Source organism: Brevibacterium sp. JSBI002, from assembly GCF_026013965.1.
Classification (GTDB): Bacteria; Actinomycetota; Actinomycetes; order Actinomycetales; family Brevibacteriaceae; genus Brevibacterium.
Genome location: NZ_CP110341.1, coordinates 115,343 through 172,410 on the forward strand (window position 1 = coordinate 115,343; position 57,068 = coordinate 172,410).

General features: G+C 66.4%; 51 protein-coding genes and 2 pseudogenes (2 of these 53 running past the window's edge). 36 read left to right on the top strand and 17 right to left on the bottom strand.

What is annotated here, in order from left to right; translation table 11 throughout:
- Nucleotides 1–532, top strand: partial view of an aminopeptidase P family protein gene (locus LJ362_RS00490; RefSeq protein ID WP_264800235.1) — the 3' portion only. The gene continues 722 nt to the left of window position 1, outside the view; the window shows 532 of its 1,254 coding nt (coding positions 723–1,254); its start codon lies off the left edge, out of view; its stop codon occupies nt 530–532.
- 28 nt (nt 533–560) lie between these two features.
- Complete coding sequence (locus LJ362_RS00495; RefSeq protein ID WP_264800236.1) at nt 561–1,259, top strand: IclR family transcriptional regulator; 699 nt, start codon at nt 561–563, stop codon at nt 1,257–1,259.
- A gap of 52 nt (nt 1,260–1,311) precedes the next feature.
- On the opposite strand, the gene LJ362_RS00500 is transcribed toward LJ362_RS00495, so the two are convergent.
- Nucleotides 1,312–1,974: a GntR family transcriptional regulator gene (locus LJ362_RS00500; protein ID WP_264800237.1), complete on the bottom strand. Its 663-nt coding sequence runs from the start codon at nt 1,972–1,974 to the stop codon at nt 1,312–1,314.
- A gap of 136 nt (nt 1,975–2,110) precedes the next feature.
- On the opposite strand from LJ362_RS00500, the gene glyA reads away from it, so the two are divergent.
- From glyA to LJ362_RS00540, 8 genes are all read left to right on the top strand, one after another.
- Entirely contained in the window at nt 2,111–3,502 is a 1,392-nt protein-coding gene (gene glyA / locus LJ362_RS00505) for a serine hydroxymethyltransferase (RefSeq protein ID WP_320109139.1), read from the top strand.
- Entirely contained in the window at nt 3,502–4,719 is a 1,218-nt protein-coding gene (locus LJ362_RS00510; RefSeq protein ID WP_264800238.1) for a sarcosine oxidase subunit beta family protein, read from the top strand. Before glyA ends, LJ362_RS00510 begins: the two co-directional genes overlap by 1 nt.
- A 22-nt stretch (nt 4,720–4,741) precedes the next feature.
- Nucleotides 4,742–5,032: a sarcosine oxidase subunit delta gene (locus LJ362_RS00515; RefSeq protein WP_167193175.1), complete on the top strand. Its 291-nt coding sequence runs from the start codon at nt 4,742–4,744 to the stop codon at nt 5,030–5,032.
- Nucleotides 5,029–7,956, top strand: a complete 2,928-nt coding sequence (locus LJ362_RS00520) for a 2Fe-2S iron-sulfur cluster-binding protein (protein WP_264800239.1) — start codon at nt 5,029–5,031, stop codon at nt 7,954–7,956. The genes LJ362_RS00515 and LJ362_RS00520 overlap by 4 nt, the downstream gene beginning before the upstream one ends.
- Nucleotides 7,949–8,671: a sarcosine oxidase subunit gamma gene (locus LJ362_RS00525; RefSeq protein WP_264800240.1), complete on the top strand. Its 723-nt coding sequence runs from the start codon at nt 7,949–7,951 to the stop codon at nt 8,669–8,671. Before LJ362_RS00520 ends, LJ362_RS00525 begins: the two co-directional genes overlap by 8 nt.
- A complete protein-coding gene (locus LJ362_RS00530; protein WP_264800241.1) occupies nt 8,671–10,137 on the top strand; it encodes an L-serine ammonia-lyase in 1,467 nt (488 codons plus the stop codon). The genes LJ362_RS00525 and LJ362_RS00530 overlap by 1 nt, the downstream gene beginning before the upstream one ends.
- Before the next feature lie 73 nt (nt 10,138–10,210).
- Nucleotides 10,211–11,065, top strand: coding sequence for a formyltetrahydrofolate deformylase (purU, locus tag LJ362_RS00535; RefSeq protein ID WP_264800242.1), 855 nt, complete (start codon nt 10,211–10,213; stop codon nt 11,063–11,065).
- A 77-nt stretch (nt 11,066–11,142) separates the two neighbouring features.
- A complete protein-coding gene (locus LJ362_RS00540; protein ID WP_264800243.1) occupies nt 11,143–11,823 on the top strand; it encodes a GntR family transcriptional regulator in 681 nt (226 codons plus the stop codon).
- Nucleotides 11,824–11,864: 41 nt separating this feature from the next.
- Here the strand turns inward: LJ362_RS00540 and LJ362_RS00545 are convergent, their stop codons facing one another.
- The 3 genes from LJ362_RS00545 to LJ362_RS00555 form a co-directional block, all read right to left on the bottom strand.
- Entirely contained in the window at nt 11,865–12,848 is a 984-nt protein-coding gene (locus tag LJ362_RS00545; RefSeq protein WP_264800244.1) for an Ldh family oxidoreductase, read from the bottom strand.
- Between the two features lie 50 nt (nt 12,849–12,898).
- Entirely contained in the window at nt 12,899–13,822 is a 924-nt protein-coding gene (locus LJ362_RS00550) for an IclR family transcriptional regulator (protein WP_264800245.1), read from the bottom strand.
- 88 nt (nt 13,823–13,910) lie between these two features.
- A complete protein-coding gene (locus LJ362_RS00555; protein WP_264800246.1) occupies nt 13,911–15,149 on the bottom strand; it encodes a PucR family transcriptional regulator in 1,239 nt (412 codons plus the stop codon).
- 219 nt (nt 15,150–15,368) lie between these two features.
- Between LJ362_RS00555 and LJ362_RS00560 the strand changes: the two genes are divergently transcribed.
- The 3 genes from LJ362_RS00560 (at nt 15,369) to LJ362_RS00570 (ending at nt 18,133) form a co-directional block, all read left to right on the top strand.
- The gene (locus LJ362_RS00560; protein ID WP_264800247.1) at nt 15,369–16,901 is read left to right on the top strand and encodes a long-chain-fatty-acid--CoA ligase; all 1,533 of its coding nucleotides are present in this window, start codon (nt 15,369–15,371) and stop codon (nt 16,899–16,901) included.
- A 154-nt stretch (nt 16,902–17,055) separates the two neighbouring features.
- Nucleotides 17,056–17,859: an ABC transporter ATP-binding protein gene (locus LJ362_RS00565; protein ID WP_264800248.1), complete on the top strand. Its 804-nt coding sequence runs from the start codon at nt 17,056–17,058 to the stop codon at nt 17,857–17,859.
- Nucleotides 17,860–17,941: 82 nt separating this feature from the next.
- On the top strand, nt 17,942–18,133 hold the full coding sequence (locus LJ362_RS00570) for a hypothetical protein (RefSeq protein ID WP_181274122.1): 192 nt from the start codon (nt 17,942–17,944) through the stop codon (nt 18,131–18,133).
- Nucleotides 18,134–18,163: 30 nt separating this feature from the next.
- On the opposite strand, the gene LJ362_RS00575 is transcribed toward LJ362_RS00570, so the two are convergent.
- Nucleotides 18,164–19,183 carry a serine/threonine dehydratase gene (locus LJ362_RS00575; RefSeq protein WP_264800249.1) on the bottom strand — a complete coding sequence of 340 codons (1,020 nt, stop codon included), beginning with the start codon at nt 19,181–19,183 and terminating at the stop codon, nt 18,164–18,166.
- 145 nt (nt 19,184–19,328) lie between these two features.
- Nucleotides 19,329–20,693, bottom strand: a complete 1,365-nt coding sequence (locus LJ362_RS00580; protein WP_264800250.1) for an MFS transporter — start codon at nt 20,691–20,693, stop codon at nt 19,329–19,331.
- 310 nt (nt 20,694–21,003) lie between these two features.
- Between LJ362_RS00580 and LJ362_RS00585 the strand changes: the two genes are divergently transcribed.
- The 4 genes and pseudogenes from LJ362_RS00585 to LJ362_RS17020 all read left to right on the top strand — a co-directional run.
- Entirely contained in the window at nt 21,004–21,309 is a 306-nt protein-coding gene (locus tag LJ362_RS00585) for a YtxH domain-containing protein (RefSeq protein ID WP_264800251.1), read from the top strand.
- Nucleotides 21,302–21,475, top strand: coding sequence for a hypothetical protein (locus LJ362_RS00590; RefSeq protein WP_166828723.1), 174 nt, complete (start codon nt 21,302–21,304; stop codon nt 21,473–21,475). The genes LJ362_RS00585 and LJ362_RS00590 overlap by 8 nt, the downstream gene beginning before the upstream one ends.
- 217 nt (nt 21,476–21,692) lie before the next feature.
- Entirely contained in the window at nt 21,693–23,729 is a 2,037-nt protein-coding gene (paaZ, locus tag LJ362_RS00595; RefSeq protein WP_264800252.1) for a phenylacetic acid degradation bifunctional protein PaaZ, read from the top strand.
- Nucleotides 23,730–23,999: 270 nt separating this feature from the next.
- Nucleotides 24,000–24,119: pseudogene (locus LJ362_RS17020) on the top strand (TetR family transcriptional regulator); the annotation flags it as partial.
- A 21-nt stretch (nt 24,120–24,140) separates the two neighbouring features.
- Here LJ362_RS17020 and LJ362_RS00600 read toward each other — a convergent pair.
- The 3 genes from LJ362_RS00600 to paaI form a co-directional block, all read right to left on the bottom strand.
- A complete protein-coding gene (locus LJ362_RS00600; RefSeq protein ID WP_264800253.1) occupies nt 24,141–24,842 on the bottom strand; it encodes a TetR/AcrR family transcriptional regulator in 702 nt (233 codons plus the stop codon).
- Nucleotides 24,843–24,949: 107 nt separating this feature from the next.
- Nucleotides 24,950–26,245 (bottom strand): AMP-binding protein, encoded by a 1,296-nt coding sequence (locus LJ362_RS00605; RefSeq protein WP_264800254.1) that lies wholly within the window; start codon nt 26,243–26,245, stop codon nt 24,950–24,952.
- Between the two features lie 159 nt (nt 26,246–26,404).
- Entirely contained in the window at nt 26,405–26,959 is a 555-nt protein-coding gene (gene paaI, locus LJ362_RS00610) for a hydroxyphenylacetyl-CoA thioesterase PaaI (protein ID WP_264800255.1), read from the bottom strand.
- Nucleotides 26,960–27,795: 836 nt separating this feature from the next.
- Here paaI and paaA point away from each other — a divergent pair.
- The 9 genes from paaA (at nt 27,796) to LJ362_RS00655 (ending at nt 35,722) form a co-directional block, all read left to right on the top strand.
- Nucleotides 27,796–28,851, top strand: a complete 1,056-nt coding sequence (paaA, locus tag LJ362_RS00615) for a 1,2-phenylacetyl-CoA epoxidase subunit PaaA (protein ID WP_264800256.1) — start codon at nt 27,796–27,798, stop codon at nt 28,849–28,851.
- Complete coding sequence (paaB, locus tag LJ362_RS00620; RefSeq protein WP_245395864.1) at nt 28,848–29,189, top strand: 1,2-phenylacetyl-CoA epoxidase subunit PaaB; 342 nt, start codon at nt 28,848–28,850, stop codon at nt 29,187–29,189. Before paaA ends, paaB begins: the two co-directional genes overlap by 4 nt.
- A gap of 13 nt (nt 29,190–29,202) precedes the next feature.
- The gene (gene paaC / locus LJ362_RS00625) at nt 29,203–30,183 is read left to right on the top strand and encodes a 1,2-phenylacetyl-CoA epoxidase subunit PaaC (protein ID WP_264800257.1); all 981 of its coding nucleotides are present in this window, start codon (nt 29,203–29,205) and stop codon (nt 30,181–30,183) included.
- Nucleotides 30,184–30,188: 5 nt separating this feature from the next.
- Nucleotides 30,189–30,734 (top strand): 1,2-phenylacetyl-CoA epoxidase subunit PaaD, encoded by a 546-nt coding sequence (gene paaD, locus LJ362_RS00630; RefSeq protein WP_264801879.1) that lies wholly within the window; start codon nt 30,189–30,191, stop codon nt 30,732–30,734.
- A complete protein-coding gene (gene paaE / locus LJ362_RS00635; protein WP_264800258.1) occupies nt 30,734–31,852 on the top strand; it encodes a 1,2-phenylacetyl-CoA epoxidase subunit PaaE in 1,119 nt (372 codons plus the stop codon). Before paaD ends, paaE begins: the two co-directional genes overlap by 1 nt.
- Before the next feature lie 91 nt (nt 31,853–31,943).
- The gene (locus LJ362_RS00640; RefSeq protein ID WP_264800259.1) at nt 31,944–33,107 is read left to right on the top strand and encodes a thiolase family protein; all 1,164 of its coding nucleotides are present in this window, start codon (nt 31,944–31,946) and stop codon (nt 33,105–33,107) included.
- Nucleotides 33,104–34,015, top strand: coding sequence for an enoyl-CoA hydratase/isomerase family protein (locus LJ362_RS00645; protein ID WP_264800260.1), 912 nt, complete (start codon nt 33,104–33,106; stop codon nt 34,013–34,015). Before LJ362_RS00640 ends, LJ362_RS00645 begins: the two co-directional genes overlap by 4 nt.
- Nucleotides 34,012–34,881: a 3-hydroxyacyl-CoA dehydrogenase family protein gene (locus LJ362_RS00650; RefSeq protein WP_264800261.1), complete on the top strand. Its 870-nt coding sequence runs from the start codon at nt 34,012–34,014 to the stop codon at nt 34,879–34,881. Before LJ362_RS00645 ends, LJ362_RS00650 begins: the two co-directional genes overlap by 4 nt.
- Before the next feature lie 64 nt (nt 34,882–34,945).
- Nucleotides 34,946–35,722, top strand: coding sequence for an enoyl-CoA hydratase/isomerase family protein (locus LJ362_RS00655; RefSeq protein ID WP_264800262.1), 777 nt, complete (start codon nt 34,946–34,948; stop codon nt 35,720–35,722).
- A 9-nt stretch (nt 35,723–35,731) separates the two neighbouring features.
- On the opposite strand, the gene LJ362_RS00660 is transcribed toward LJ362_RS00655, so the two are convergent.
- The 5 genes and pseudogenes from LJ362_RS00660 to LJ362_RS00680 all read right to left on the bottom strand — a co-directional run bounded on the left by LJ362_RS00660 (nt 35,732) and on the right by LJ362_RS00680 (nt 40,650).
- Nucleotides 35,732–36,502 carry a TVP38/TMEM64 family protein gene (locus LJ362_RS00660; RefSeq protein WP_264800263.1) on the bottom strand — a complete coding sequence of 257 codons (771 nt, stop codon included), beginning with the start codon at nt 36,500–36,502 and terminating at the stop codon, nt 35,732–35,734.
- A gap of 45 nt (nt 36,503–36,547) precedes the next feature.
- Complete coding sequence (locus LJ362_RS00665; RefSeq protein WP_264800264.1) at nt 36,548–37,837, bottom strand: S1C family serine protease; 1,290 nt, start codon at nt 37,835–37,837, stop codon at nt 36,548–36,550.
- A gap of 266 nt (nt 37,838–38,103) precedes the next feature.
- Nucleotides 38,104–38,274, bottom strand: coding sequence for a hypothetical protein (locus LJ362_RS00670; protein ID WP_172172908.1), 171 nt, complete (start codon nt 38,272–38,274; stop codon nt 38,104–38,106).
- A gap of 15 nt (nt 38,275–38,289) precedes the next feature.
- Nucleotides 38,290–39,660, bottom strand: a pseudogene (locus LJ362_RS00675) (OFA family MFS transporter).
- A gap of 204 nt (nt 39,661–39,864) precedes the next feature.
- Nucleotides 39,865–40,650 (bottom strand): SurA N-terminal domain-containing protein, encoded by a 786-nt coding sequence (locus LJ362_RS00680; RefSeq protein ID WP_264800265.1) that lies wholly within the window; start codon nt 40,648–40,650, stop codon nt 39,865–39,867.
- A 248-nt stretch (nt 40,651–40,898) separates the two neighbouring features.
- Here LJ362_RS00680 and LJ362_RS00685 point away from each other — a divergent pair, with 248 nt between their 5' ends.
- Nucleotides 40,899–41,255, top strand: a complete 357-nt coding sequence (locus LJ362_RS00685; protein ID WP_264800266.1) for a VOC family protein — start codon at nt 40,899–40,901, stop codon at nt 41,253–41,255.
- 46 nt (nt 41,256–41,301) lie between these two features.
- On the opposite strand, the gene LJ362_RS00690 is transcribed toward LJ362_RS00685, so the two are convergent.
- Complete coding sequence (locus LJ362_RS00690; protein ID WP_264800267.1) at nt 41,302–41,598, bottom strand: dihydrofolate reductase family protein; 297 nt, start codon at nt 41,596–41,598, stop codon at nt 41,302–41,304.
- A gap of 159 nt (nt 41,599–41,757) precedes the next feature.
- Here LJ362_RS00690 and LJ362_RS00695 point away from each other — a divergent pair, with 159 nt between their 5' ends.
- Nucleotides 41,758–42,957 carry a M20 metallopeptidase family protein gene (locus tag LJ362_RS00695; RefSeq protein WP_264800268.1) on the top strand — a complete coding sequence of 400 codons (1,200 nt, stop codon included), beginning with the start codon at nt 41,758–41,760 and terminating at the stop codon, nt 42,955–42,957.
- A gap of 239 nt (nt 42,958–43,196) precedes the next feature.
- Here the strand turns inward: LJ362_RS00695 and fdhA are convergent, their stop codons facing one another.
- Both fdhA and LJ362_RS00705 read right to left on the bottom strand, forming a co-directional pair.
- Nucleotides 43,197–44,411 (bottom strand): formaldehyde dehydrogenase, glutathione-independent, encoded by a 1,215-nt coding sequence (gene fdhA / locus LJ362_RS00700; protein ID WP_264800269.1) that lies wholly within the window; start codon nt 44,409–44,411, stop codon nt 43,197–43,199.
- A 170-nt stretch (nt 44,412–44,581) separates the two neighbouring features.
- On the bottom strand, nt 44,582–45,514 hold the full coding sequence (locus tag LJ362_RS00705; protein ID WP_264800270.1) for a LysR family transcriptional regulator: 933 nt from the start codon (nt 45,512–45,514) through the stop codon (nt 44,582–44,584).
- Nucleotides 45,515–45,776: 262 nt separating this feature from the next.
- Here LJ362_RS00705 and LJ362_RS00710 point away from each other — a divergent pair, with 262 nt between their 5' ends.
- The 8 genes from LJ362_RS00710 to LJ362_RS00745 form a co-directional block, all read left to right on the top strand.
- Nucleotides 45,777–46,997, top strand: coding sequence for an aromatic ring-hydroxylating oxygenase subunit alpha (locus tag LJ362_RS00710; RefSeq protein WP_264801880.1), 1,221 nt, complete (start codon nt 45,777–45,779; stop codon nt 46,995–46,997).
- Nucleotides 46,994–48,508 carry a flavin reductase family protein gene (locus LJ362_RS00715; protein ID WP_264800271.1) on the top strand — a complete coding sequence of 505 codons (1,515 nt, stop codon included), beginning with the start codon at nt 46,994–46,996 and terminating at the stop codon, nt 48,506–48,508. Before LJ362_RS00710 ends, LJ362_RS00715 begins: the two co-directional genes overlap by 4 nt.
- A 47-nt stretch (nt 48,509–48,555) precedes the next feature.
- Entirely contained in the window at nt 48,556–49,908 is a 1,353-nt protein-coding gene (locus LJ362_RS00720; RefSeq protein ID WP_264800272.1) for an MFS transporter, read from the top strand.
- Nucleotides 49,909–49,970: 62 nt separating this feature from the next.
- Nucleotides 49,971–52,529, top strand: a complete 2,559-nt coding sequence (locus LJ362_RS00725; RefSeq protein ID WP_264800273.1) for a GcvT family protein — start codon at nt 49,971–49,973, stop codon at nt 52,527–52,529.
- A gap of 237 nt (nt 52,530–52,766) precedes the next feature.
- The gene (locus tag LJ362_RS00730) at nt 52,767–53,930 is read left to right on the top strand and encodes a thiolase domain-containing protein (protein WP_264800274.1); all 1,164 of its coding nucleotides are present in this window, start codon (nt 52,767–52,769) and stop codon (nt 53,928–53,930) included.
- The gene (locus LJ362_RS00735) at nt 53,930–55,579 is read left to right on the top strand and encodes an AMP-binding protein (protein ID WP_264800275.1); all 1,650 of its coding nucleotides are present in this window, start codon (nt 53,930–53,932) and stop codon (nt 55,577–55,579) included. Before LJ362_RS00730 ends, LJ362_RS00735 begins: the two co-directional genes overlap by 1 nt.
- Nucleotides 55,576–56,499 (top strand): SDR family NAD(P)-dependent oxidoreductase, encoded by a 924-nt coding sequence (locus LJ362_RS00740; protein ID WP_264800276.1) that lies wholly within the window; start codon nt 55,576–55,578, stop codon nt 56,497–56,499. Before LJ362_RS00735 ends, LJ362_RS00740 begins: the two co-directional genes overlap by 4 nt.
- A 93-nt stretch (nt 56,500–56,592) precedes the next feature.
- On the top strand, nt 56,593–57,068 hold the 5' end (the start) of the coding sequence (locus LJ362_RS00745; protein ID WP_264800277.1) for a DctP family TRAP transporter solute-binding subunit. The gene runs 565 nt beyond the window's last position; 476 of the gene's 1,041 nt are visible here — the first part of the coding sequence; its start codon is at nt 56,593–56,595; the stop codon falls past the right edge of the window.

Consider the following 57,068-nt stretch of genomic DNA (forward strand, 5'->3'; position numbering starts at 1 on the left):
CACCGATGGCGCGCACAATTGGGCGACGACCCGCAAGATCCGAAAAGGTGACATCCTCAGCCTCAACTGCTTCGCCATGCCGACCGGCTATTACACCGCGCTGGAGCGCACACTCTTCTACGGAGAGCCCAACGCTCGGTCGCTCGAGCTGTGGAACGTCAACGTCGAAGTGCACAAGCGCGGAATCGAACTCATCAAGCCCGGAGCTGTGTGCAAGGACATCGCCGCCGAACTCAATGAGATCTACTTCGAGCACGGACTCTTCGAAAACCGCACCTTCGGGTACGGACACTCATTCGGAGTGCTCAGCCACTACTATGGGCGTGAGGCCGGGCTTGAACTGAGAGAAGACATCGACACCGTCATCGAGCCGGGAATGGTCATCTCCATGGAGCCGATGATCACCATTCCCGAGGGGCAGCCGGGTGCCGGCGGTTACCGCGAACATGACATCGTCGTCGTCGGGGAGAGCGGCTCCGAGGACATCACGAAGTTCCCGTTCGGGGCCGAACACAACATCATTCCGGCCTGAGGGCCTCGCCGCCGAATATACTCACACCATGTCCCGACAATCGCCTGACAACCCACGCCGCGGTGCCTCGGTCATCGAAAACACCGTCGCCATCCTGCGCTGTTTCGCGCCGGACCGGCAGGAGCTCGGTGTCACCGAGATCGCACCGCGCGTGGGGCTGCACAAGAGTTCGGTGTCGCGGATTCTCGCCTCGCTCGAGCAGGAGGGGATCGTCGAACAGGCGCCGTCGAAGCGGTATCGGCTTGGGTTGGGCATCATTGCGATCGCCGGCCCCCTGCTGGCCGATCTCGATGTTCGCAGGGCAGCGTATCCCATCCTGCAGGCACTCACGCGGGCCACTTCCGAGACGAGTGCGCTGATGGTGTGGGACGGCGCCGAGGCGGTCACCGTCGAACAGGTTCCGAGTCCCGAGCCGGTCAAGCATACGTCCAGTCTGGGGTCGAGATATCGTACGGAGGGAAGTGCCTCGGTGAAGGTGTTCCGCGACGCCGGCGACGGCCCGGATCGCGCCGGCGGTCCCGCGTATGCACTCAACGATGCCGAAACCTCTCCGCACGAGGTCGGCATCGCCGCACCCGTGCACGACCATCGCGGTGAAGTGGTCGCGGCCGTCCTCATCGCCGCACCGAAGTTCCGCACCGATGCGACCCGCATCGCCGAGCTCGGCGAACACTGCGTTCAGGCGGCGGAGCGGGTCTCGCTGCGCCTCGGCGGTTCAGGGAGGTAGCGACTCTGCATCATTGTGCGATGTCGGGGGCGTGGGCGGGTGAAGTGGGACCTCAGCGCAGGGTGGTGCGGACGGTCTTGTCGAATTCGCGGACGTGCTCGGCGGCGCGGGCGGCGACAGTCTCCTCGTCGCCGTCGAGGATGGCCTCGAGCAGATCGATGTGCTCCCGGATGTGAGTGACGAGATCCGGGATCCCCGGGATGACGAGGCACCAGATGCGGGTAGCCAGATCATCGAGGCGGATCAGCGTCTCCGACAGGTGCGGATTGTCCACCGAGCTGTAGATGAGGCGGTGGACGTCGAGGTCGCGTTCCATCAGCGTGCGCTGCTCGTCGGTCGATTCGAGTGCCCTGAGGTCGGCGATCGCGGCCGTGAAATCCGCGCGACGCTCCGTGGTGAGGTTGCGAGCCGCACGCCTGGCGGCGATGGGCTCGAGTGCTTCGCGCATCTCGGAGATCGTCGACAGATCGGTGAGGTCGACGTTGGTGGCGAAGGTGCCGCGCCGCGGATAGGACACTACAAGATGATCGCGTTCGAGTCGCTTGAGGGCCTCGCGGATCGGCGTGCGGCCGACCTCGAGCTCGGCACTGAGGGCCGCCTCGTTGATCGGATCGCCCGGAGCGATGTCGAGCATGATGAGCCGGTGCCGCAGGATCTCATAGGCGTGATTCGCCAAGGACGTCGTCGGTGACGTCGCGTCGGCGGATGTGCTCATGAGAGGACTCCTCATAATCTCTGCGGCAGATGTATTGCATCGGCTGGAATTCTCTGCCTACACTACAGGAACGCACCTGATATATTAGTTGCTGATCAGCCGGGGTCGGCTGATCGTGACAGGTCAAAGGAGATCCATGACAGAGCAACTCGCCAATCCCGCCGCAGCCGGCACGGCCAGTGCCCCGGCAGGCGCTTCAGCTGGGACCTTCCCCAGCCGCGAACCCGTCGAACTGAGCACCTCGATCGCTGAACTGGATCCGCAGATCGCCGGATTCATCGACGCCGAACTGGCCCGGCAGCGCGAGGGCCTGGAGATGATCGCCTCGGAGAACCACACCGCCTCGGCCGTCATGGAAGCTCAAGGGTCGGTACTCACGAACAAGTACGCCGAGGGCTACCCGGGCCGCCGCTACTACGGCGGCTGCGAACACGTCGACGAGATCGAACGCATCGCCATCGACCGCGTCAAGGCACTCTTCGGAGCCGCGTATGCGAACGTCCAGCCGCACTCCGGCGCCCAGGCCAACGCCTCGGTCATGCACGCACTCATCCGTCCCGGCGACACCGTCCTCGGACTCAACCTCGCCCACGGCGGCCACCTCACCCACGGAATGAAGATCAACTTCTCCGGCCGCCTCTACTCGATCGTCCCCTACGGTCTCGATGCCGAGACCGGACGCGTCGACATGGCCGAGGTCGAACGCCTCGCTCACGAGCACCAGCCGAAGCTCATCGTCGCAGGCTGGTCGGCCTACACCCGGCAGCTCGACTTCGCCGAGTTCCGCCGCATCGCCGATTCCGTCGGTGCCTACCTCATGGTCGATATGGCCCACTTCGCCGGACTCGTCGCCGCCGGACTCCACCCCTCACCGGTCCCGCACGCCCACGTCGTGTCGTCGACGACGCACAAGACGCTCGGCGGTCCCCGAGGCGGCATCATCCTCACCAATGACGCGGACATCGCGAAGAAGATCAATTCCGCCGTCTTCCCCGGACAGCAGGGTGGGCCTCTCGAACACGTCATCGCCGGCAAGGCCGTGGCCTTCGGGCTCGCCGCCACCGACACCTTCGTCGACAAGCAGAAGCGGACCCTGGCCGGGGCGAGCGAACTCGCCCGCCGCCTGACCGAAGACGATGTCGCCGAACGCGGAATCTCCGTCCTCACCGGCGGCACCGACGTCCACCTCGTCCTCGTCGATCTGCGCAACTCGACCCTCGACGGAGCCCAGGCCGAAGATCTGCTCGCCCAGATCGGCATCACCGTCAACCGCAATGCCGTTCCCGACGACCCGCGACCGCCGATGGTCACCTCCGGTCTGCGGATCGGCACACCGGCGCTCGCCAGCCGTGGATTCGGCAGCGAAGCATTCGCCGAGGCGGCCGACATCATCGCGCAAGCGCTCAAGGCCGGCACGGACGAGAACGGCGCGAGCCCGGAGACCATCGCAGAACTGGGCGAACGCGTCACCCGACTGGCGAACGACCACCCCCTGTACCCCACCCTCACCGAGATCGGAGCACGCTGATGGCTGACCAGCTTCCCGAACACCCCGACTTCCTGTGGCGCAATCCGGAGCCGAAGAAGTCCTATGAAGCCGTCATCGTCGGCGGCGGCGGACACGGCCTGGCCACCGCCTACTATCTGGCGAAGAACCACGGAATGACGAACATCGCCATTCTCGAGAGGGGTTGGCTCGCCGGGGGCAACATGGCCCGCAACACGACGATCATCCGGTCGAACTACCTGTGGGACGAATCCGCCGCGATCTACGAGAAGTCCCTCAAGCTCTGGGAGCAGCTGCCCGAAGAGCTCGACTACGACTTCCTCTTCTCCCAGCGCGGCGTGCTCAACCTCGCCCACACCCTCCAGGACGTCCGCGAATCCCAGCGCCGGGTGAATGCGAACAAGCTCAACGGCGTCGACGCCGAATGGCTGGACCCCCAGCAGGTGAAGGAAGTCTGCCCGATCATCAACATCGGCGACGACCTCCGCTACCCCGTGATGGGCGGCACCTATCAGCCGCGCGCCGGCATCGCCAAGCACGATCACGTCGCCTGGGCCTTCGCCCGCAAGGCCGACGAGATGGGTGTCGACATCATCCAGAACTGCGAGGTCACCGGCATCGAACGCATCGGCGATCAGGTCGTGGGCGTGCAGACGAACCGCGGACCCATCGCCACCGAGAAAGTCGCGTTGGCCGTGGCCGGGGACTCCTCGGTGCTCGCCGACATGGCCGGGATCCGCCTGCCGATCCAGACCCACCCGCTGCAGGCACTGGTCTCCGAACTCTTCGAACCGGTGCACCCGACCGTGGTCATGTCCAACCACGTCCACGTCTACGTCTCCCAAGCGCACAAGGGCGAACTCGTCATGGGCGCCGGCGTCGACTCCTACAACGGATACGGTCAACGAGGCGGCTTCCACGTCATCGAGGAGCAGCTGGCCGCCGCGGTCGAGCTGTTCCCGATCTTCGCCCGCGCCCATGTGCTGCGCACCTGGGGCGGCAACGTCGACGTCACCCTCGACGCCTCACCGATCGTGTCGAAGACGGAAGTCCAAGGACTCTACGCCAACTGCGGCTGGGGCACCGGCGGCTTCAAGGGCACCCCGGCGGCGGGCTTCACCTACGCCCACACCATCGCGAACGACGAACCTCACCCGCTCAACGCCCCATTCGCCCTCGACCGCTTCGAAACCGGTCACCTCATCGACGAACACGGCGCCGCAGCCGTGGCCCACTGAGCGGAAGGAAAGAGACACCGACATGCTGCTCATCCACTGCCCGAACTGCGGGCCACGCGACGAAACCGAATTCCACTACGGGGGACAGGCGCACGTTCCCTACCCCGAAGACCCGCACGCCCTGACGGACAAAGAATGGGCCGAGTACCTCTTCTACCGTGAGAACAGCCGCGGTGCCTTCGCCGAGATGTGGAGCCACAGCGCCGGCTGCCGAAAGTGGTTCAACGCCGTCCGTGACACGGCCACCTACGACTTCGCGGCGATCTACCCGATCGGCTCGCCCCGTCCCGACACCCAAGGAGAGGTTCGATGACGAACACCACCCGTCTGCACTCCGCGTCTCGACTGTCCTCTGCCACCGGCATCGACACCGCCCGCCCGATCGATTTCACCGTCGACGGACAGTCCTACTCGGGCTTCGCCGGTGACACGATCGCCAGTGCGCTCATCGCCGCGGGCCGCATCGACTGCGGCAACTCGACCTACCTGGGACGTGCTCGCGGCATCCTCGGCGCCGGCGTCGAGGAGTCCAATGCGCTCGTCCGCGTGCATTCCCGGTACTCCGGAGACGTCTCCGAATCGATGCTGCCCGCCACCCGTGTCGCCATCGCCGAAGGACTCGAGGCCGACTACCTCGCCGGACTCGGCATCCTCGACCCCGGCCAGGACGAACTGACCTACGAACACAAGCACGTGCACACCGACGTCCTCATCGTCGGCGCGGGCCCCGCCGGACTCGCCGCGGCCAGGGAAGCAGGCAAGTCCGGTGCGCGCACCCTGCTGCTCGACGACCAGTCCCTGCCCGGCGGCTCGCTGCTCGCGGCGGGACCGGCCACGGCCGAAACGATCGACGGCGTCGACGCCCTCGCCTGGGTCGAGTCCACCGTCGCCGGGTTCGCCGAGCACGAAGAGCTCACGTACGTGAAGAACACGACCGTCTTCGGCAGCTACGACTCGAACTACTTCGTCGCCCTCGAAGACCGCACCGACGCCGTCGCCGCTGCTGGTGGCCGCGGAGTGCGCCAGAAGGTCTGGCATATCCGCGCCGGTCAGGTCGTGCTCGCCACCGGCGCCCACGACCGTCCGATCGTCTTCGCGGACAACGACCGACCCGGCATCATGCTCGCCTCGGCCGTGCGCACCTATCTCGGCCGCTTTGGTGTGGCCGCCGGTGACCAGGTGGCGGTGGCGACGACGAACGACTCCGCCTATGACCTCGTCACCGACCTCCATGCGGCAGGCATCACCGTCCCCGCGGTCATCGACTCCCGCACCTCAGCCTCGGCGATCGCTGAATCCGTCACCGCAGCCACGGGCGCTCGGCTCATCCTCGGCTCTGCCGTCACCGGCACCGCCGGTGAAGGCCCAGCCGGACGGGTCAGCGCCATCACTGTCGCCGGACTCGATGACGACGGCGTCGCAGCTGAGAACGGTGAGAGCATTCCCGTCGACCTGCTCGCGGTCTCCGGCGGACATTCGCCGGTCATCCACCTGCACGGTCAGCGCAAGGGCACAATCCACTGGAACGTCGACATCGCGGCCTTCGTGCCGACGACGCCCGTGCGCGATCAGTTCACGGTCGGAGCAGTGACCGGGGACTACTCGCTCGAAGCGGCTCTGCGGCAGGGCGCCGAGGCGGGGAACCAAGCGGCGAACCGCACCGGCTTCCCGGCCGCGCTCGCCGCCCCCGCGGCCTCGGCGATGGCCTATGCTCCGGCCCGTCCACTGTGGCTGGTCACCTCGGCGCAGGACGACCACGCGAACCTGAGCACGCACTTCATCGACTTCCAGCGCGACCAGACCGTCGCCGATGTGCAGCGGGCGATGGGCGCGGGCATGCGCTCGGTCGAGCACATCAAGCGCTACACCTCGATCTCGACGGCGAACGATCAGGGCAAGACCTCAGCGGTCAACGCGATCGGCGCGATCGCCTCGGTGCTGGGGGAGTCCGATGACCTCGGCCAGGTCGGGCACACGACCTTCCGCGCCCCCTTCGCCCCGGTGCCCTTCGCGGCACTGGCCGGACGGCGCAAGGGCGAACTCTTCGACCCGGCCAGGGTCACCTCGATCCACCCCTGGCACGTCGCCCACGGCGCCGAGTTCGAAGACGTCGGGCAGTGGAAACGGCCCTGGTACTACCCGAAGCCGGGGGAGGACATGGAGGCCGCGGTGCTGCGCGAGGGCAAGGCCGTGCGCGAATCCGTCGGATTCCAGGACGCCTCGACGCTCGGCAAGATCGAGATCCGCGGGAAGGACGCCGGAGAGTTCCTCGGCCAGATCTACACGAACGGCTTCAAGAAGCTCAAGGTCGGAAAGGGACGCTACGGGCTGATGTGCAAGCCCGACGGCATGATCTTCGACGACGGCGTGACCCTGCGCGTGGCCGAGGACCGCTACTACATGACGACGACCACCGGCGGGGCTGCGACCGTCCTCGAATGGCTCGAGGAATGGCACCAGACCGAATGGCCCGACCTCGACGTCGTCTTCACCTCGGTGACCGAACAGTGGTCGACCGTCGCCGTGGCCGGACCCCGGTCCCGCGATGTCATCGCCAAGCTCGCTCCGAACCTCGACGTGTCGAACGAGGCCTTCGAGTTCATGGGCTTCCGCGAGACCACCCTGGAAAACGGCACTCCCGCCCGCATCTGCCGGATCTCGTTCTCCGGCGAGCTCGCCTTCGAGATCAACGTCGACACGTTCTACGGGCTGGCCGTCTGGGAAGCCGTCGCCGAGGCGGGCGCCGAGTTCGACATCACCCCCTACGGCACCGAGGTCATGCACGTGCTGCGCGCCGAGAAGGGCTTCATCATCGTCGGGCAGGACACCGACGGCACCGTGACCCCGCAGGACGCGGGCATGGAGTGGATCGTCTCGAAGGTCAAGGACTTCATCGGCAAACGCTCCTACTCTCGCGTCGATACGGCCCGGGAGGATCGCAAGCACCTCGTGGGCGTGCTCCCGGTTGACGGGACCACGCGTCTGGCCGAAGGCGCCCAGCTCATTGCGGCGGGCACGCCCGTCACCCCGGAGGACGGACCGGTGCCGATGATCGGACACGTCACCTCGTCCTATATCTCGCCGAGCCTCGACCGGCCGTTCGGTCTCGCACTCGTCGAGAACGGCCGCAACCGCGAAGGAGAGATCGTCAAGACTCCCTTCGGCGACACCCTCGTCGACGTCGAGATCACCTCGCCCGTCTTCTACGATCCGGAAGGAAACCGCCGCGATGGCTGACACCACCTACTCCACCCGTTCGACGGCACAGTCCCCCTCGACCGCTGAGACGCAGGCCGCCCACGCGGGCACCGGATCGAGCGGACTCGATGACCTGCGGGTCTCACCGGCCGCGCACCTGGCCGGGCTGATGTCCGAGGCGAGTGCCGCCGGCGGCCGCAGCGTCGGCCTGCGCGAACTGCCCTTCACGGTGCAGATCGGCCTGCGGGCACAGCCGGACTCCGCGTCGTGGAAGTCACTCGAAGACACGTTCGCTCTCAATCTGCCGCGCAGCGTCGGCGAAGTCACCGGTGATCCGGCGGCCCAGCACGTGCTGTGGCTGAGCCCCGACGAATTCCTCGCCGTCGACGTCTCCCGCTGCCAGCAGCCAGGAGAGACGATCGTCGCCGAGGCGGGACTCGAGGGACTGCCCGGACAGGTCGTCGATCTCTCGGCCAACCGGACGATCCTCGAACTGACAGGGGAGAAGGCCCGCGAAGTGCTCGAGAAGAGCTGCCGCGCCGATCTCCACCCCCGCGCCTTCGGCATCGGGTCCGCAATCGTCACCGCTCTGGGTCCCGTGCCGGTCATCCTCCACCACAGTGGTGAGGACACCTACCGCATCTATCCGCGGGCGAGCTTCGCGGATTTCACGGTCCGTTGGCTCCTCGATGGAATGGCGGAGTTCCTCACCGACGGGCAGACGCCCGGATCTGAAGCCGAGGGAGCCGGCTGATGAGTCTCGGGGTCCTCGATCTGTTCTCGATCGGCATCGGACCCTCGTCCTCGCACACGGTGGGACCGATGCGGGCGGCGGTGCGCTTCGTCGATGAACTCGCCGAGGCGGGTCTGCTCGAGCGTGTCGATGCGGTCCGCATCGGACTCTTCGGCTCCCTCGGTGCCACTGGCATCGGGCACGGTTCGGACTCCGCCGTGCTCGCGGGGCTGTCCGGGAAGGAACCCGAAACGCTCGATCCGGACTCCGTGGGCCCGCTGGTCGCCGAGATCCGTGAGACAGGGTCGCTCCACCTCGGCGGGCGAAAGGACGTGCCCTTCGACGTGGCGTCAGATCTCACCCTGCACCTGCGGGAATCCCTGCCCGGCCATCCCAATGGGATGCGCATCAGCGCCGAGGCGGACGGTGAGCTCATCGAGCGCGACTACTACTCCGTGGGCGGGGGATTCGTCGTCACCGCCGACGAACTCGCCGCGGAGAAGGACGCCGCCGAAGCGATCGATGCAGCCGGGGACGGGCCCGGATCCGGCGGCGACGGTCCCGGTGCGGCCGGTCGAGGTGGGGACGTCATCCCGTTCTCCACGGCCGATGAGCTGCTCGAGCAGTGTCGCATCCGCGGGCTGAGCATCGCCGAGCTCATGGCCGTCAACGAACGCGCCCGCCAGACTGATGAGACCCTGCGGGCCAGGCTGCTCGAGATCTGGGCGGTGATGCGCGAATGCGTGCACAACGGCTGCACCCGTACCGAGACGACCCTGCCCGGCGGACTCAAGGTGCGTCGCCGCGCCCCGGAACTGAAGGCGAAGCTCGAAGCCGCGGACTACCGGGCATCGGGATCGCTCGACGCCCTCGAATGGGTCAACCTCTATGCACTGGCCGTCAACGAGGAGAACGCCTCGGGCGGACGGATCGTCACCGCTCCGACGAACGGGGCGGCTGGCATCATCCCCGCAGTGCTCCATTACATGGACCGGTTCGTCACCGGTGACGAGGGAGCCGGCTCCGCCGCCGGTGCGAGTGCTGCCGACGATGCCGTGGTGACGTTCCTGCTCACCGCCGGGGCCATCGGGATCCTCTTCAAACGCAACGCGTCGATCTCCGGCGCCGAGGTGGGCTGCCAGGGCGAGGTCGGATCGGCCTGCGCGATGGCTGCCGCCGGACTGTGCGCCGTACTCGGCGGAACTCCCGAACAGGTGGAGAACGCCGCCGAGATCGGACTCGAACACAACCTCGGGCTGACCTGCGATCCAGTGGGCGGTCTCGTGCAGGTGCCGTGCATCGAACGCAATGCCATCGCTTCGGTGAAGGCGATCAATGCCGCCCGGCTGGCCATGCACGGCGACGGCTCCCATAGGGTGAGTCTCGACCAGGCGACCGAGACCATGCGGCAGACTGGAGCCGATATGAAATCGAAGTACAAGGAGACCTCGCGCGGCGGACTCGCCGTCAACGTCGTCGAATGCTGAGCACCATTCTGAGGTTGCAGCACTCTGACCTTGCACCACACAGATCTTGCCCCACGGACAGAAGGACACGGACATGCAGGACTACATCTTCACCCTCGAATGCGCTGAGCGCCCCGGAATCACCCACGCCGTGACCGGTGCCCTGCTCACCCACGGCGGAGACATCAAGGAACTCAAACAGTTCGACGACCAGTCGACCCAGCAGCTGTTCCTGCGCATCGACTTCAGCGTCTCCGACGAGCCCGGCAACGGTGTCGAGGCTCTGCGGACCGACTTCGAAGAGATCGGCGAGCAGTTCGGCGCGACCTGGCAGCTGTGGCCGCAGGGGGAGAAGCGGCGGGTGCTCATCATGGTCTCGAAGTTCGAGCACTGCCTCAACGATCTGCTCTTCCGCGCCCGCGTCGGCGAACTGCCGATCGAGATCGCCGCCGTCGTATCGAACCACCCCGATCATCGTGAGCTCGTCGAATGGCACCACATCCCCTTCTTCCGGATCCCCGTGACGAAGGAGACGAAGCCCGAGGCCGAGGCGAAGCTGCTCGAACTCGTCGACCGATTCGAGGTCGACCTCGTGGTGCTCGCCCGCTATATGCAGATCCTCTCCGACGACCTCGCCCGCGAACTCACCGGACGGGCCATCAACATCCATCACTCGTTCCTGCCGTCCTTCAAGGGTGCGAAGCCCTACCACCAGGCGTGGGAGCGCGGAGTGAAGACCGTCGGGGCGACCGCGCACTTCGTCAACTCCGAACTCGACGAAGGTCCGATCATCGCCCAGCAGCTCGTCGAGGTCGACCATGCTTTCACCCCCGAGGACCTCGTGGCCGCCGGCCGCGATGCCGAATGCAAGGCGCTGTCCAATGCCGTGAAGTGGCACTGCGACGGTCGAGTGTTCCTCTCGGGCAAGAGGACCATCGTCCTGCGCTGAGCGATCAAACTGCAGCTGCGGTAGAAGGAGCCAATGAACTCACTGCAAGCCGCCTCGGCGTGGATAGACTGTCGACTATGAGCGAGACCCAGACCGAGATCGGCCCGCGCGTCGGCGATCAGGTGTTCGAGGCGCTGCAGGCGAGCATTCTCTCAGGCGAATATCGCAGCGGGGACCGTCTGCGGATCCGCCAGCTCGCGGCGTCCCTGGGCACGAGCGTCATGCCCGTGCGGGAGTCGCTGGCCCGGCTCGAGGCGGTCGGGCTCGTCGAGACCAGCCCGCACCGTGGAGCGGTGGTCAGGACCTTCACCGCCGAGGAGCTGCTGCAGATCTACTCCGTGCGTCGCATCCTCGAGGTCGAGGCGACGGTCCAGGGTGCTCAGAAGCTCGATGAGGTGGGCCGGGCACGATTGGATGAGGAATTCGCGGCGATGGAGGCGGCTCTCGACTCCGGCGATGCCTCGAAGTACCTCGACCACGACGAAGAGCTGCTTGCGACGATCTATTCTGCCTCGGGCAATCCCGTCCTCGCCGAGACGATCCGGGCTCTGTGGCTGCGATGCCGGGCCTACAAGCTCGTCGGAGCGAGGCTCGAGATCGCGGCTGCGGACACGGTGCCGCTGCTCAAACATCAGCGCCGACTCATGGACGCCGTCGACGCGGGAGACCCCGCAGCAGCCGCCGAGGTGACCGAGGAGTCCTTCGACGACGCCGTCCGTCGTATTCGTGCGGGACTGGGAGATCAAGCCGCCGTCTAGTTCGGAATCCGCTCAGCCGAGTTCTGGGAAGGTGTGCCGCCTCAGCCGCGGCTGAGGAGAGGTGAATGGAGCTCGCGGGGCAGTTCGACGACGTCGAGGCTGCGTTTGCGACCGAAATCGACGCCGAACTGCGAGTGCAGACGATCGAGGTGCTCGGCGACCCGCTTCGAGTAGTCGGGGTCGAAGGCGTCTGCCGCGATCGCGATGACGAACAGTCCCGTGCCCGGGTTCTCCTGTCCCGAGTCGAAGGCGGGTGCGTCGACGGAGAAGCGGCCCCCGCCGTGGACGGCGAGGAGCTCGATCATGAGGGCGACATTGCTGCCCTTGACTCCACCGAACGGCAGCAGGGAACCGGCGAGGGCGGCCTCGGCATCGACCGTGGCCGCCCCGTTCGGGTCCTGTGCCCACCCTTCGGGGATCGCCTCTGACCGATCGGCGGCGTCGCGGACGTTGACCCAGGCGGTCGCACTGGTCGCCTGATCGAACATGCGCGGGCCGTCGGCATGGGGAACGGCGAAAGAGAAGGGGTTCGTTCCGGTCGCCGAGCCCGGTGAGCTGAACAGCGACATCAGCGCCGGTGAGTTGGCCCCTGCCAGCGCCACCAGGCCTCGCTCGGCAAGCCGTGTCGTGTAATAGCCGAGTTCGCCGGCAGTGAAGGCATTGGAGATGTTGAGGACCGAGATGCCGAGTTTCGCGGCAGACGCGGCGAAGTCATCGACAACTGCGTCGAACGCGAGCTGCGCAGTGCCGCGGTCGGCGTCGACATGGTGTGCTGCGGGCAGACGATTCGTCACTCGCGGCTGTGCCTGCCCGTTGATGCGGCCGGCTTCGAGCCCATCGAGGTAGTCGAAGAGGTGCGCCGTGCCGACGGCGGTCTTGCCGCGGCGCTCTGCGGCCACGGTCGCCTCGGCCAGGGACTGCGCCAGTGCGGTCGACCCGCCGGCCGCGGTGATCGCAGCGATGCACAGGTCGCGCAGTTCGGTGATCGGCAGGGACACGGTCGTGGAATCAGGAGGCTCCGGCATGCCCTTCACGCTACCGGAGTCCGCCTCCTGCGCCGGCGCTGAGGGGCGGCTCAGAGGTCGCCGGAGTTCAGGTCGTGGACGGGATGGGAGCTCAGCGCCTCGGCGATGGCCTTCGCCTCCCGGCGCAGCAGAGCGACGAGGCGTTCGACCCGTGAACCCGTGACGCGATCGGCGATCGAAGCGATCGACAGAGCCGCCTGCGGGCGGGAGCCGCGGATGCGCAGCGGCACCGCCACCGCCCACGACCCCTTGGCGAAGAGCCCCGGATTGTGGACGAAGCCGTCGATGCGGGCCTGATCGATGATGTCGCGCAGATGCGGGACGGAGACCTTCGGATACCTTTCGGCAAGGATCTCGGCGTTGGCCTCGAACTGGGCGTCCACCTCGGCGGGGGAGAGCTCGGAGAGGATCGCCAGCGATCCGGCCCCGATGCCCAAGGGGTGTCGGTCGCCCACGGACAAGGCATTATTGAAGATCTCACCGAAGCCCTCCTCGCGGCGGGCGCAGATCGAATAGCTGCCGGTGCGCAGAGTGAGGAACACGGTGTCCTGACTGAGTTCGGCCAAGCGCAGCAGACTCGACTCGGACTCCGTGACCAGGGGATCCACTGATTTCTGGGCCAGCTGACCCAGGATCTGCGATTGCACGCCGAGGCGGTATCCGCCCTCTTCGAGGCGTTCGACGTAGCCCATGGCGATGAGCGCCTGGAGCATGCGGTGGACGCTGGCCTTCGGGCGGCCGCTGATCGACGCGAGCTCGGACAGGCTCGCACCCTCGCGCCTCTCACCGGCGATGAGGCCGACGAGGTTGAGCAGAGTCAGCGCGCGTTGGATGCTCTGTGCGCCGGTACCGGGTTCGAGACTGTCGACGGCGTGGGCGACATTGAAGGACGCGGACCGGCGCAGAAGCCGACCGCGCATCTTGATGCGGTACTCCTCGCGGAGGTCCTCATTCGAATCGGCGGCATCATGCATGCCTCCATTATGGCCCGGGTCTGAACCTGCGCCGGCCGCAGACTCAGCTGAACCGACCAAGGGCGGGCCGCCTCGGTGCGGGGATCGTTCAATTCGAGGTCGGGACGTTTCCGCGCGCGGTGAGCATGCGGATGGCGATGATCGTCTCCTGCAGATCGGTGAAGCTGCGGACGTTGCGGCCCGTGCGTTCGGCGGCGGTGTCGAGCCGGTAGTAGGCGGTGTTCACGTGGACGTGGAGATGTTCGGCGGCGAGTTTGGCGTTGAGGTCGCAGGCCGCATATTCGAGCAGCGTCTCGATGAGGACACCGCCGGCGGCGAGATCGTCCTCGACGAACCGGCTCAGTTCGGGGCGGATGAGGCGGTGGGCGACCTCGTCGTCGAGGGTGACGAGGTAGTCGAGCGGAGTGAGCGCGTGCAACGACCTGACCCCCGGCATACCGCCGAGGCTCTCCTTGGCGAGCACGGCCTCGCGGTACGCCTCGGGCACACGGTCCAGACCTTCGTGGACGGTGGAGGTGCCCACGCACAGGTCGGTGCCCGTGCAGGACAGCTCCCGGTGGACCCGTTCGAGATCGGCCAGGGTGCTTGCCCCGTCGGAGGTCACCGGGGTGATGCCGACGATCTGATCCTGGAGGACCACGGCGATGCCGCGACGGCCGACATCGAAGACCGAGCGCAGGGCCGTGAGGACCTCGCGCTTGCCCCGATCATCATGCAGCGGAGTCTGCGCGGTGGCTGTGGCGACGAGCACACGCGAATCCGGGCGGAGGTCGGACACCTCGGCGAGGTCCGCACTGGGCCCCGGTGCTAAGCGGCGACCGGAGAGCAGATCATCGACGAGGTCGCGACGGACCCGGTCGCCCTCGGCCATCTCCAGCTGTTGGGTCTCGAGGTAGGCGACGGCGCCGACGGAGCTGCCGACCTCGATGACGCTCATGACGTGGATGGCGATGTGCAGCGCCTCGTCGCGGGTCTCCTTCTCGGAATCCGAGGCATCGACGATCGCTTCCCACAAGGTCTCCTGACCGATCCGGAAACCGGTGAGGAAGTCCGGCAAGGTCACTCCCTGCCGCAGTCGCCGCCGGGCCTGGGAGGCGGTGATCGGGAAGTCCTCGGCGGTCGCGCGGCGGCCCTCCTCCAAGGGGGTGAGCGCGGCCTCGAAGACGGTGTACGTATGCGCGGTGAGATCCTCGGCGAGATTCTTGTCCGGGCTGGCCGGATAAGCGGGCACTTCCCGCCAAGTGCGGCTGACCGAACGCTGGACCGTGGCCGGCAGCGTTGCTCGGACACGGTCGACGATGCGCAGGACGAGTGGATTGGCGACCATGGCAGAAGCTTAAGCGCATCCTTGTTGTCCGACCACAATCAGCGGGCCGTGATTCTGTTGGCTGTCCCGTTGTCCGAAACCTCCGGCAACGGCAGAGTGGGCATCAGAGAGCCGGACGGCGGAAGCCGAACGGGAGTCAGACCCGTCCGCTCAATCGACTCTTCTCCTGTGGTGGGGCCACAACCACTGGTGCTCGCAGCGCCAGCACCGAGCCGATCAATGACGAACGAATCACGCCTGGAGGAAGCCATGACCAACCTCGCCGACAATCTCACCGCCACCGCAAGCCGGCACGGGCAGCGACCTGCCGTCCGCCTCGGCGATTCCGTGCTGACGTATGCTCAGCTGCAGGACCAGGCGCAGCGGGTGGCGACGATGCTCAAGGACAGGGGAATCGGGCCCGGCGACCGCGTCGGACTCGTCCTGCCCAACGTCCTCGAATTTCCCGTCCTCTTCTATGGTGCACTGTCCGTCGGCGCGATCGTCGTGCCGATGAACCCGCTGCTCAAGGACCGTGAGGTGCAGTACTACCTCGAAGATTCCGGGGCTCAGATCGTCTTCGCGTGGAAGGATATGGCGGGTGAGGCCGGGAAGGCAGCGGCCGCGGTCGGCATCGAATGCGTGCGCGTCGACCCCGCCGACTTCGCCGATCAGCTGGCTGCCTTCGACCCGACACCTGAGGTGGTGTCCCGCGCCGACGACGACACCGTCGTGCTTCTCTACACCTCGGGCACCACCGGGCAGCCGAAGGGCGCGGAACTCACCCACTTCAATATGATGACGAACGCGGCCGTCACCGCCGAGACCCTCACCTTCCTCACCGAGGACGATATGGTCATGGGCTGCCTGCCGCTGTTCCACTGCTTCGGCCTGACCTGCGGACTCAATGCGTCTGTGCTCAGCGGATCCTGCCTGGCCCTCATCCCGCGCTTCGACCCGATCGAGGCCCTCGAGACCATACAGGAGGCGAAGGTCAGCATCTTCATCGGTGTGCCGACGATGTACGCGCGGATGCTCAACGCAGAGGGGCGGGAGAACTTCGACGTGTCCAGCCTGCGCTCCTGCATCTCCGGAGGATCGGCGATGCCGGTCGAGGTGATGAAGAACTTCGAATCCGCTTTCGGCTGCATCATCTTGGAAGGCTACGGCCTGTCCGAGACCTCGCCAGTGGCCTGCTTCAACCAGCCGGGCATGGAACGCAAGACCGGCACCATCGGTGTGCCAGTGCGCGGAGTCGAGATGAAGCTCGTCGACGATGACGACAATGACGTTCCCGTCGGTGAGATCGGTGAGATCGCGATCAAGGGTGAGCCCGTGATGAAGGGGTACTGGGGGCGTCCGGAGGCGACAGAGGTGGCCATCCGCGACGGATGGTTCCACTCCGGCGACCTCGCCGAGCAGGACGAGGACGGCTTCTTCACGATCGTCGACCGGAAGAAGGACCTCATCATCCGCGGCGGCTACAACGTCTATCCGCGTGAGGTCGAGGAAGCGCTCTACGAGCACGAAGCCGTCGCCGAGGCGGCTGTGATCGGCATCGCGAACGATGACCTCGGTGAGGAGATCGGGGCCGCCGTCGCCCTCAAAGCCGGCAGTTCCGTCGATGCTGAGGCGCTGCGGGAGTTCGCGAAATCGCGTGTCGCCGCATACAAGTACCCCCGCAACGTGTGGATCGTCGACGGGCTGCCCAAGGGCCCGACCGGCAAGATCCTCCGCCGCGAGATCACGTCACCGGAGGATGCGGTGAGCTGAAAGTCGGCGGGGCCGAAGGGTGCTGTCCTGAACTCGGATCCACAATGCGGAACGGCGGTCGCCCGCCCCGGAGGCCGCCTCGGCGAGGTGGGTCCTAGAATCGAATCGGCCCCATCGGGCGGTGGGGCCGTCGATCTTGATAGGTGAGGGAGACGTGGCCGAGACCGTCCTCGATATCGCTGATGTGACGTTCCGGCGTGGGCAGACGCAGATCCTCCACGGCATCGATCTGCGCATCGGTGCCGGCGAGCACTGGGTGCTCATCGGGCCGAACGGGGCGGGGAAGTCCACTTTGCTGAGCTTCGCCTCGGCGCAGGTGTTCCCGACCTCGGGCACCGTTGATATCCTCGGCTCCCGGATGGGCCGGGTCGAGCTCGCGGCCCTGCGCCGCCTCATCGGACACGTGAATCCGCGCCATCCGCTGCGGTCGAACCTCACCGTCCGCGAGGTTGTCCTTACCGGGCTGACCGGCACCGTCGAACGTCCCATGCGGTGGGAGCCCTCACCGGAGGATGTTGCGAAGGCCGATTCCCTCATCGCCGAGGTAGGGCTGGAGTCCCGCGCCGACGCGGGGTGGAAAGTGCTGTCCCAGGGAGAGCGGGGCAAGGCGCTCGTCGCACGTTCCCTCATCGCGGACCCGCAGCTGCTGCTCTTCGACGAGCCGACCACCGGCCTCGATGTAGCTGCGCGGGAGCAGCTGTTGGAGACCATCGACTACCTCTCCGTGCACTCGCCCGAGCTGGCAACACTGCTGGTCACCCACCATCTCGAGGAGATCCCCGAGACCACGACGCATGCCGCGCTCATCTCCGACGGTCGGCTGACCGCCGCCGGTCCCATCGCCGAGGTGCTCACCTCCGAGCAAGTCTCTGCCGCCTTCGACCATCCGATCGAGGTGGGCTTCGCCGACCGCCGCTGGTCGGCCCGCGCAGTCCGGTCCGGTGCGGTGCTCGGCTGACGAACTTCGTCCGTGCTGAGGATCGGCTGGGACGATCACCGCGCGCATTGCACGGCTGTGCACTCGCGCCTAGGCTTGAGGCATGAAGATGAGTACCGTGTGGAGCATCATCGGCGCGATCGTCGCCATCATCATCGCGTGGTGGGTGGTCAACGTCGCGTTCTCCATTGCGTGGTTCCTCGTCAAGGCCATCATCACCGTCGTCGTGGCGCTCGCGATCTTCGGCCTGATCAAGGCCTCGCTGAAGTCCAAGGACCGCGACCGAACGCGCTGACTTCCGGCCTTCGACCGCGCTGACTGCGCCTCAGAGATCGCCGAGGCTCGTGTTCGCCCCGCAGAGGACGACGCAGACTTTCTCTCCCGCAGCCGGAACATAGCCGCCGGACGTCTTCGACTCGTCGGTGCCGCTGATCCCCGCCAGAGCCGTGGCCGCCGCATGTTCGACCGCCAGCCGGTGATCGCCCCACAGATGCTGCCGGGCGCCGATGATCGCCTTATCGCTGGCCAGCACCGAGGTGACCAGGTCCGACCGCGCCGCGTCCAGTGCCAGCGGTGTGGCCCGACGGGCACCGAGCGAATCCGCCGCCACCGAATCGACCGTGACGTCGACCGGCTCGCCCGCTTCCAGCGCGGCACCCAGCGCGCGACAGTTCTCCGGTTCGACCGCCACCGTGCGCACCCCGTGATAAGTCGCGGCTGTCGCGACTCCGGCGAACAGTCCGCCGCCTCCGACGGAGACGACGACCGTGTCGAGGTCGGGCACCTGCGTGAGAATCTCGGTCATCAGCGTGCCCGCGCCGGCGGCGATGAGCGGATGGTCGTAGGCGTGCGAAGCCAACGCCCCCGATGAGTCGACGAAGTCCTGGCAGGCCGCGGCCGCCTCGGCGTATTCGCTGCCCGTCAGCACCACCTCGGCACCGTAGGAGCGCAGACGATCGACCTTGACCTCCGGCGCATTCGCGGGGAGGAAGACGGTCGCGGGCACACCGGCGGCACGGGCCGCCCAGGCGCAGGCCAGCCCCGCGTTCCCGCCCGAGGCGATCGTCACTCCCGCCTCGGGGAAGGTGCCCTCCTCGAGGTGGGCCCGGATGAAGTTCTGCGCACCGCGGGCCTTGAAAGTGCCCGTGTACTGCATGAACTCGAGGGCGAAGAGCAGGCCGGATGCGCTTGGGTCCTCGGCAGGACCGGAACTCCACGCAGCCGCGGTGGGGGAGGCCGCCTCGGCGAGGTTCCCGGGCTGCGCGGACGCGACGGTGACCGGTCGGACTCGTCCGGCGATCCGGGCTGCGGCGGCTTCGATGTCGGGATACGTCAGCTCTGTCATCTCATCAGCCTATGCGAGAGCTGCTGAGGGGGTGCGCCGCCTCGGTGGATTGTTGGGTCGATCCACGGCGTTTCAGGCGGAGGAATCACCGTGGATCGACCAGGAAATCGAGGTGCAGGTGACGAACCGGGGGTTCGCTGCAGTCTCAGTGGTGCTTCGTCAGGCCGAGGTCGTTGCCCTTCGTTTCCTTGACGAGGCTGACGCCGATGAGCGAGATGATGCACACGATGATCATGTAGATCGCGATCGAGATCGATTTTCCGGTCTCGGCGAGCAGGGTCTCGGCGATCGTCGGGGCGAAGGCACCACCGAGGATCGCGCCGAGCGCGTAGCCGATCGAGACGCCCGAGTAGCGGACCTCGACCGGGAACATCTCCGCATACATCGCCGACATCGGGCCATACGACAGGCCCATGCCGACGGTGAGGACGAAGATGCCGATGCCGTACATCCAGATGTTCGCCATGTCGATCATGAGGAAGGTCGGGATGAGCCACACGATGAGCAGGACGTACCCGATCTGGAAGGTCCGCACGCGACCGAGCTTGTCCGACAGCGCCCCGCCCCACATCGTGAACACCAGCCAACCGAAGCTCGCGAGCGTCGTCGCCAACAGCACTGGTGCGCGGTCGAGGCCGACGGAACCGCCCTCGGCGATGGGGCGCGAGGCGTAGGCGGCGAAGAACGCGATGATCATGTAGCCCACCGCGTTGTTGCCGATGAAGATGAGCGCGGAGAGCACGACTTCCTTCGTGTTCTTCTTGAACAGGGTGCCCAGCGGAGCCGAGGATTCGGCCTTGCGCTCGGCGAGCTCGGCGAAGACCGGGGACTCCTCGACCTGCCGGCGGATGTAATAGCCGACGAAGACGAGGACGACGGAGAAGAGGAACGGGATCCTCCATCCGAAGCTCGCGAACTGTTCGGCGGTGAGGACCGTGGTGAGCACCCAGATCACGCCGGTGGCGAGGATCATGCCGACCGGCACGCCGATCTGCGGGTACGCGCCGAAGATGCCGCGCTTGGAGATCGGGGCATGCTCGACCGACAGCAGCGCGGCCCCACCCCATTCGCCGCCGGCGGAGAAGCCCTGCAGGATCCGCAGCAGGGTGAGCAGGATCGGGGCGCCGACTCCGATCATCGCGTAGTTCGGGAGCAGGCCGATGAGCGAGGTCGCGGCCCCCATGAGGATGAGCGTGAGCACGAGCATCTTCTTGCGTCCGATCCGATCGCCGAGGTGGCCGGCGATGATCGCGCCCAACGGGCGGAAGAGGAACGAGATGCCCAGAGACGCCCACGCCATGATCTGACCGAGCGCCGGATTGTCCGCGGCCAAAGGGCCGAAGTACTGAGCGGAGAGGATGAGGCCGGCGGCCTGAGCGTAGATGAAGAAGTCGTACCACTCGATGGTGGTGCCGACGAGGGTGCCGGCGAGGACCTTGCGCTCCTCGCGGGTGATCGAATGGGGCTCGGTCGGCTGTGATGCGGCCGGGCCGGGGGCTGTGGTGGACATGACAGGATCTTTCGGTTGCTGGGCGACATTGCCTGGGTCCATTGCCGGCGGCGGTGGTCCTCGACTCTGAGTGATCGCCGGTGCCGTCGGTGGGGCGCGTGACGGGTGGCCGCCCGTCACGACTGACTGCTTGGTCAGTAATTGCCTCTGACTATATTGCAGATGATGGCCGATGTCACCTGCATGAGGGCCGGAGGCGATCCCTCACCGCCGGCTGCGCCCGTTGGCGGCGGTCATCGGTGAGTCAGCGGCCCGGTTCCGCGCCGTTGCCCGGTGCCGTTATCGTGGCCGGAACAGCAGAGAGAGGGGCATGATGAAAGGCAGACTTCTACTGGCGGCAGGAATCGGAGTGGGGTTCGTCCTCGGCTCCCGCGCCGGCCGACAGAGCTACGAATCGCTGAAGGGATATGCGCAGGATCTGTGGAGCGACCCCAAGGTCCAAGACCGCGTGTCCGACATTGAGGACACAGTCAGAGAGAAGGCTCCGGTCGTGCAGGACAAAGCCGAGCAGGCGCTGAAGAGCGCCGGCGAGAAATCGAAGAGAGTCGGCGATGAGATGAAGTCGAAGATCTCCGGCGACTCGACTGAGGACCCGACGGAGGACAGCCATGGCTGAGATCTCCGACACCGCGCACTTCGGGGCCAGCCGAAAGGCCATCGAGGCCGAACTCGGCGTCATCGCCGCCCAGTGGGAGCAGCAGGGTCGTATCGAGCCGGTGGTGGACAAGGACACGGGCGAGATCCACCCCGACGCCGAGCGAGAGCTGCTCGACCGCCTCTGATCGATCTCACCGCGGGGCGGGTGACCTCGCCCTATGCCGCGCTCACCCTGTGTCGGCCTTGCGATGCCGCGCTCACGCTGTGTCGGTCTCTGTGCGCCCTGACGGCGCCCTATGACAATTACCGACCAGTTGGTTAGTATATTTCTAGGAATCGGCAGCGGTGCCGACAGCGGCCGCCGTGGACCGGGAGACGTCGTTTCACCAGGGAGAGCAAAGCATGACCGAAATCCTCAGTTCCTATGTGGCCGGATCCTGGCACACGCCGGCAGCGACCGAGTCCGCCCGGCCTGTCCGCGACGCCGGCACGGGGGAGCTCCTGCACTCGGTGAGCTCGGCCGGAGTCGACTTCGCCGCCGTCGCCGACCACGCCCGGACCACCGGCATCGCCGAACTGCAGAAGCTCACCTTCCACCAGCGCGGTGTGATCCTCAAGAAGCTCGCGACCTACCTCATGGAGCGCACGAAGGACTACCACGAGATCTCCTTCACCACCGGCACCACCAAGCGCGACGCCTTCGTCGACATCGAAGGCGGAATCGGCACGCTCTTCACCTACTCCGGCGTCGCCCGCCGCCAGATGCCGAACTCGACCGTCCACCTCGACGGCGGGGTCGAGCGCCTGTCTAAGAACGGCACCTTCGTCGGCCGCCACATCCTCACCTCCCGGCAGGGCCTGGCGCTGCAGATCAACGCCTTCAACTTCCCCGTCTGGGGCATGCTCGAGAAGTTCGGGCCCATGTTCGTCGCCGGCGTCCCCGTCGTCGTCAAGCCCGCCACGGACACCGCCCACCTGACCCGCGCGGTCGTCGCGGATATGATCGAGTCCGGCCTGCTTCCCGCCGGTGCGATCCAGCTGGTCTGCGGTGACGTCACCCCGCTCTTCGACCGTCTCGCCGAACAGGATGCGATCGCGTTCACCGGCTCAGCCAACACCGCCCGCACGCTCTCCGGGCTCGACTGCGTGACCCAGCGCGGCACCCGCTTCTTCGCCGAGGCGGACTCACTCAACTTCTCCCTGCTAGGTCCCGACGCCGCACCCGGAACGGAGGAATTCGACCTCTTCGTCTCCGGCGTCGTCGCCGAGATGACCGTCAAGGCCGGACAGAAGTGCACCGCGATCCGCCGCACCTTCGTCCCCGAAGCCCACGCCGAGGCGGTCGGCGAGGCCATCATCGCGAAGCTTTCCACCCAGGGTGTCGGAGATCCGCGCGAGAAGTCCACCCGCCTGGGCCCCGTGGTCTCCGACAAGCAGCGCACAGACGTTCTCGACGCGGTCGACCAGATCATCGCCGGGGGAGCGCATCTGCTCGCCGGCGGCCGTGAGGAATCCGATCGTCTGGCCGCCGAACACGGCGGAGCCTATGTCGCGGCCACCGTCCTCCAGGCCGATGACGCCTGGTCCGATGCCGTCCACGACATCGAAGCCTTCGGGCCCGTGACCTCGATCATCACCTATTCCGACACCGAGGAGGCCGTCCGCCTGGCCGCCCGGGGCCGCGGCTCCCTGGTCGGCTCAGTCGTCACCCACGACCGTGATTTCGCCACCGAATTCGTCCGCAGGATCGCTCCGTGGCATGGCCGTGTGCTCGTCCTTGACCGCGACGATGCCGAAGAGTCGACCGGTCACGGCTCGCCGCTGCCGAACCTCATCCACGGCGGCCCCGGACGCGCCGGCGGCGGTGAGGAGATGGGCGGACTGCGCGGCGTCGAACACTTCATGCAGCGCACCGCGATCCAGGCCTCCCCGGACATGCTCACCGCGATCGGCGGGGAATGGGTCAACGGATCGGAGCGCCGCCTCGGCGATCATCCGTTCACGAAGTCGCTTGAGGACCTGCGCATCGGCGACACCCTCGATTCGGAGTGGCGGGAGGTCACGCTCGACGATATCGAGCACTTCGCGAACTTCACTGGGGACACCTTCTACGCCCACATGAACGAGGAGGCGGCCGCCGCGAACCCGTTCTTCCCGGGACGCGTGGCGCACGGCTACCTCATCGTGTCCTTCGCTGCCGGACTCTTCGTCCAGCCGGACCCGGGTCCGGTGCTCGCGAACTACGGGCTCGAGGGTCTGAACTTCATCACGCCCGTCTCCCCAGGTGACAAGCTCAAGGTGACGCTGACCGCCAAGCGCATCACCCCGCGTGAGACCGACGAATACGGTGAGGTCCGCTGGGACGCACAGGTCGTCAACCAGAACGACGAATCCGTGGCGAACTACGACGTGCTCACGCTGGTGGCCAAGGAGTACTGAGGGCGATCTGTTCGGGTGACGGTCGTGCCTGCCGGGCAGGAACGCGACGAGCTCGACGGAGAGCTTCGGCACGAACGCCTCCTGGAAAAGGACGACGTCGATGAGGCCATCGTCGATGGCCGTCTCTGCGGAGAGCTTGAGCTCGCCCCCAGAACGTACTGGTTTGAGTTCCTCGGCTGGTGTCGTCAGAACCACGCTGTGACTATTCAGGGGCGACCCTGCGCCGGAGCCAGCCGCTAAACGCGGGAAAGTGCTCGGCGGGAACAGATCATCGGCGCGGGCATCGGACTGTTCGGGTCGCAGGGATACCGGGCAGCCACCGTCGGAGCGCTCTGTGAGACCGCGGAGTTGAGCAACCGCTGCTTCTACGAATCCTTCGGCGCTCTGGCGGACCTCCTGGTCGCTCGACCATCAGGCCTCCAGGCCTTGGAAGGCCATCGTTGTGACCGCCTCGGCGATGGTGTCGGGGTCGACGGGATAGCTGGGGCGGTACCACTCGGTGATCGAGTTGACCATGCCGAAGAGCAGACGGGTGATGAGCCCGGGGGTGAAGTCCGAGCGCAGACCGCCCTCGGCGATGGCGGCCTCGACGAGCGCACGGACCTTCGCATCGATATTGCGTCGGGCCTCGAGGGCTTCGCGTTCTAAGGGTGAGTTTCCGCGCACGCGCAGCAGCAAGGTCACCGAATGGTGGTACTCGATGAGGATGACGACGCTGGCGCGCACGGCCAGCTGCAGGCGTTCGAGGGCGGTGACGTTCTCTCGCAGGCTCTCGGTCTCCACAGCGGAATCGAGGGCGCGGATGCCGCGGCTGATCGCCAGGTGCAGCAGCTCTTCCTTCGACTTCACGTGATGGTAGATCGCGGACTTCGTGATGCCGAGCTCACGGGCGACCGTGTCCATCGACGTGCCGTCATAGCCGCGGGAGACGAAGACCTCTGTGGCCTTGTTGATCAAGGTCTCCCGGTCGTAGCCGGGACGGCCGCGGCGCGAGCGTTTGGGGGCGGTCGCCTCGGCGGGGGTCGTCGGGGACGTCGACGCGGCGGTCGTCGATTCCGCGGACGACGTCGTCGGGTCCGGGGTTGTCGACGCAGGTGAGGACGATTCGGGCATGCGCATCAGTCTAATCGGCCAGCTCGGTGGGTGCCGCGATCCAAGTCACAGCACTCACCTCGGTGCGCGTCCGCAGCGCCGCTTCAGCGCATGCACTGCGCCTCATCTCAGCGCACGCCCTCGCGGCGGTCGATGATGCGCTTCATCTTGCCGACCGAGCGCGGCAGGTCCCCGGGCATCTTGATGTCGATGGCGCAGGAGACGCCGAGGCGCTCCTTGATGCGGGCGGCCACGAGCTTGTCGAGGCCGTCGAGCTCGACGGCGCCGACGCCTTCGCGGGCCTCGACCTCGACGGTCATCTCGTCCATCCGACCCGGGCGGGTGAGGACGAGCTGGAAGTGAGGGCTCAGGGGCGCGAACTCGAAGAGCACGGTCTCGACGTTCGCGGGGTAGACGTTGACGCCGCGGATGATCATGAGGTCATCGGAGCGGCCGGTGATGCGCGAGATGCGGCGGAAGTTCGGGCGCGCGGTGCCCGGCAGCAACGTTGCGAGGTCGTGCGTGCGGTAGCGGATGATGGGCAGCGCTTCCTTCGTCAGCGAGGTGAAGACGAGTTCGCCCTCCTCGCCGTCGGGCAGGACCTCGCCGGTGAAAGGGTCGACGATCTCCGGGTAGAAGTGGTCCTCCCAGATCGTCGGGCCGTCCTTCGTCGCCGCGGACTCGCAGGCCACACCCGGTCCCATGACCTCGGAGAGGCCGTAGATGTCGACGGCATTGATGTTGAAGGAGTTCTCGATCTCCTTGCGCATCTCGTCCGTCCATGGTTCGGCGCCGCAGATCGCGGTCTTCAGGCTCGTCGAGGTCGGGTCGATGCCCTGCTTGCGGAATTCGTCGAGGATCGTGAGCAGGTAGGTCGGGGTGGCCGTGATGATGTCCGGCTTGAAGTCCTGGATGAGCTGCACCTGGCGCGGGGTCTGACCGCCGGAGATCGGGACGACGGTGAACCCGTGACGCTCCGCCCCGTGGACGCCGAGTCCGCCGGTGAACAGCCCGTATCCGTAGGCGTTGTGCATCATCTGTCCGCGCTTGCCGCCGGCACCGAGGATGGACCGCGCGATGAGGCTGCCCCACCGATCGAGATCGCCCATCGTGTACCCGACGACGGTCGGCAGGCCGGTCGTGCCCGAGGAGGCGTGGATGCGCGCGACCTGCTCCTGCGGGACCGCGATGAGCCCGAACGGGTAGTTGTCGCGCAGATCCTGCTTGGTCGTGAATGGCAGCTTCGCAATGTCATCGAGACTGGTGATGTCCGCAGGGGTCACGCCGAGGTCGTCGAAGGCCTTCCGGTAGAACGGCACCCGTTCATACACCGAGGTCACCGTCGTCTGAAGGTTCTTCAGCTGGTCGGAGCGCAGCTCGTCCAGGCTCATCCGTTCGCCGGCGTCGAGGTCGGTCTCAGTCATCATCGTCTCCTTGCGAATCTCTTCTGTGTGTCAGATCCAAAAACCGCCGAGGTGGTCCACCGTTCTTCGGTGTTCGGTCGTCGACGGGGGGTTCGGTGGGGGTGGTCCGGCGCGGCATGGTGCCTGTCGCGGAGCCGGCGGCCGTGTGGTTGGTCGGGTCTACTTGCGGGCGGGCAGCGTGCGGGAGCGGCCGCGGTAGGTGGCGATGATGTCGTCGCCGCGGGTGACCGTGACGTCGTAGATGCCCGAGCGGCCCTGCTTGATGACCTCATGGCCGCGGGCGACGAGCTGATCGCCGAGGTATGTGGGTTTGAGGAAGTCGATGTCTCCGCCGGAGGCGACGGTGATCGAACCGGGATAGTTGCAGGCCATCGCGAAAGTGGTGTCGGCGAAGAGGAAGACGTAGCCGCCGTGGGTGATGTCGTGGCCGTTGGTCATGATCTCGGTGACCGTCATCGAACACTGTGCCCAGCCGGGTCCGTGGTCATCGACGGTGATGCCCAGGTGCTGGGAGGCGCGATCATTGGCGAACATCGCGGCCGCACCGGTGAGTTCCGTCTGTGTGGCTGCCCCGGAGGTGGACGCCTCGGTGGATCCTTCGGGATCGGGCTGTGCAGCCGCCTCGGCGGGGGACTCAGGAGCCGCCTCGGCGGGGGAGGGGCCGTTCGGGGTCTGTGACTCCGCGGTCGTCGTATCGTGGGTGGGCTGTCCCATGGTCGGCTCCTCCTCGAGTCGCGGGTTCGGGCGCCGGGGCGCGGGGAGTGCCTGCGCCGCTGCGTGTGGACGACGGTGAGAGTTCCCCGTGATCCCGGACGGTCAGCCCGTCGGAGAATTAACGACCATCTGGTCAATAAATATCGTTCCGATCGTCGCCGGTGTCAAGTCACGGGGTGTGGTTGGGGCGTGTTCGTCTGCGAATTGCGCACGCATCGTCAAGCGCGGCGAATCGTGTGCTTCCTGCGTCTAATCCCGCACGCATCGTCAAGTGTCAGCGGGAAAGTCAGCGGGAAATAGGTCGCTATCGGATAGTTCCCGAGAAATATAGGTCAGCATCGGACATTCTTCGGCGCTGAAAGCACCCGATGCTGACCTATATTCGGCGGGTGACGCGCCGGGGAGACGAGTTTCGGTTGATCGGAGTGGGGCGGCGGGCGACGTTTGGGCCGGGGGTGTTTGGCCGATTCGGCCGGCGCCGCGGTGGCAGTTCGATTGTTGGGTCGATCCGCGGTGGTCTGGGCGACGAAACCACCGTGGATCGACCCAACAATCGCACTGATCGCACGGCGACGCGGCACGGCGGCGGGGCTCAGCGGCAAAAGAGTGTTGCGAACGGGGATGCTGAGGCGTTGTGTGAGCGGTCGGGCGGCCAGTGGGGTCGGCATTGCACCCGGGCCGGGGGTGTGCGACACTGGTGGCAACAATACAGAACAAATGGTCAGTAAATGGATGCCCCCGGGCCAGAGGTCTTACGATGGTCGGACCGATGAGGAGGTCGGCAGCCGCTGACCGAGGCAGGTCCTGACAAGGGCACATCCAAGGGTGGAGTGGTCATGACAACTCAAGTGAACGACAACCGCTTCGACGAGGCGGCGCTGCAGGAGCAGTTCGACGCCACGATCGAGGCCAAGGATCGGATCGAACCCCGGGACTGGATGCCCGAGGCCTACCGCAAGACGCTCATCCGCCAGGTCGCGCAGCACGCGCACTCGGAGATCATCGGCATGCAGCCCGAAGGCAACTGGATCTCCCGCGCACCTTCCCTGCGCCGCAAGGCGATCCTGCTGGCGAAGGTTCAGGACGAAGCCGGACACGGCCTCTACCTCTACTCTGCCGCCGAGACCCTGGGCGCCACGCGCAACGAACTCACCGAGAAGCTCGTCGCCGGCAAGCAGAAGTACTCCTCGATCTTCAACTACCCGACCCTGTCCTACACCGATGTCGGCACGATCGGCTGGCTCGTCGACGGGGCGGCCATCTGCAACCAGGTGCCGCTGTGCCGGACTTCCTTCGGCCCCTACGGCCGTGCGATGATCCGCATCTGCAAGGAAGAGTCCTTCCACCAGCGCCAGGGCTACGAGCTGCTGATGACGATGATGCGCGGCACCGAGGCTCAGCGCGAGATGGTCCAGGAATCGGTCAACCGCTTCTGGTGGCCGGCGCTGATGATGTTCGGTCCTCCCGACGACAACTCGCCGAACACCGAGCAGTCGATGGCCTGGGGCATCAAGACCCACACCAACGATGAGCTGCGCCAGAAGTTCGTCGACATGTCCGTCCCGCAGGCCGAGGCCCTCGGCGTGACGTTCCCCGATGAGAACCTCGAGTGGAACGAAGAGCGCGGACACTACGACTTCTCCACCCCGAACTGGGACGAGTTCTGGGCCGTCGTCAAGGGCGACGGACCCTGCAACGCACAGCGACTCAACCACCGCAAGCGCGCCTGGGACGAAGGAGCGTGGGTGCGCGAAGCCGCGCTCGCCTTCGCAGAGAACCAGACCGCCGAGGCGGCCGCCACCCCGGCGGCGGACGAAGCCACCCCGACCGCGGCCGATGCGACCCCCGCCGCCGGAGTCGACACCACCACCCCCGAGGAGACAGCGAAATGACCGAGACCAACCCCGGCTCCACCTCGGCGAAGGACGGATCCGCTGTGGGCTCGACCCGCGGCGAATGGCCGCTGTACGAGGTCTTCGTGCGCGGCAAGCGCGGACTCAACCACGTCCACGTCGGTTCCCTGCACGCCGCCGACGACCAGATGGCCGTCCATCACGCCCGCGACGTCTACACCCGACGCAACGAAGGCGTGAGCATCTGGGTCGTCCGCGCCTCCGACATCACGGCCTCGAGCCCGGACGAGAAAGACCCGATGTTCGCCCCCAGCGGCGACAAGGTCTACCGCCACCCCACCTTCTACGACATCCCCGCCGATGTCCCCCACATGTGAGAAGGGGCGAAAGATGACTGCGAACAACGAACCCACCATCCACGTCGAGCACGACGAAGCCGGCACGAACGTCGATCACGGCGACCACGACAACGCGTACTCGGGTCTGCTCGTCAACGACGCGAACTGGGCCTTCGGCACCGACTTCGAAGACCCCCTGGCCGGCGTCGATACGACCGTGCCCGACGGCGTCGACGCCAAGGACCTCGGCGCGTACTGCCTCATGCTCGGCGACGACGCGCTCGTCTTCAGCCAGCGGATCTCCGAATGGTGCTCGAACGCCCCTGACCTCGAAGAGGACATCGCGCTGGCGAACATCGCGCTCGACCTCCTCGGCCAGGCCCGTCTCCTGCTCGCCCGCGCCGCCGCAGCCGATCCGGAGCTCGTCCCTGAACTCCCCGAAGGCTCCCCGGTGCCGGATGAGGACCGGCTCGCGTACTTCCGCAACGACCTGGGCTTCCGCAATGTCCGCCTCGCCGAGGTGCCCAACGGCGACTTCGCCGAGGCGGTCGCGAAGATCCTCATCTACTCCACCTGGCGCCTGTCGATCTTCGAACGCCTCGTAGACAGCCGCGACACCGTGCTCGCCGCCATCGCGGCCAAGGGCGTCAAGGAGATGTCCTACCACCGCGACTTCGCCGGACGCTGGGTCGTGACCCTGGCCCGCGGCACCGAGGAATCGAAGTCCCGCCTGGTCAAAGCCCTCGACGGCCTGTGGCCGCTGTGGTCCGAACTCTTCGAGACCCACCCAGTAGAAGCCTCCGTGGTCGAGGCCGGAATCGGCGTCGACCCCGCGACGGTGGCCGACGAGGCATCCGTCATCCTCGACCAGGTGTTCGCCGCAGCCGGAATCGACCGGCCCGAACGCGGTGGTCTGGCCGGGGTCGGCGTCCACGGCGGCAAGGGCCGCGACGGACTCCACACCGAGGCCCTGTCGAAGCTGCTCGCCGAGATGCAGGTCGTCGCCCGCGAGCACCCGGAGGGTCAGTGGTGACCGCCATGCTCGAGACCCACCCGACCGACATCCGCGCAGCAGACATCACCGACGCCGAGGCGATCGACCGTGCCTGGGCCGCCGCCGAACGCGTGACCGACCCCGAGATGCCGATGCTCACCCTCCTCGACCTCGGCGTTCTGCGCGACGTCACGATTGAGAACGGCCACGTCGTCACCACCATCACCCCCACCTATTCGGGCTGCCCGGCGATGGCGACGATGCGCGATGACCTGCAGCGCGAACTCCTCGAGGCCGGCTTCCCCGACGCCGAGGTGCGCGTGTCCCTGACACCCGCCTGGACGAGCGACTGGATCACCGAACGCGGCAGACAAGCACTCAAGGACGCCGGGATCTCCCCACCCGGGTCCGCCCCAGTCCGCACCGGCCCGGTGGCGCTGACCCTCATGCCCACTCGCCGCGCCGTGACCTGCGTGCTGTGCGGATCCGACAACGTCCGCCTGTCCTCCGAGTTCGGCGCGACCGCGTGCAAGGCGATGTACCAGTGCAACGACTGCCTCGAACCGTTCGACCATGTGAAGGAGATCTGATGACACAGACGATCGATCAGACCGCCGAGGCGGCTCCCGCCACCGAGCCCGCCGACGGACGCTCCCGGTCGGCTTTCTACCCACTCACCGTGAAGTCCGTCGACCACCTCACCGAGGATTCGGCCGCCGTGACCTTCGACGTGCCGGCCGAATACAGCGAACTCTTCGACTTCGCCGCCGGACAGTCCCTGACCCTGCGACGCATCATCGACGGCCAGGAGCACCGCCGCACCTATTCGATCTGCGCCCCGGCGGGAACCGCCCCGCGCATCGGTGTCCGCGAAGTCCCCGAGGGGCTCTTCTCCCTGTGGCTGGTGGGCGAGGTCCGTCCCGGCGACACCATCGAGGTGCAGCCGCCCTCGGGCAGCTTCCGCGCCGACGCCTCCGCCGGCGGCCGGCACCTGTGCATCGCGGCGGGTTCGGGAATCACCCCGATGCTCTCCATCGCCTCGACCGTGCTGTCCAACCCCGACGCCTCGGTGACCCTGCTCTACGGCAACCGGCACACGAACACCGTGATGTTCGCCGAGGAGCTCGCCGATCTCAAGGACGCCCGCAACCAACAGCTCGACCTCGTCCACGTCCTCTCCCGCGAACCCCGCGATGTCGAGCTCTTTTCCGGCCGCCTCGACGCGGAGAAGCTGCGAGATCTGCTCACCGCCATCGTCCCGATCGGCAGCATGGACCATGTGTGGCTGTGCGGCCCCTTCGGCATGCTCGAAGACGCCCGCAAGGTCCTCGCCGAATTCGACGTGCCGAAGGAGAAGATCCACTTCGAGCTCTTCTACGTCGACGAACCCCCACCGGAGGTCGTCCACGCGGACAAGGTCGTCGAAGGTGCGACGAGCGACGTTACGGTCATCCTCGACGGGAAGCGCTCCACCTCGGCGATGTCGCAGGGCAAGACCATCCTCGATTCCGCACAGGAATCCCGGTCCGATCTGCCTTTCGCCTGCAAGGGCGGCGTCTGCGGAACCTGCCGCGCGAAGATCTGCGGCGGCGAAGTCAACATGGTCCGCAACTACGCCCTCGAGGACGCCGAGGTCGAAGCGAACTTCGTCCTCACCTGCCAGACGTTCCCCGTCAGCGACGAGGTCACGGTCGACTTCGACTCCTGAGCGTCCCGAACCCCAGTGGGCGCGGGCCCGCACACCAACGGGTGCAAGCCCGTACCATGTCACCTACCCGAACTCTTCAGCGAGGAGACCCATGCCCGAGGCATTCATTCTGGACGGACTGCGCACCCCCATCGGACGCTACGGGGGTGCACTGGCCGACCAGCGGCCCGACGACCTCGTGGCGACCTCGATGAAGACCGTCGTCGAACGGGCGGGCATCGACCCGACCGATATCGACGAGGTCATCCTCGGCTCGGCGAACCAGGCCGGCGAGGACAACCGGAACATCGCGCGCATGGCCGTGCTCCTGGCCGGACTGCCCGAATCCGTGCCCGGGTTCACCGTCAACCGTCTGTGCGCCTCGGGGATGACCGCGATCACGATGGCACGGGCGATGATCGCCGCGGGAGATGCCGATGTGGTCGTGGCCGGCGGAGTCGAATCGATGACTCGAGCCCCGTGGGTGAGCGAGAAGCCCTCGCGTGCGTGGTCGAAGCCGGGACGGACCTGGGACACCTCCATCGGCTGGCGGTTCACGAACCCCGCCTTCGGTGAAGACACGACTCTGTCGATGCCGCAGACGGCCGAACGCGTCGCCGAGAAGTGGCAGCTGAGCCGTGAGGCCCTCGACGAATTCTCCTATCAGTCCCATCAGAAGGCGCTCGCCGCGCAGAACGCCGGCAGCTTCGGCCCGGAGATCCTGCCCATCGGAGAAGTCACCGCCGATGAGGGCCCGCGCGATTCGACGCTGGAGAAGCTCGGCAAGCTGCGCCCCATCCACGGACCCGGGGGCGTCATCACCGCCGGAAACTCCTCCTCGCTCAATGACGGCGCCGCCGTCGTCGTGCTCGTGTCCGAGGACTATGCGAACAAGCACGGGCTCAGCCCGCGCGCCCGCGTCGTCGCCGGTGCCAATGCCGGTGTGTCCCCGGAGATCATGGGCATCGGACCCGTCCCCGCGACCCGGAAAGTGCTCGAGCGCACCGGGTGGAAGGTCGGCGAACTCGAGGCTGTCGAACTCAATGAGGCCTTCGCCTCCCAGTCGCTGGCGTGCATGGGCGACCTCGGTCTCGACCCGGAGACCGTCAACGGCTTCGGCGGAGCGATCGCGCTCGGCCACCCGCTGGGCTGCTCGGGCACCCGCATCACTCTGACCCTGCTCAACCGCCTGGAGCAGGCCGGGGCGAAGAAGGGACTGGCGACCATGTGCGTGGGCGTCGGCCAGGGTTCGGCGCTGCTGCTGGAGCGCGTGTGAGCGCCGGCGGCACCGGCGGGGACACGAACGGCGCACCCGGCGTGAACGATTCCGCCTCCCCGCTGCTCATCGAACGCCATTCCGACCGCACGATCATCCGCCTCAACCGGCCGGAGGTCCGCAACGCCATCGACCAGTCGATGGTCGATGCCCTCCACGCGGTGTGTGCCGAACTCGAGGCCGAACCGAAGGTCGCGATCCTCACTGGCACCTCCGGCATCTTCGCCGCAGGTGCCGATATCTCGCAGTTGCGCAATCGTCGCCGCGATGATGCCCTGGCCGGGATCAACTCGAAGATCTTCTCCCGCATCCAGGAGCTGCCGATGCCGGTCATCGCGCTCGTTGAGGGATTCGCCCTCGGCGGCGGAGCCGAGCTCGCCTTCGCCGCGGACTTCCGCATCGGGACCCCGTCGACGAAGATCGGCAACCCGGAGACCGGTCTGGGCATCCTCGCCGCCGCCGGAGCCGCCTGGCGTCTGCGCGAACTCGTCGGCGAGCCCCGTGCCAAGGAGATCCTCCTGGCCGGACGGACCCTGCAGGCCGACGAAGCCAAGGCCATCGGTCTGCTCAACGACGTCGTCGATCCCGAGGACCTCGAACTCGCCGGTCAGACGTTGGCGGATCGGATTGCGAGCTTCGCACCGTTGGCCGTGCGGCTGAGCAAGTCGGCGTTCCATGCCCCGCGTGAGGCACATCCGCTCATCGACAATGTGGCCCAGGCCGTGCTGTTCGAAACCGAGGAGAAGTTCGCCCGCATGGATGCGTTCCTGTCCAAGCGCGAGGCCAAGAAGGCGAAGAAGGCAGCCGAGCATGAAGCGGCCGAGCGTGCCCGCGCCGAGGCCGTGACCACCGAAGCGATCGACCAGCAGCGCGATTCGCGCACCCGAGAAGAAGGCGACAACGCATGAGCGACACCACTGACACCCCCACCGAGGCGGCCCCTACCACCGCCCGCGTCCCCGATGTCGTCGGCGTCTTCGGAGGCGGCCGGATGGGTGCCGGAATCGCGCATGCCTTCGCCACCGCCGGTGCCCGAGTCATCGTCATCGAGAACACCGACGACACCGTGGCCGCCGCCCGGGAACGCATCGACGCGTCTACGAGTAAGTCACGGTCCAAGGGCATCGAAGTGCCCGGAACCGTCGTCGTCGACCGTGATCCCACTCTGCTCGACGAGGCTCTCCTCGTCGTCGAAGCCGTGCCCGAGATCGTCGAACTCAAGCAGGAGGTGCTTGCGACCATCGCGAAGCACGCTCCTGCTGCGAGCATCGGCACGAACACCTCGGCGCTGTCGATCGACCAGCTCGCCGCAGCCCTGCCGCGGCCGCAGGCGCTCATCGGCCTGCACTTCTTCAACCCGGTGCCCGTGTCCGAACTCGTCGAGGTCGTCGTCGGCACCCACACCGATCCCAAGCTCGTCGACGTCGCCAAGGAATGGGTGACGGGGCTGGGGAAGACGGCGATCACGGTGAAGGACTCGCCCGGATTCGCCTCCTCCCGCCTCGGCGTGGCTCTCGCTTTGGAAGCGATGCGGATGGTCGAAGACGGCGTCGCCAGTGCCGAGGACATCGACCGGGCCATGACACTGGGCTACCGGCATCCGGCCGGGCCGCTGAAGACGACGGACATCGTCGGCCTCGATGTGCGCCTCGGCATCGCCGAGCACCTCGCAGCGGAGATCGGTGAGCGCTTCACACCCCCGCAGATACTGAAGGACAAGGTCGCCGCCGGTGAACTCGGTCGGAAGACCGGGCAGGGTTTCTACACCTGGTGACCAAGGACGCCCGCCCGGCGGGCACCGGCCGCACCACACTGGCAGGACACGCAAAGGAGCATCCATGACCGAGATCCAACTGAAGAACCGCGGCCCGATAGCCGAGCTCGTCCTCGACGGACCGGAGTCCCGCAACGCCCTCGACGCGGACAACCTCCGCGATATCGCGGCCGCCGTGGCCAAGGTCGCCGAGGCGGTCCCGAACGTCCGCGTGCTCCTCATCCGTGGGGAAGGCAAGGTCTTCTGCTCCGGTCGCGACATCGCGAATGTCGACGTCGAGACCGATGACGCCCACGCGTTCCTCGCCGACATCTTCGCCCCCGTCCTCCAAGCGATCCGGGCGCTGCCGATCCCCGTGATCGCGCAGGTCCAGGGGGCGGCGCTCGGGCTCGGGTACGGGGTCGCGGCGGCAGCCGACATCATCTTCGCCGCCGATGATGCGAAATTCGGGTCCCCGTTCGCCGCAATCGGTGCGATGCTCGATTCCGGTGCCCACCACGTGTTCCTCGACCGGGTCGGCTATCACCGGACGATGGATCTCATCGTCACCGGTGATTTCATGACCGGCGCCGAGGCGGCCGCGACCGGGATCGTCTCCCGTGCGGTTCCCGCCGTGGAACTGACCGACTTCGTCGAATCGAAGCTGGAGAAGATCGTCACCGGACCGGCCGAGGCCTTCGCGATGGAGAAGGGCTTCGTGCAGAAACTCGCCGACGAACGCCCGAACCTCGCCGAGGTGCTCGCCCAAGAGGCGGCCCTGCAGGAATCAGCGCGGCAGACCCCGGACTACGCCGAAGGGTTCACGGCGTTCCAGGAGCGTCGAAAACCGAACTTCGACTGAACCGCTGGCTCACTGAGCCGGACGATCCCTTTCGGTCTCAGGAACTTCAGGCGTCTCTGCCTGTGCATGTTCGGCGTCTCGGGTGCGCTTCCAGCGGCGCATCGTGATGATCGTCAGCGTGATGACCAGTGCCCAGGAGATGCCCACGCCGATGCCGTTGAGGACATTCGGCTCCCCGATGAAGGCGCCGACGGCCACGAGGGAGAGCTGACCCGGCAGGGACGAGATGACGGTGGCGCTGAGGAATGTGCGGTTGTCGATGCCCAGTGCTCCGCTGCCGTAGTTGACCGGCCAATACGGGAACCCGGGCATGAGGCGCAGGGCGCACACTGCGTAGAAGCCGCCGCCGGTGAGCTTGGATTCGATCGTCTCGGCATGGGAGCCGAGCAGCCGCAGCACGGTGTCCCGGCCGAGCGCCCGAGCGATCCAGTAGCCGATCCAGCAGCCCGCGACGACCCCGACCATCGACAGAATGGTGCCGAACGGCAGCCCGTAGATGAGTCCTCCGGCGGTGGCCATGATCGTCACGGGGATCGGGGTGGCGGCGACGGCCATGTAGATGAGGACGAAGACGGCGAAGCCCCAGAATCCGGCGGCCGCGATATCGGCCTGCAGCACGTCGACCGAGGGCAGCCGAACATTGAAGACCGCCCACACCCCGGCCAGCAGGGCGAGGGCGAGAGCGATATTGCGCAGGATCGTCGGCCAGTCGAGGCGTCCGTGATTCTGCTGGGTCTGGGCCGCCCCCTCCGCGGGCGAGGCGTCTTCGTGTCCGGGCATGGCCCGATCTTACGTCTCGCCCGGGGTGGTTGGGCAATCTCCGGCTCAGGCTGCGGGACCCTCGGCCAGAGTCACCTTCGCGGTGTGGGTCTGACCGTCGGCGTCCGTCCAACTCAGCGACACGGTGTCACCGGGCTTGTGCTCGGCGATGGCCGAGGAGAGGCCGGTGCCGTCGGTGATCTGGGTCGAGCTGATCCGGGTGATCGTGTCTCCGGCGGTCAGTCCCGCCTCAGCGGCGGGGGTGTCCTCATAGACCCCGGCGACGACAGCTCCTGCGGCCTGCGACGACGAACCCGACTGGCTCGGCTGACTTGACTGGCCGGCTTGGCCCGACTGGCCGTTCGAACTGCCGTCTCCCGGCTGGATCGACTGGCTGCCCTGGCCCGACTGGCTCGACTGCCCGCTCTGCGAATCCTGTTGGACCCCGATGCCGAGGAACGCCGGATAGCCGAGCGTGTTCGTGCTCGTCTGCTCGCCGTCGATGATCGACTCGGCCGTGGACAGCGCCGACTCGATCGGGATGGCGAAGCCGGTGACCGTGGCCGATCCCGACGAGGCCGCGGTATTCATGCCGACGACCTCGCCTTCGTCATCGAGCAGGGCCCCACCCGAATCGCCCGAGACGATATCGGCCTGGACCTGGATCATATTGTTCAGCGTCTCCGAATCCTCGGAGCCCTGAGCGGTGGTGGTGACGGAGGCGCCGAGGTCGGTGACCGTGCCGTCGGCGGCCTGCAGCTGTCCCTGTCCCTCGGAATTGCCGACGGCGGTGACGTCGTCACCGACCGTGACCGAGTCGTCATCGACCGTGGCCGGCTGCAGGTCCGAGGCGTCCTTGAGCTGGAGCACGGCGACGTCCTCCGTCGAATCGGAGCCGACGACGGAGGCCTCGTAGGTCTTTCCGGTGGCGGCTACAGTGACGGAGATCTTCGTCGAATCGGCAATGACGTGGTTGTTCGTCAGCACCAGTCCGTCCTTGCTCAGTACGATGCCGGTGCCGGCCGCCTCGGCGTTCTCATAGCCGAGCTGGGTGTCGATGAGAACGACTCCCGTGGATTCCTCGGTGGTGGCCGGGGATGCTTCCTGCTGCGTCGAACCGTTGGAGCCGTCCTGACCGCCTTCCTGGCCGGGATCTGTCGGCTGTCCGGTGAAGGGGATCGCGGACTGGGAGGCCGCGATGGTGGAGGCGTGGGACGCCGCGACAGCCGGCAGGCTCGCAGCCGTGCCGACGGTCAGTGCCAATGCCGCTGCTGCGGCGGTGACCGCCATCGCCAGGCGGCGCCGAGGGTGGCTGTGGTCGGTGTGTCCGGACCTCGTGCGCCTGTTCTCGTTCATGGTCTGTGCCTTTCTCTGCTGAGTGGGAGTGCGTGATGACTCCCATTCAGCACCTGGACACTGTGGCCAGGCTGTGGCGCAGCTGGAGCGGGGCTTCGACTTCGTCAGGCGAGAGCTGGGAGTCCGGACCGGGGCATGAATGCGCCGATCCCCGCGGAGCTGAACTTAAGCTCCGCGGGGATCGGCGGGGTGACGGCTGCGGCAGGGCAGCCTCGGCGATGTGACGGTGGGGAACCGCCTTGGCGGGGATCCTGTCTGAGGGAGTCTCAGCCGGTGAAGATCGCGACGGCCTTGACCACGGTCAGGGACAGGCCCCAGAGGAGGCCGCCGACCACGACAACGGTGAGGACAGAGCCGACGGCCTTATAGGCGCCGCCGACGGGGGACTGAGGCGATCCGGAGTCGGGGACGTGGGCTACGGGGGTGGAATCGTTCATGATCTGACCCTTTCTTCAGTTCTCTTCGAGGGCGGCGGCCTGCTTGGCGGCGACGTCCTCTTCACGTTCGAAGTATTTCTCGCTGACCGGGCGGACGAGCACATTGGCGATGAAGCCGATGACCAGCGCACCGACCATGATGAACATTCCCGGAGTGTAGAGCTCGGGGCCTTCCTTCCCTGCCGCCTCGCCGGCCTCGACGACTGAGTTGACGATGAGCGGACCGGCCACACCGGCCGCCGACCAGGCGGTGAGCAGGGCACCGTGGATGGCTCCGACCTGGTAGACGCCGAAGAGGTCCTTGAGGTAGGCGGGGATCGTGGCGAAGCCGCCGCCGTAGAAGGAGATGATGATGAGGGTGGCCAGCACGAAGAGGAAGATCGAACCGCCGCCGAACAGCGCGACGACGAGGTAGAGGATCGCTCCGACGCCGAGGTACATCATGTAGTTGTTCTTCCGACCCAGGTAGTCCGAGGTCGTCGACCAGATGAATCGGCCGCCCATATTGCCGATCGAGAGCAGACCGACGAAGCCGGCCGCTGCGGCCGCGGTGATGCCGAAGTAGGACTGGATCATCGGGGCGGCGTTCTCGAGGATGCCGATGCCCGCGGTGACGTTGAGGAACAGGACGGCCCACAGCAGCCAGAACTGAGGTGTGCGGATGGCATTGCGGACCGAGACGTTGCCCTTCGTCTGCATCGGCTTCGCCTTGACCTTCGAGGGGTCGAAGCCCTTCGGGGTCCATTCGGGGTGGGGGACGCGGATGACGAAGGCGCCGGCGGCGATGACCACGGCATAGACGATGCCGAGGGTGACGAAGGTCGGCGTCAGACCGGCGACGAGGTGTTCCGGGTCGGAGCCGCCGCCGAAGAGGGCCATGAGCTGGTTCGACATCGGGCTGGCGATGAGGGCACCGCCGCCGAAGCCCATGATGGCCAGTCCCGTGGCCAGGCCCGGACGATCCGGGAACCATTTCATCAGGGTCGAGACCGGGGAGATGTAGCCGATGCCCAGACCGATGCCGCCGATGACTCCGTAGCCGAGTTAGACCAGCCACAGCTGCCCGGTCATGATGCCGAGCGAGGCGATGAAGAAGCCGACGACCCAACAGGTTCCGGCCGCGACCATCGAGGCGCGGGGGCCGTTCTTCTCCACCCAGGGGCCGAAGACGGCCGAGGAGATGCCGAGCATGAGGATCGCGATCGAGAAGATCCAGCCGATCGCGACCTCACCGGAGTCGAAGTGGGACATGAACGGGATCTTGAAGACGCTGAATGCGTAGACCTGGCCGATGCACAGGTGGATGGCCAGAGCGGCCGGTGGGATCAGCCACCGGTTGAAGTTCTTCGGCGCGACGATCGCCGAGCGCGTGAGAATGGAAGCCACGGGAAGTCCTTTTCTGCAGTGGAACTCGTGTCACCGTCGACACCGGTCAGCGGACGGCAGGTGCGGCCGGCGGTCAGGTGACCGACCGGAGAGTCCACCTCAGAGTAAGTTCCACACAAGAGAAATGCGAGGAACACTCAGCATTTTCTTGAGAAAAGGCGGCAATTTCTTGCCAAGCGGGATGTCGTCCGTGGCTCTCGGAGCTCAGAGGCGGATCGTGACGTCGGCCTGCTTACGCAGCTTCTTCGCGAATTTCTGCGTCGCTTCCTGAGACTTCTGGTTCTTGACCTGTTCCTTGAGCTGGGGACGCATGTCCTCGATCGGCGGCATCTCCTGCTGGCCCTGGCCGCCCTGCTGCGCCATCTGCTCCTGCTGGGACTTCGCCTGTTCGTAGGCCTGCCCGATCTCTTCGCCGCTGACCTCGAACTCACCGTATTCGTCCTCGACGAGGCCCTCGATCTTCAGCTGGTTCTTCAGCTCCGAGCGGACGTTCTCCTCGTCCATGCCCTGGTCCTTCATGGCATTGAGGAAGTCCTTCTCGCTCATCTGTCCCGATTTCGCGGATTCCTTGAGCCCCTTGTCGATGTCCTTGTCCGAGACGTCGATCTTGCGCTTGTCGGCTTCCTGGACGAGCACTTCGGTGCTCACAAGGTTCTCGACCGTCTGCTTCTTCAGGCCCTTCTCATCGACCGGCTGGCCGGACTGCTGAGCCTGCATCTGCATCTGCTGATATTGGGTTTCGAAGAGTGGAACGAAGTCGTCCTTGAGGATCTTCTCGCCGTTGACCTCGGCGACGACCTTCGGAATGTCCTTCGTATTCGGTTTGCCCTGCTGTCCCTGTTGGTCCTGAGCGGAGTCGGCGCCGGGGGACTGTTCGGCCGCGGCCGAGGACTCCTTCGGCTTTGCTTCGTCGCCTTCACTTCCGCAGGCGGCCAACGCCACCACGGAGACGGACATGGCCAGGCCCAGCAGCCACCGGTTCGTTCGCACATTCACTCCTGCTCATCGGTTTAAGCCTGCCAGGCTAACAGGGCCGACTCCCCGAAGAATGTGTGGAGTATGTGCGTCGCTTGGCAAGGACGATTGCGGTAGCCAGGATCGGGGAGGCCCCGAATGTTTTCTGTTCGTCTCGGATTCGTCGTTGGGGCACTGACGGTCGGCCGCCTCGGCGGGTACACTGCGGCTACCGGAATCGCACGGAGCACGGTCCGCGCTATCCGCAGCGAAGGGAGTTGGCCATGGAATCGACGTTTCGCGGGGTGTTCCTCACCTGCACCGACGCCGAGGCGACCGCCGCCTTCTATCGCGAGATCGCAGGGTTGCCGCTGACGACCGAGGGCGATGAGGAATACTCCTACTTCGTCGTCGAGGCCGGGGGAGTGCAGGTGGCTCTGCACTCGGCCGAGACGTTCGCCGACTATGCGTTCCCACCCGTGGCCGAGTCGAATCTCACGCACCTGTACTTCCGGATTCCGAATCAGGCGGAGTTCCTCGAACGGGTCAAGAACGCGGGCACCCCGCTCGTGGCGGTCGACGATGTCGTCGTCACGGTCGAGGACCCCGACGGCCGGAAAGTCATGTTCGGCACGGCGTGAGGATCGCCGTCAGTCCGGCCCTGAGGTTGCGTGGGAGTGACCTCGGTCAGGCGCTCGGCTCGTAGGCCGAGTAGGTGATGCCGCTCGGGAAGGACTTCGCATCGATGAGCTTGAGGCGCGGCGGTCTGGCCGAGTGCGCTCCGTCGTGGAAGTAACCGCGTCCGCGACCCTGCCATACCGGATAGGTGAACATCCGATACTCATCGACGAGTCCCTCTGCGATGAGTTCATGAGCCAGGGTGATGCTGCCGGTGACGATGACCTGGGCTTGTGGGTCGAACCATTCGTCGAGCATCTCGACTCGACCGTCCAAGGTGATGTTCTGAGTGATGATGATGCGCACGCTCGGTCTCCCCGTTGAGTGACGTGGGTAATCAACACTACTTGCCCGTGTAGACCGGCAACAAGGGTGCGTTGACCACCGGAGGGCATAGATTGGTAACAGCAGCCGACCGGAACCGGTCGAACCGAACCGCACGCCACCCACACGATGAGGAGCCCCATGACCACCCCAGATTTCCGCACCGAAGCTCAGGGCCACCTCGGCGATCTCATTTCCCTGCGACGCAAGCTGCACGCGAACCCCGAACTGGGATTCGACCTTCCCTTCACGCAGCAGACGGTGCTCGATGAGCTCGCCGGGCTGGGACTTGAGATCACCACGGGGGAGTCGCTCACCTCGGTGGTGGCCGTCCTCAAGGGCGGGAAACCCGGGCCCGCAGTCCTGCTGCGTGGAGACATGGACGCGCTGCCGGTCGTCGAGGACACCGGCCTCGACTTCGCGTCGACGAATGGGAACATGCACGCCTGCGGCCACGACCTGCACACGGCGGGGCTTGTCGGCGCCGCACGCTTGCTCGCCGCTCACCGCGAGGAGATCCCCGGATCGATCATCTTCATGTTCCAACCCGCCGAGGAGGTCGAAGGCGGGGCCGAGCCGATGATCGCCGAGGGGGTGCTCGAAGCCGCCGGTGTCCCGGTCGTCGCGGCCTACGGCATCCACGTCGAAGCCGACGTTCGAGGTCGCTTCACGACGAAGGGCGGGCCGCTCATGGCTGGCTTCGCCGACCTCAACCTGACCATCCACGGGGCGGGCGGACACAGCAGCCAACCGCAGGCGACCCGCGACCCCGTGCCGGCGCTCGCCGAGGTGGTGCTGGCCCTGAACACGATGACCGGTCGGTCCTTCGACATCTTCGACCCCGTCGTCGTCTCGGTCACTCAGCTCGAAGCCGCGCAGGCCAGCAACGTCATCCCGGACTCGGCGAAGCTCACCGCTTCCATCCGTTTCCTCTCCGCCGAATCTGTTGCCCTGCTGCAGGAGCGGGTGACCGAGATCGCCGAGAACATCGCCCGGGCGCATCGCTGCACCGCCGAGGTGGACTTCCAAGTGGGATTCCCCGTGACCGTCAATAACCCCGCCGAGTCGACGGTCGTGCTCGAGCGACTGGGCTCAGAATTCGGGTCCGAGCGGGTCGTCGAGATGGAGCATCCGCGGATGGGGTCCGAGGACTTCTCATTCGTCTTGCAGAAAGTGCCGGGCACATTCGTGTTCCTCGGCGCAACACCCGAGGGCATCGACCCGGACGCCGAGACGAACCACTCGCCCAGGGTGGTCTTCGACGACGGACTGCTCGGCGATCAGGCCGCAGCGCTCGCCCACCTGGCGTTTGCGCGGCTGGAAGATGAGGAGCGGGGCTGACACTTCTGGCACAAAGCAGAATGTCTCCTGCGGGTGGATCCACCGCGAAAATCCAGAGAGAATCGCGGTGGATCCACCCGCAGGGGACAAGTTGGGCGGCGGGGACCCCGGTGACACAAAACAGTGGTCGCAATCGGATACTCAGGAGATCCTGGAAGTATCCGATTGCGACCACTTCTCACCGCTTCACCCGGCTTTCGGCCATGAGAAGCTCGGGCTCAGCGTGAGGTCTGAGAGCCTCAGGCGGAGATGAGGCCGTGCGGGTCGAGGACGAACTTCTTCGCGACACCGGAGTCGAATTCGGCGTAGCCCTGCGGGGCATCCTCGAGGCGGATCGGGGTCGCATTGACGTTCTTCGCGATCGAGACCTTGTCGTGCAGGATCGCCCGCATCAGCCCCCGGTTGTACTTCATCACCGGGCACTGACCGGTCACGAACACATGCGACTTCGCGAATCCGAGGCCGAAGCGCATCGACAGCGACCCTTCCTTCGCCGCCTCATCGGGCGCGCCCGGATCGCCGGTGACATAGAGGCCGGGGATGCCGAGGCTGCCGCCGGCTCGGGTGATGTCCATGAGCGAGTTGAGCACTGTTGCCGGCGCCTCGTGGCTGGCGTCCTTGCCGTGTCCGCGCGCCTCGAAGCCGACGGCGTCGATTCCGCAGTCGACCTCGGGCTCGCCGAGGATCTGCTCGATCTGGTCCTTCGGGTCACCCTTGGACACGTCGACCGTCTCGCACCCGAATCCGCGGGCCTGAGCCAGTCGATCCTCGTTGAGATCGCCGACGATGACGCAGGCCGCACCGAGCAGAAGCGCCGAGGTGGCCGCGGCGATTCCGACCGGGCCCGCACCGGCGACGTAGACCGTCGAACCCACCCCGACGCCGGCGCTGACGGCACCGTGGAAACCGGTGGGGAAGATGTCGGAGAGCATCGTGAGGTCGAGGATCTTCTCCATCGCCTGATCCTTGTCCGGGAACTTCAGGACGTTCCAGTCGGCATAGGGCACGAGCACGTACTCGGCCTGACCGCCGACCCAGCCGCCCATATCGACATAGCCATAGGCCGAGCCCGGACGATCGGGATTGACGTTGAGGCAGATGCCGGTCTTGCCTTCCTGGCAGTTGCGGCAGCGACCGCACGAGATGTTGAACGGCACCGACACGAGATCGCCGACCTTGACGAATTCGACGTCTCGGCCCACCTCGACGACCTCACCGGTGATCTCGTGTCCGAGCACTAGACCCTCCGGGGCAGTCGTACGGCCCCGGACCATGTGCTGGTCGGAGCCGCAGATGTTCGTCGCCACCGTCTTGAGGATGACACCGTGATCGACCCTGCGGCCGATATTGGCGGGATTTACTCCAGGCCCGTCCTTGAGAACGAATTCCGGGTACTCGGTGTCGATGACCTCGACCTTTCCGGGACCTGCATAGCTGATTGCCTTATTGCTCATCGTTGAGCCTCCATGTGTGTGAAACGCGGGAGTTCGACATGCGAGTGCGACGAACGGGAGCCCGTCGACAGCTCTGACATATCAGTCTGACATCAGACTTAGATGCAGTCTCGCCGTCGTGAGAGAGCTCTGTCAAGCCCCCGTGTCGGTGGCCGGGCGGAGGTGCCGTTTCAGGAGTCCTCGCGCAGGCGGGTGGAGAGGATGTACTGGGAGGTTGTGCGCAGATGTTGAAGGGAATCTCTGATCAGCGGGGACCTGCGACTGCCTGCCCGCATGGCGGCGATGATCTTTCGGCTCAGTCGGCCGGAGCCTGTCAGGCGAACGCGGCTGACGTTGTCTTCGCCGGCGAGACTCGCGAGTCGCGGCAGCAGGCTGACTCCGATGCCTGCCCCGACCAAGGCTGCCGAGGTCTCCCACTCGGCCGACTCGTGTGCCACCGATGGCGTCACTCCCGCCGCCGTGAAGGCAGCGATGAAAAGTGAGTGATAGGGCGATCCCGGGCCTGCTGTGATCCACTCCTCTCCCGCGAGTTCGCTCAGCGTCACCGACTCCCGACCTGCAACCGGGTGATCGGAGGGCACCATGACGTCGAGCGGGTCGTCGAGGAGGTCGATGCTCTCGAATCGATCGTCCTCCTCGACCTGGACATTGCCCTGCATCGAGACGATGACGGCGAGGTCGATGCGCTCGGAGATGAGGAGTTCGAAACAGCGGGTCGGACTCGCTTCGATGACATGGACGCTGACCCCGGGACGAGTCGTGCGCAGCTTGGCCGCCAACGGTGCCAGCAGGTTCGACGAGGCGGTCGAGAATCCGCCGATTCCGAAATGCGTCGGTGCCTGGTCGCCTGCCCCAAGCGCTCCGGCCCGGATGTCCTCCCATACGGCGGTCAGCTCGTCGGACCGACGGACGAGATAGCGGCCGGTCGACGTCAATCGCAGGCCTCGGCCGTCCTTGACGAGCAGCGTCATGCCCAAGGACTGCTGCAGCTCTCTGAGCTGGCCGGAGACTGCCGACGCGGAGTAGCCCGTGAGCTCGGCGGTGGCGGCGATGGTGCCGCAGGCGGCGAAGGTGCGCAGCGTCGTCAGGCGCGGATCGATCATGCTCATCATTATGCAGATAATCCGCACAGTATGTAACGAAATCTCGCGCTTTTCCTGCAGAGTGTTCATCGCTAGTGTGACTGTCGAGATCGTTCCGGCAGCACACGGTCTCCGCGGTCTCCGCCGAGGATTTCGCCCCTTCCACCGGTGGGCCGCTGCCGGCAGACATCAAGGGAGATGAGCATTGACAGCTACCAACCTGGCACCGACGAAGAAGGGCTTCCCCGCGGGGTTCACCGAGGAGAAGCTCGACGAGACCCGCATCCGACTCGACACGCGCCGGACAGGCTTCTCGCTCGAAGCTCCGTTCTACACGGACCCGAGCCTCTTCAATCTCGACATGCAGGCCATCTTCGGTCAGCACTGGGTCTTCGCGTGCAGCGTCGCCGAGATCCCCGAGCCGGGTGACTACGTCACGCTCGACTACGGCCCGTACTCCCTCATCGTCCTGCACAATGATGACGGCGGCGTCAACGTCCTCCACAACGTCTGCCGGCACCGCGGGGCACGAGTCCTCACCGATCCGCAGGGAACGACGGGCAACCTCGTCTGCGGCTACCACTCGTGGACGTACTCTCCCGAGGGCGACCTCATCCACGCCTCGGCGCCGGGGGAGATGACCTTCGACAAGTCCTGCTACGCGCTCAAGCGCGCGCACGGGAAGATCGCCGCCGGACTCGTGTTCATCTGCCTGGCCGAAGAGCCGCCGACGGATTTCCACGAGACCGCGAAGATCTTCGAGCCCTACATCGCCCCTCATGAGCTGGCGAAGACGAAGGTCGCCTATCAGCAGAACATCGTCGAAGAGGGCAACTGGAAGCTCGTGATGGAGAACAACCGCGAGTGCTACCACTGCGACGGCCACCCGGAGCTCGCGTGCTCGCTGTTCCCGACCTGGGGCCTGACCGACGAGACGATCCCACCCCACCTCGAAGACGTCTGGGACCGCAACCAGCAGGCGCAGGCCTCCCTCGAATACCGCTGCCGCCGCTACGGCCTGCCCTATGAGGTCGTCGAAGAACTCGACACCCGCGTCGGCGGCATCCGCATCTCCCGCGAATCGCTCGACGGAGCGGGGGAGTCCTTCTCGGCAGACGGGCGCCGGCTGTCGAAGAAGCTGCTCGGCGACCTCCCGGACTTCCGCCTCGGCCGCTGCTCGATGCATCTGCAGCCGAACTCCTGGTTCCACCTCCTCGGCGATCACGTCATCACCTTCGCGGCATTCCCGATCAGTGCCTCGAAGACCCTCGTGCGCACCACCTGGCTCGTCGCCGACGACGCCGTCGAAGGCGTCGACTATGACCTTGAAACCCTCACGCACACGTGGAAGCAGACGAACCTGCAGGACAAGGCCTTCGTCGAACTCTGCCAGCAGGGAGCGGCGAGCCCGTTCTACGAGCAGGGACCGTATATGAAGAGCGAGTATCAGGTCGAAGCCTTCATCAACTGGTACGTGCAGCGGATGCGGGAGCACGTCGGATGAGGTCCTCCGCTGTGCCCGCGCTGCCGCTGGCCCAGCGGGTGCGCGGACTGGAGATGCCGTGGAACCGCGTGCTCTCGAGCGCCTCGGAGCCGGCCGGAGCCGCCACAGCCCTGGGGCCATGGCACCCGCAGGAATTCGCCGCCGAATGCGTGGAGACCATCCCCGAGGCGGGAGGGATGATGGTCTTCGTCTTCCGTCGCATGGACGGGGCGCCCCTGGCGTTCCGATCTGGGCAGTACATCAACATCGACTTCCCCATCGACGGACCGAATGCCGAACCGGTCTCGCGCAGCTATTCGATCTCCTCGGCGCCGACCGAGCCGTGGACGTTCTCGATCACGATCAAACGCGACCCCAAGGGAAAGGTGTCGCCCTGGGCGCATGACCACCTCCGCCCCGGCACCGTCCTCGACATGCTCGGCCCGGTCGGCGCCTTCCACCTCGCAGATTACGACCGGCGAGCACGGTTCCTGCTGCTCGCGGCCGGAGCCGGGATCACCCCACTGATGTCGATGATCCGCACCGTCCACTCCCTGCCCGGCCAGGCCGATGTCGTCCTCCTCTACCACGGAGCCGCACCCGACTCCTTTGCCTTCTCCGAGGAGCTCGACTTCCTCGCGAACGTGGATTTCCGGATCAAGGTCATCTACTGCCTCGGCGATCGGGAATGCGGCGACGAATGGGAGGGACGCACGGGACGCCTGTCGACGTCGCTGCTCGACGAACTCGTCCCCGACGCCAACGGTCGGCAGGTCTTCGCCTGCGGCCCGGAGGGGTACCTCAACTCCGCGACCGAACTGCTGCGCACCGTCGGCGTCGACGACACCTCAGTGTTCATGGAGTTCTTCTCCGGAGACCGTGAGATCCGTGCCGAATACGCCGAGGAAGTCGCCATCGCCGGCGAGATCGCCGAGGAGATCGCGGCGACGACCGAGGAGTACTTCGAGTCCCAGCCGGCCGCGCTCGACATGTACGAACCCGAGTACGACGCCGACGGACCGGTCGAGGCCGTCGGCGCACCGACCGAAGCAGTCGACGCCGAGGCGGTCGTGCCCGTCGACGCCGAGGTCGAGATCGAGGTCGTCGGCGTCACTGATGAGAACCTGGCCGAGGCGGGGCCTGATTCAGCGTCCGACGCTGGGTCCACGGTCCCGGCTGGGGATGGGGCGGCCGCCTCGGCGGGGGAATCGGGCGACGATGACGAAATCGCCGTCGTCGACCCGGCCGCACTGCCGACTGTGGGGCAGGGTGAGCACACGATGTCGTTCGTGCGCACCGGCCTCAACGTCTGCGTCGGGGAGGACGAAACGGTCCTCCAAGCCGCGCGGAAGGCGGGGGTGAAGATCCCCGCGAACTGTCAGGAGGGCATGTGCGGATCCTGCAAGGTCGTCAAACTCGACGGCGACGTCGAGATGAACCATCTGGGCGGCATCCGCGCCCGCGAGATCGACGCCGGGAAGTTCCTGCCGTGCTGCTCGACGGTGAAGACCGACCTCGTCATCGACGCCTGAACCGGGCGCTGACCACCCTATTCGTTCAGTGAGTCGAAGGAGACCACATGACACAGCAGAAGGACATCGACGGCATCGAGCCGGTCCGTCGTGATGCTCTCGCGCAGCAGACCGATGCCGGGCGGATCTCGATCGATGAGGCCCCGCTCAACCGGCTCGTGCTCCTCGTCGCGATTGCGGCCTTCGGTGGGATCTTCATCGACGGCTACATCCTCGGCGTCATCGGCGGTGCCGTCGCTCCGGCGGCCGCGGAGGTGGGGCTGTCGGCGTTGGGGCAGGGGCTGATTGCGGCGAGTGCGCTCATCGGCATCTTCGTCTCCGGTCTGTTCTTCGGACGGATCGCCGACCGCTACGGACGCAAGCGGGTGTTCTTCTGGAACCTCGTCGGCTTCGTCGTCGTCTCGCTGGCCCAGCTCTTCGTCGTCGGCACATGGGATCTCGTGGCCATGCGGCTGATGCTCGGCCTGCTCATCGGCGTCGAATACGCGGTCGGCACCGCATTGCTCGCCGAGTTCACCCCGCGCCGCCACCGCAGCGTCCTGCTCGGGTCGATCGCGGCGTTCTGGTTCATCGGGTTCATCTCGGCGTTCGTCGTCGCCCACGTCTGGGACGCGGATTCGTGGCGGATGCTCCTGGCCAGCAGCGCAGTGCCGGCCCTGGTCGTGCTCATCCTGCGCATGGCCCTGCCCGAATCGCCGAGGTGGCTGCAGGCACAGGGACGCACGACCGAGGCGCAGGCGATCGTCTCCGCCCACTATGGCCCGCAGTACGGACTGCCTCCGGCGCCGACCGAGGTCGTCAAGACCCGCCTGCGTGACTTCTTCCGCGAGAACGACGTTCGCACGGTGATCTACTCCGGACTGTTCTGGTTCTGCCAGGTCGGTCCGCTGTTCGCGATCTTCACGTTCATCGTGCCGGTGCTCGAAGACCTCGGACTCAACAGCGGATTCTCCACGGATCTGCTTATGAACGGGCTCCAGCTCCTCGGTGCCGGTGTGGGATTGTGGCTGCTGTGGCTGCTGCCCCGACGCACGTTCGTCAATTGGACCTTCGCGCTCATGGAGGTCCTGCTCGTCTTCCTCGGCGGCTGGACTGAGCTGCCGTCATTGGTCGTGCTCATCGTCTTCGGCGCTTTCGTCCTCATCATCACGGCGTCGAACAGCATCCAGTACGTCTATCCGCCGGAGATGTTCACCACCCGGTTCCGCAGCACCGGCGTCGGCTACGCCGCGGCATTCAGCCGAGTCGGTGCGGCCGGAGCGACCTATCTGTTCCCGGTCACGCTCGAACACCTCGGTGTCTCGAGCACCCTGCTCATTGCGGCGATCTTCCCTCTGGTCGGGTTCATCGCTTCGCTCTTCTGGGCACCGGAAACCAAATACTCCGCATTGGACGACTGAGCTCCGCTCCGGCGTCTGCTGCGACAACTGCCTCTACCACCGTCAATAACAAGGAGTACTCAGTGCCGATCTCATCACCACGAGTCGTCATCATCGGAGCCGGCATCGTCGGCGCCAACCTCGCCGACGAACTCGCGCAGCTGGGCTGGACCAACACCCTCGTCATCGAACAGGGCCCGCTGAACATCCCGGGCGGCTCGACCTCGCACGCACCGGGACTCGTCTTCTCCTCGAACGCGTCGAAGTCGATGACCGAATTCGCGCAGTACACGATCGAGAAGCTCACCTCGCTGACCGGGCCCGATGGGCGAGGCTCATTCCTGCCCGTCGGCGGACTCGAGATCGCCACCACCGAGGATCGGCTGCAGGATCTGCACCGCCGAGCCGGATGGAACCGGTCCTACGGGGTCGAAGCCGACGTCATCGACGCCGACGAGTGCGCGAAGCTCTTCCCCATGCTCAACCGGGACATGGTCCACGGCGGACTGCTCACCCCCGGCGACGGACTCGCCCTGGCCGCGAAGGGCACGCAGCTCGTCATCGACCGCGCCCGTGCCGCGGGAGTCGAATTCCGCGACCGGACCACGGTGACCGATGTCGAGACCACAGGCGGTCGCGTCAGCGCCGTCATCGCCGGTGAGGACCGTATCCCCGCCGATATCGTCGTCTCCTGCGCCGGGTTCTGGGGACCGAAGATCGGTGAGATGGTCGGCACCCCGATCCCGCTGCTGCCCTTGGGACACCAGTTCGCCTGGACCACCGAGGTGCCCTCACTCATCGGGAAGAACGAGTTGCCGGCGGGGGCACAGGCTCCGATCCTGCGCTACCAGGACAAGGACCTGTACTACCGCGAATGGGGTGAGCGGATCGGCATCGGCTCCTACGCACACCGGCCGATGCCCGTCGACCTCGACACGCTGCAGACCTACTCACCCGACGAGATCACCAGCGAACGGATGCCCTCGAGCCTCGAGTTCACCCCGGACGACTTCGCCCCCGAATGGGAGGCGACGAAGACACTGCTGCCCGAACTCGCTCAGACTCAGATCCAGCGCGGCTTCAATGGCATCTTCTCGTTCACCCCTGACGGTGGTTCGCTGGTCGGACAGTCCCGACAGGTCGACGGATTCTTCGTCGCCGAGGCGGTGTGGGTGACCCATGGCGCCGGCATCGCCCGCGCTGTGGCCGAGCTCATCGCCGAAGGACGGTCGAAGACCGACCTGTCAGGAATCGACCTCAACCGCTTCGAAGACGTGCAGACGAACGTCGACTACGTCAGCGAAACCTCGCAGCAGAACTTCGTCGAGATCTACGACATCATCCACCCCCTGCAGCCACGGGTCTCCCCGCGAGACCTGCGGTCGAGCCCGTTCCGCAGGCAGCAGGAGGAGCTCGGTGCGTTCTTCCTCGAGACCTCCGGCTGGGAGCGGCCGCACTGGTTCGACGCGAACGCCGCTCTGCTGTCGGAGATGCCGTCCGAGTGGGCGGCACCGGAACGGGACGCCTGGGCGGATCAGTTCCACTCGCCCATCGCCGCAGCCGAAGCGTGGAAGACGCGCACCTCGGTGGCGATGTTCGACATGACCCAGCTCAAGCGCTTCGAGGTCACCGGCCCCGGAGCGGGCGAACTGCTGCACGGGATGACCACCTCGTCGATGCTGCGCAAACCGGGAGCGGTCAGCTACACGCTGCTGCTCGACGAAGCCGGCGGCATCACGAGCGACATCACGGTCGCGATCCTCGACGAGGAGACCTACCAGGTGGGAGCGAACTCGAACATCGACCTCGCGGCCATCTCACGGGCGGCCAGGCACCAGTCTGCCGCCGACCCGTCCAAGTGGGTCACCGTGCGCGAGACGACGCCGGGAACCTGCTGCATCGGACTGTGGGGCCCGCTGGCCCGGGACGTCATCGCCAAGGTCACCGATGAGGACTTCAGCGACGCCGGACTCAAGTACTTCCGCACGAAGCCCGCGGTGCTCGGGGGAGTGCCGGTCACGGCGATGCGCCTGTCCTATGTCGGCGAACTCGGCTGGGAGATCTACACCTCGGCCGATCTCGGGTCGCGACTGTGGGACGTGCTGTGGGAAGCCGGTGAGGAATTCGGCATCATCGCCGGAGGCCGCGAAGCCTTCAACTCGATGCGACTTGAGAAGGGGTTCCGATCCTTCGGCACCGATATGACCAGCGAACACGAACCGGTTCAGGCCGGACTCGGCTTCGCCGTGAAGGCCTCGAAGACCGACGATTTCACCGGCAAGGCCGCGCTGGAGTCGAGGGCCGCAGCCGCGACGACGAAGCTGACCTGCCTCACCCTCGACGTGCCTTCTGACGTGGTGCTCGGCAAAGAGCCGGTGTACGTGGTCGGCGGGTCGGGGGTCGCGGACGGCGCGAACGCCTCGGCGAAGTCGGACGGATCGGTCGGTTCGGGAGTTGCCGACGGCTACGTCACTTCGGCGGCATACGGATACACCATCGGGAAGTCGATCGCCTACGCCTGGCTGCCGAACACTCTGTCGGTCGGTGATGCTGTCGAGATCGAATACCTCGGACGTCGCCTGCCGGCCACAGTCTCCGCCGAGCCGCTCTTCGACCCGGAGATGACTCGCCTCAAGGGGTGAGCCGAGGCGGCAGTCGCTGCCGAAGCTCATCGAAAAACGCACGGAGCGTCGAGAAACGGGCGCGGACACCCGTTTCTCGACGCTCCGCCCGTTTTTCGGCGGCTGGGCCTGTGGGGGTGTGTCGAAGGCCGACACCAATGTTCCATATGGTGGATTTTCTTTGACCAGCTGATGGGACCGGGAAAGTATGAGAGGACAGTGCTCGTTCCGCTGAGCCCGGTACCCGAAGGAGTGTCCATGTCCTCACCTGCGATCATCGGCTGGTCCCACGGCAAGTTCGGTCGGTCCGAATCACCGCTGCCCCAGATGATGGCCGACGTCGCCCGCGACGCCATCGCCGAGGCGGGACTGGAGCCGGCCGACATCGACGTCATCCACGTCGGCGTGTTCAACAACGGACTCTCCCGGCAAGGCTTCGAAGCCGCACTGCCGGGCACCGCGTTCCCCGAACTCGCCCGCACACCCGCTCACCGGCACGAGAACGCCTGCGCTACCGGCTCCGCCGCAATCTTCGCAGCCCACGACTCCATCGCCGCCGGCCGCCACAAGACCGCCCTGGTCATCGGTGCCGAACGCATGACCCAGGCTTCCGGCCACGACGTCAATGAAGTGCTGCTCAGCGCCAGCTTCCGGGAAGAGGAAGAGCACTATAAGTCCTTCGCCGGAGTCTTCGGCGAGATCGCCCGCCAGTACTTCGACCGCTATGGCGACCACTCCGAAGCACTCGCGAAGATCGCCGCAAAGAATCACGCCAACGGATCGCAGAATCCGCTGGCGCACATGCAGAAGGACCTCGGCTTCGACTTCTGCAACACCGTGAGCGAGAAGAACCCGTACGTCGCCGAACCCCTGCGCCGCACCGACTGCTCGATGGTCTCCGACGGGGCCGCAGCCCTGGTCCTGGCCGCCGAGGATGTCGCCGCCTCCGCACCGCAGGCCGTGACCTGGAGAGGCATGGGCAACGCCAACGACGTCCTGCCGCTGTCCCAACGCGACCCGCTCGAGATGGCCGGCGCCCGGGCCGCCATGAATCAGGCGCTGACAGCCGCCGGCATCGGCATCGACGACCTCGACTTCCTCGAGACTCATGACTGCTTCACCATCGCCGAACTCCTCGAATACGAAGCCTTCGGACTCGCCGCCCCTGGTCAGGGGCACACCCTGCTCGACGAGGGTGCCACCGAGGTCGGCGGCCGCCTACCCGTCAACCCCTCCGGCGGACTCAAAGCCAAAGGCCACCCCATCGGCGCCACCGGTGTGTCCATGCACGCCCTCGCCGCCGCACAGCTGACCGGCCGCTCGCCCGGCATCCAGGTCGAGGCCCCGGAGCTCGCCGGAGTCTTCAATATGGGCGGTGCCGCCGTATCGAACTTCGCCTCCGTCCTCGAGCGCGTCCGCTGATGCGCGCCATCTCCCAGACGTCCCCGGCCAAGGACTTCACACCCACACCTCGGCGCGGGGTCAACGTCTCTCACTTCCTCACCCAGACAGCCCGCCGCCTGCCCGACAACCTCGCCGTCGTCGACGACGACCACGGGCAGCGCTGGACCTGGGCCGAACTCGATGCTCGCGCCGAAGCGCTCGCCGCCGCCCTGCAGGCCGGTGGCGTCGACCGCCGTGACACTGTCCTCCTCGTCTCGGCCAACCACGCCGAGGTGATCCAGTCCTTCTGGGGAATCCTGCGCTCCGGCGGCGTCATCGCCCCACCGAATGCGGCCCTGTCGACCGAGGAGCTGCTCGGCATCAGCGCCGAAGTCGCCCCTGCCGCCGTCATCGCCGACCGCGCCCACGCCGACTTCGTCACCGCCCTCAAAGACACCGGCTTCACCGACCCCGTCTTCTGGATCGGCGACCTGCCCACAGCCCAGGCGGCAGCCGCACCGGCAGAGGCCGTCGACTCGACTGTCGACGAGGACGACCCCTGCTGGTACTTCTTCACCTCCGGGTCGACCGGGCGACCCAAGGCCGCGACGTTCACGCACCGCCATCTCGGCGCGGTGCTCATGAATCACCGCTGCGACCTCTTCCCCAACGAGGCCGAGACCGGGGCGTCCCTCGTGCTCGCACCGCTGTCGCACGGGGCGGGCATCCACATGCTCGGGCAGGTCTTCGGCGGCACCCCGTCGATCATCCACCCAGGTGGCAAGCCCAGCATGGAATCCCTGTGGCCGGCCATCGACGCCTACGGGATCACGAACGCCTTCACCGTCCCGACCATCCTCAACCGCATCGCCGCCGGTTATCCGACGGGCCGCGGACCCGAGGACCACACCCTCGAGCGCGTCATCTACGCCGGCGCCCCGATGCTCGCGACCGACCAGGCCCAGGCACTCGAAAGGCTCGGGCCCTGCCTCGTCCAGTACTTCGGACTCGCCGAGGTGACCGGAGCGATCACGATCCTCCGCCCCGAGGATCACGGAGCCATCCCCGTCGATGACGCCGGAATCGGCACCTGCGGACGCGCCCGCACCGGAGTCGAAATCGTCATCGTCGACGAGACCGGGGCGCAGCTGCCCGCCGGTGAGCAGGGCGAAGTCTGTGTGGCCGGACCGACCGTGTGCGCCGGCTACCTCGGCCGCCCCGATGCGAATGCCGAATCCTTCGCCGGAGGGCTCTTCCACACCGGCGATGTCGGCTACCTCGACGAACGCGGGTACCTCTTCCTCACCGGCCGCAAGTCCGATATGTACATTTCCGGCGGTTCGAACGTCTACCCCCGCGAGATCGAGGAGCTCCTCCTCACCGACACCGAGGTGGCCCAGGCCGTCGTCGTGGGCGTGCCCGACCCGCAGTGGGGCGAGATCGGCGTGGCCGTCATCGAACGCGCGCCGTCGACCGGGAACGGAGGTGCCCGTGACAGAAGTGCGGGCGACGGAGGTGCCGACGACCTGGCCGAGCGGTTGACCGCGCTGTGCAAGTCTGGGCTGGCGAAATACAAGGTGCCCAAGGAGATCCACTTCGTCGAGACCATGCCGGTCACCGCCTACGGCAAACTCGCACGCAAGGAACTCAAAGCCGAATACTCCCAAGGACGGGGCAGCGCACGATGAGCACTACAGAGACGGCAGCCGTGTCAGTGCCGACAGGTAGGTTAGTCGGCACGACGATCATGGCCATCGGCTGCGGCACTCCGGACGGGGAGGTGAACAACGGCTTCGCCGCTGCGATCGGATTCCTTAGCGAGGGAGCGAAGGTCTGCATCGTCGACCGTGACCCGAGGGCGCTTGACGAAGCGACGCGGGCCCTCGCCGAGGTGGTTGCCCGGGCCGACTCGAACTGCGCGGTCACGGCTGGGCGGGGCCGCCTCGACGGGGTTGTTCTCAATGCGGAGGTCGATCTCGACGCTCAGCTGACCACGGTCGTCGCAGATGTCGGCGACGAAGACTCCCTGGCAGCGGCGTTCGCGCACTGTGCCGACCTCCTCGGTGGACCGACCGTGCTCCATTACAACGTCGGAATCGTCGTCAACGGAGGAGTCGACGAACTCGAGACCGACGGCTTCAGGCGCGCCCTCGACATCAACCTCACCGGGGCGTTCTCGGCGATCAAACATGCTCTGCCGCATATGCGCGCGGCCGGGCGCGGGTCGATCATCACGGTGTCCTCGGTCGGCGGCATGCGCTACATGGGGTATGACTACCCGGCGTATGCGGCATCGAAGGCCGGACTCATCGAACTGACGAAGGTCGTCGGCGCGCAGTACGCCTCCGAAGGCATCCGTGCGAACTCGATCGCCCCCGGCCTCATCGAGACCCCGCTCATCCATCGTTCGATCTCGGGCCACTACGACTCGGTCGAGGAGATGCTCGAAGCCCGTCACGCGCAGTCGCCGACGGGGAAGATGGGCAAGCCCGAGGACGTCGCGGACCTCGCGGTGTTCCTCGCATCAGGCGAATCGGCTTACATCAACTCCACGCTCATCCCCGTGGATGGGGGACTGACCCATTACGCGGGGATGCCGAAGCGATGAGGTTGCGGTTCGCGCGGCCGGCGGCGGTCGCCTCGGCGGGGGCCTGACCCTACCGAACCCACAGACAGTGAAATAACAGAAATCAAGGAGGCGATGGTGCCGAGAACACGGACGACGAGGACCATGCTCGTTTGGTCCGCCGTACTGATGGTGTGCGCCCTGCTGCTGGCAGGGTGCGGAACGAACTTCGGCACCACCGACGACGGAAAGCAGCGCTACCGGTGGAAGATGACGGTGACGACCGGGTCGACCTCGACGTGGTACCTCGCGGCGGAGAAGCTCGCGAAGGACCTCGAGAAAGAGACCGACGGCCGGATCACCATGAAGATCTTCACCAGCGAACGACTCTCTGCAGGTGAACCGACGGCCGGAGTCGAACAGCTCATGGACGGGGCGAAGGACTTCTCCTACAACTCGCCGATCATCTACGCCGGAGTCGACCCGCGCTTCGGCGCTGTCACCGCTCCCTTCATCTTCGACTCCGTCGAGGACGGCCAGAAGGCGCTCGACGGCAAGGGTGGCGACGTCTACGCCGACTACCTCGCCGAACGGGGCGTGCATCTGCTCGG

What these genes read in the sequence shown, in the direction of transcription:
- LJ362_RS00495 (WP_264800236.1), top strand. Translation starts at nt 561, where the DNA reads ATGTCCCGACAATCGCCTGACAACCCACGCCGCGGTGCCTCGGTCATC.
- LJ362_RS00500 (WP_264800237.1), bottom strand. Translation starts at nt 1,974, where the DNA reads ATGAGCACATCCGCCGACGCGACGTCACCGACGACGTCCTTGGCGAAT.
- glyA (WP_320109139.1), top strand. Translation starts at nt 2,111, where the DNA reads ATGACAGAGCAACTCGCCAATCCCGCCGCAGCCGGCACGGCCAGTGCC.
- LJ362_RS00510 (WP_264800238.1), top strand. Translation starts at nt 3,502, where the DNA reads ATGGCTGACCAGCTTCCCGAACACCCCGACTTCCTGTGGCGCAATCCG.
- LJ362_RS00515 (WP_167193175.1), top strand. Translation starts at nt 4,742, where the DNA reads ATGCTGCTCATCCACTGCCCGAACTGCGGGCCACGCGACGAAACCGAA.
- LJ362_RS00520 (WP_264800239.1), top strand. Translation starts at nt 5,029, where the DNA reads ATGACGAACACCACCCGTCTGCACTCCGCGTCTCGACTGTCCTCTGCC.
- LJ362_RS00525 (WP_264800240.1), top strand. Translation starts at nt 7,949, where the DNA reads ATGGCTGACACCACCTACTCCACCCGTTCGACGGCACAGTCCCCCTCG.
- LJ362_RS00530 (WP_264800241.1), top strand. Translation starts at nt 8,671, where the DNA reads ATGAGTCTCGGGGTCCTCGATCTGTTCTCGATCGGCATCGGACCCTCG.
- purU (WP_264800242.1), top strand. Translation starts at nt 10,211, where the DNA reads ATGCAGGACTACATCTTCACCCTCGAATGCGCTGAGCGCCCCGGAATC.
- LJ362_RS00540 (WP_264800243.1), top strand. Translation starts at nt 11,143, where the DNA reads ATGAGCGAGACCCAGACCGAGATCGGCCCGCGCGTCGGCGATCAGGTG.
- LJ362_RS00545 (WP_264800244.1), bottom strand. Translation starts at nt 12,848, where the DNA reads ATGCCGGAGCCTCCTGATTCCACGACCGTGTCCCTGCCGATCACCGAA.
- LJ362_RS00550 (WP_264800245.1), bottom strand. Translation starts at nt 13,822, where the DNA reads ATGCATGATGCCGCCGATTCGAATGAGGACCTCCGCGAGGAGTACCGC.
- LJ362_RS00555 (WP_264800246.1), bottom strand. Translation starts at nt 15,149, where the DNA reads ATGGTCGCCAATCCACTCGTCCTGCGCATCGTCGACCGTGTCCGAGCA.
- LJ362_RS00560 (WP_264800247.1), top strand. Translation starts at nt 15,369, where the DNA reads ATGACGAACGAATCACGCCTGGAGGAAGCCATGACCAACCTCGCCGAC.
- LJ362_RS00570 (WP_181274122.1), top strand. Translation starts at nt 17,942, where the DNA reads ATGAAGATGAGTACCGTGTGGAGCATCATCGGCGCGATCGTCGCCATC.
- LJ362_RS00575 (WP_264800249.1), bottom strand. Translation starts at nt 19,183, where the DNA reads ATGACAGAGCTGACGTATCCCGACATCGAAGCCGCCGCAGCCCGGATC.
- LJ362_RS00580 (WP_264800250.1), bottom strand. Translation starts at nt 20,693, where the DNA reads ATGTCCACCACAGCCCCCGGCCCGGCCGCATCACAGCCGACCGAGCCC.
- LJ362_RS00585 (WP_264800251.1), top strand. Translation starts at nt 21,004, where the DNA reads ATGATGAAAGGCAGACTTCTACTGGCGGCAGGAATCGGAGTGGGGTTC.
- LJ362_RS00590 (WP_166828723.1), top strand. Translation starts at nt 21,302, where the DNA reads ATGGCTGAGATCTCCGACACCGCGCACTTCGGGGCCAGCCGAAAGGCC.
- paaZ (WP_264800252.1), top strand. Translation starts at nt 21,693, where the DNA reads ATGACCGAAATCCTCAGTTCCTATGTGGCCGGATCCTGGCACACGCCG.
- LJ362_RS00600 (WP_264800253.1), bottom strand. Translation starts at nt 24,842, where the DNA reads ATGCCCGAATCGTCCTCACCTGCGTCGACAACCCCGGACCCGACGACG.
- LJ362_RS00605 (WP_264800254.1), bottom strand. Translation starts at nt 26,245, where the DNA reads ATGACTGAGACCGACCTCGACGCCGGCGAACGGATGAGCCTGGACGAG.
- paaI (WP_264800255.1), bottom strand. Translation starts at nt 26,959, where the DNA reads ATGGGACAGCCCACCCACGATACGACGACCGCGGAGTCACAGACCCCG.
- paaA (WP_264800256.1), top strand. Translation starts at nt 27,796, where the DNA reads ATGACAACTCAAGTGAACGACAACCGCTTCGACGAGGCGGCGCTGCAG.
- paaB (WP_245395864.1), top strand. Translation starts at nt 28,848, where the DNA reads ATGACCGAGACCAACCCCGGCTCCACCTCGGCGAAGGACGGATCCGCT.
- paaC (WP_264800257.1), top strand. Translation starts at nt 29,203, where the DNA reads ATGACTGCGAACAACGAACCCACCATCCACGTCGAGCACGACGAAGCC.
- paaD (WP_264801879.1), top strand. Translation starts at nt 30,189, where the DNA reads ATGCTCGAGACCCACCCGACCGACATCCGCGCAGCAGACATCACCGAC.
- paaE (WP_264800258.1), top strand. Translation starts at nt 30,734, where the DNA reads ATGACACAGACGATCGATCAGACCGCCGAGGCGGCTCCCGCCACCGAG.
- LJ362_RS00640 (WP_264800259.1), top strand. Translation starts at nt 31,944, where the DNA reads ATGCCCGAGGCATTCATTCTGGACGGACTGCGCACCCCCATCGGACGC.
- LJ362_RS00650 (WP_264800261.1), top strand. Translation starts at nt 34,012, where the DNA reads ATGAGCGACACCACTGACACCCCCACCGAGGCGGCCCCTACCACCGCC.
- LJ362_RS00655 (WP_264800262.1), top strand. Translation starts at nt 34,946, where the DNA reads ATGACCGAGATCCAACTGAAGAACCGCGGCCCGATAGCCGAGCTCGTC.
- LJ362_RS00660 (WP_264800263.1), bottom strand. Translation starts at nt 36,502, where the DNA reads ATGCCCGGACACGAAGACGCCTCGCCCGCGGAGGGGGCGGCCCAGACC.
- LJ362_RS00665 (WP_264800264.1), bottom strand. Translation starts at nt 37,837, where the DNA reads ATGAACGAGAACAGGCGCACGAGGTCCGGACACACCGACCACAGCCAC.
- LJ362_RS00670 (WP_172172908.1), bottom strand. Translation starts at nt 38,274, where the DNA reads ATGAACGATTCCACCCCCGTAGCCCACGTCCCCGACTCCGGATCGCCT.
- LJ362_RS00685 (WP_264800266.1), top strand. Translation starts at nt 40,899, where the DNA reads ATGGAATCGACGTTTCGCGGGGTGTTCCTCACCTGCACCGACGCCGAG.
- LJ362_RS00695 (WP_264800268.1), top strand. Translation starts at nt 41,758, where the DNA reads ATGACCACCCCAGATTTCCGCACCGAAGCTCAGGGCCACCTCGGCGAT.
- fdhA (WP_264800269.1), bottom strand. Translation starts at nt 44,411, where the DNA reads ATGAGCAATAAGGCAATCAGCTATGCAGGTCCCGGAAAGGTCGAGGTC.
- LJ362_RS00705 (WP_264800270.1), bottom strand. Translation starts at nt 45,514, where the DNA reads ATGATCGATCCGCGCCTGACGACGCTGCGCACCTTCGCCGCCTGCGGC.
- LJ362_RS00715 (WP_264800271.1), top strand. Translation starts at nt 46,994, where the DNA reads ATGAGGTCCTCCGCTGTGCCCGCGCTGCCGCTGGCCCAGCGGGTGCGC.
- LJ362_RS00720 (WP_264800272.1), top strand. Translation starts at nt 48,556, where the DNA reads ATGACACAGCAGAAGGACATCGACGGCATCGAGCCGGTCCGTCGTGAT.
- LJ362_RS00730 (WP_264800274.1), top strand. Translation starts at nt 52,767, where the DNA reads ATGTCCTCACCTGCGATCATCGGCTGGTCCCACGGCAAGTTCGGTCGG.
- LJ362_RS00735 (WP_264800275.1), top strand. Translation starts at nt 53,930, where the DNA reads ATGCGCGCCATCTCCCAGACGTCCCCGGCCAAGGACTTCACACCCACA.
- LJ362_RS00740 (WP_264800276.1), top strand. Translation starts at nt 55,576, where the DNA reads ATGAGCACTACAGAGACGGCAGCCGTGTCAGTGCCGACAGGTAGGTTA.